This is a genomic window from Arthrobacter sp. P1_D12 (assembly GCF_056406175.1).
Map to the genome: position 1 here is coordinate 1 of NZ_JBFUAR010000025.1, position 57375 is coordinate 57375.

General features: G+C 65.5%; 51 protein-coding genes and 2 pseudogenes (1 of these 53 only partly in view). 20 read left to right on the forward strand and 33 right to left on the reverse strand.

Going from position 1 to position 57375, the window contains the following annotated elements; genetic code table 11:
- The 20 genes from AC1DZV_RS17330 to lhgO all read right to left on the reverse strand — a co-directional run.
- Positions 1-278 (reverse strand): hypothetical protein (locus AC1DZV_RS17330; RefSeq protein WP_476954227.1); only part of this gene is annotated, 278 nt, incomplete at its 3' end.
- 120 nt (positions 279-398) lie between these two features.
- Positions 399-1130, reverse strand: a complete 732-nt coding sequence (locus tag AC1DZV_RS17335) for a maleate cis-trans isomerase family protein (protein WP_476951442.1) — start codon at positions 1128-1130, stop codon at positions 399-401.
- Positions 1131-1138: 8 nt separating this feature from the next.
- A complete protein-coding gene (locus AC1DZV_RS17340) occupies positions 1139-2602 on the reverse strand; it encodes an amidohydrolase family protein (protein WP_476954228.1) in 1464 nt (487 codons plus the stop codon).
- Positions 2603-2627: 25 nt separating this feature from the next.
- The gene (locus AC1DZV_RS17345; RefSeq protein WP_476954229.1) at positions 2628-3413 is read right to left on the reverse strand and encodes an aspartate/glutamate racemase family protein; all 786 of its coding nucleotides are present in this window, start codon (positions 3411-3413) and stop codon (positions 2628-2630) included.
- Positions 3410-4093 (reverse strand): GntR family transcriptional regulator, encoded by a 684-nt coding sequence (locus AC1DZV_RS17350; protein ID WP_476954230.1) that lies wholly within the window; start codon positions 4091-4093, stop codon positions 3410-3412. Before AC1DZV_RS17350 ends, AC1DZV_RS17345 begins: the two co-directional genes overlap by 4 nt.
- Before the next feature lie 69 nt (positions 4094-4162).
- Entirely contained in the window at positions 4163-5503 is a 1341-nt protein-coding gene (locus AC1DZV_RS17355; protein WP_476954231.1) for an MFS transporter, read from the reverse strand.
- 443 nt (positions 5504-5946) lie between these two features.
- Positions 5947-6288, reverse strand: coding sequence for a hydroxyisourate hydrolase (gene uraH, locus AC1DZV_RS17360; protein WP_028275849.1), 342 nt, complete (start codon positions 6286-6288; stop codon positions 5947-5949).
- The gene (gene uraD / locus AC1DZV_RS17365; RefSeq protein ID WP_476951439.1) at positions 6285-6782 is read right to left on the reverse strand and encodes a 2-oxo-4-hydroxy-4-carboxy-5-ureidoimidazoline decarboxylase; all 498 of its coding nucleotides are present in this window, start codon (positions 6780-6782) and stop codon (positions 6285-6287) included. Before uraD ends, uraH begins: the two co-directional genes overlap by 4 nt.
- 158 nt (positions 6783-6940) lie before the next feature.
- Entirely contained in the window at positions 6941-7777 is an 837-nt protein-coding gene (locus AC1DZV_RS17370; protein WP_476951438.1) for an alpha/beta fold hydrolase, read from the reverse strand.
- An 84-nt stretch (positions 7778-7861) separates the two neighbouring features.
- Complete coding sequence (locus AC1DZV_RS17375) at positions 7862-8989, reverse strand: phosphotransferase (RefSeq protein ID WP_476951437.1); 1128 nt, start codon at positions 8987-8989, stop codon at positions 7862-7864.
- Positions 8990-8994: 5 nt separating this feature from the next.
- On the reverse strand, positions 8995-10125 hold the full coding sequence (locus AC1DZV_RS17380; RefSeq protein WP_476954232.1) for a phosphotransferase: 1131 nt from the start codon (positions 10123-10125) through the stop codon (positions 8995-8997).
- On the reverse strand, positions 10122-11429 hold the full coding sequence (locus tag AC1DZV_RS17385) for a phosphotransferase family protein (protein WP_476951435.1): 1308 nt from the start codon (positions 11427-11429) through the stop codon (positions 10122-10124). Before AC1DZV_RS17385 ends, AC1DZV_RS17380 begins: the two co-directional genes overlap by 4 nt.
- A complete protein-coding gene (locus AC1DZV_RS17390) occupies positions 11426-13168 on the reverse strand; it encodes an ABC transporter ATP-binding protein (protein WP_476951434.1) in 1743 nt (580 codons plus the stop codon). Before AC1DZV_RS17390 ends, AC1DZV_RS17385 begins: the two co-directional genes overlap by 4 nt.
- A gap of 323 nt (positions 13169-13491) precedes the next feature.
- A complete protein-coding gene (locus AC1DZV_RS17395; RefSeq protein WP_476951433.1) occupies positions 13492-14667 on the reverse strand; it encodes a glycosyltransferase in 1176 nt (391 codons plus the stop codon).
- The gene (locus AC1DZV_RS17400) at positions 14664-15884 is read right to left on the reverse strand and encodes a glycosyltransferase (RefSeq protein ID WP_476951432.1); all 1221 of its coding nucleotides are present in this window, start codon (positions 15882-15884) and stop codon (positions 14664-14666) included. Before AC1DZV_RS17400 ends, AC1DZV_RS17395 begins: the two co-directional genes overlap by 4 nt.
- Positions 15871-17103 (reverse strand): glycosyltransferase family protein, encoded by a 1233-nt coding sequence (locus AC1DZV_RS17405; RefSeq protein WP_476954233.1) that lies wholly within the window; start codon positions 17101-17103, stop codon positions 15871-15873. Before AC1DZV_RS17405 ends, AC1DZV_RS17400 begins: the two co-directional genes overlap by 14 nt.
- 302 nt (positions 17104-17405) lie before the next feature.
- Positions 17406-18947: a sensor histidine kinase gene (locus tag AC1DZV_RS17410; protein WP_476951430.1), complete on the reverse strand. Its 1542-nt coding sequence runs from the start codon at positions 18945-18947 to the stop codon at positions 17406-17408.
- 35 nt (positions 18948-18982) lie between these two features.
- Positions 18983-19648: a response regulator transcription factor gene (locus tag AC1DZV_RS17415; RefSeq protein WP_028275840.1), complete on the reverse strand. Its 666-nt coding sequence runs from the start codon at positions 19646-19648 to the stop codon at positions 18983-18985.
- Positions 19649-20109: 461 nt separating this feature from the next.
- Positions 20110-21042, reverse strand: a complete 933-nt coding sequence (locus AC1DZV_RS17420) for a serine hydrolase (RefSeq protein WP_476951429.1) — start codon at positions 21040-21042, stop codon at positions 20110-20112.
- 158 nt (positions 21043-21200) lie between these two features.
- Entirely contained in the window at positions 21201-22415 is a 1215-nt protein-coding gene (gene lhgO, locus AC1DZV_RS17425; protein WP_476951428.1) for an L-2-hydroxyglutarate oxidase, read from the reverse strand.
- Between the two features lie 171 nt (positions 22416-22586).
- Between lhgO and AC1DZV_RS17430 the strand changes: the two genes are divergently transcribed.
- Positions 22587-23507: a 2-hydroxyacid dehydrogenase gene (locus tag AC1DZV_RS17430; protein ID WP_476954234.1), complete on the forward strand. Its 921-nt coding sequence runs from the start codon at positions 22587-22589 to the stop codon at positions 23505-23507.
- Positions 23508-23542: 35 nt separating this feature from the next.
- On the opposite strand, the gene AC1DZV_RS17435 is transcribed toward AC1DZV_RS17430, so the two are convergent.
- Both AC1DZV_RS17435 and AC1DZV_RS17440 read right to left on the reverse strand, forming a co-directional pair.
- Entirely contained in the window at positions 23543-24166 is a 624-nt protein-coding gene (locus AC1DZV_RS17435) for a dihydrofolate reductase family protein (protein ID WP_476951426.1), read from the reverse strand.
- Positions 24167-24254: 88 nt separating this feature from the next.
- On the reverse strand, positions 24255-24617 hold the full coding sequence (locus AC1DZV_RS17440) for a VOC family protein (RefSeq protein ID WP_476951425.1): 363 nt from the start codon (positions 24615-24617) through the stop codon (positions 24255-24257).
- A 214-nt stretch (positions 24618-24831) separates the two neighbouring features.
- On the opposite strand from AC1DZV_RS17440, the gene AC1DZV_RS17445 reads away from it, so the two are divergent.
- The gene (locus tag AC1DZV_RS17445; protein WP_476951424.1) at positions 24832-26574 is read left to right on the forward strand and encodes an ABC transporter ATP-binding protein; all 1743 of its coding nucleotides are present in this window, start codon (positions 24832-24834) and stop codon (positions 26572-26574) included.
- Positions 26571-28598, forward strand: coding sequence for an ABC transporter ATP-binding protein (locus AC1DZV_RS17450; protein ID WP_476951423.1), 2028 nt, complete (start codon positions 26571-26573; stop codon positions 28596-28598). Before AC1DZV_RS17445 ends, AC1DZV_RS17450 begins: the two co-directional genes overlap by 4 nt.
- Positions 28599-28848: 250 nt before the next feature.
- Here the strand turns inward: AC1DZV_RS17450 and AC1DZV_RS17455 are convergent.
- The 10 genes and pseudogenes from AC1DZV_RS17455 to AC1DZV_RS17500 all read right to left on the reverse strand — a co-directional run.
- Positions 28849-28962: pseudogene (locus AC1DZV_RS17455) on the reverse strand (carbohydrate kinase); the annotation flags it as partial.
- 508 nt (positions 28963-29470) lie between these two features.
- Positions 29471-30469, reverse strand: coding sequence for an aldo/keto reductase family protein (locus AC1DZV_RS17460; RefSeq protein WP_476954235.1), 999 nt, complete (start codon positions 30467-30469; stop codon positions 29471-29473).
- A gap of 72 nt (positions 30470-30541) precedes the next feature.
- Positions 30542-32047, reverse strand: coding sequence for a glycoside hydrolase family 32 protein (locus AC1DZV_RS17465; protein WP_476951421.1), 1506 nt, complete (start codon positions 32045-32047; stop codon positions 30542-30544).
- Positions 32048-32148: 101 nt separating this feature from the next.
- Positions 32149-32809, reverse strand: a pseudogene (locus AC1DZV_RS17470) (PfkB family carbohydrate kinase).
- Positions 32810-32903: 94 nt separating this feature from the next.
- Entirely contained in the window at positions 32904-33854 is a 951-nt protein-coding gene (locus tag AC1DZV_RS17475; protein WP_476951420.1) for an ATP-binding cassette domain-containing protein, read from the reverse strand.
- The gene (locus AC1DZV_RS17480) at positions 33851-34888 is read right to left on the reverse strand and encodes an ABC transporter ATP-binding protein (RefSeq protein ID WP_243180738.1); all 1038 of its coding nucleotides are present in this window, start codon (positions 34886-34888) and stop codon (positions 33851-33853) included. The genes AC1DZV_RS17475 and AC1DZV_RS17480 overlap by 4 nt, the downstream gene beginning before the upstream one ends.
- A 3-nt stretch (positions 34889-34891) precedes the next feature.
- Complete coding sequence (locus AC1DZV_RS17485) at positions 34892-35830, reverse strand: ABC transporter permease (RefSeq protein ID WP_476951419.1); 939 nt, start codon at positions 35828-35830, stop codon at positions 34892-34894.
- Between the two features lie 13 nt (positions 35831-35843).
- On the reverse strand, positions 35844-36821 hold the full coding sequence (locus AC1DZV_RS17490; protein WP_476951418.1) for an ABC transporter permease: 978 nt from the start codon (positions 36819-36821) through the stop codon (positions 35844-35846).
- Positions 36822-36960: 139 nt separating this feature from the next.
- Entirely contained in the window at positions 36961-38637 is a 1677-nt protein-coding gene (locus AC1DZV_RS17495) for an ABC transporter substrate-binding protein (RefSeq protein WP_476951417.1), read from the reverse strand.
- A gap of 55 nt (positions 38638-38692) precedes the next feature.
- Positions 38693-39733: a LacI family DNA-binding transcriptional regulator gene (locus tag AC1DZV_RS17500; RefSeq protein WP_243180757.1), complete on the reverse strand. Its 1041-nt coding sequence runs from the start codon at positions 39731-39733 to the stop codon at positions 38693-38695.
- Positions 39734-40369: 636 nt separating this feature from the next.
- Between AC1DZV_RS17500 and AC1DZV_RS17505 the strand changes: the two genes are divergently transcribed.
- The 6 genes from AC1DZV_RS17505 (at position 40370) to AC1DZV_RS17530 (ending at position 47673) form a co-directional block, all read left to right on the forward strand.
- Positions 40370-40531: a hypothetical protein gene (locus tag AC1DZV_RS17505; protein ID WP_476951411.1), complete on the forward strand. Its 162-nt coding sequence runs from the start codon at positions 40370-40372 to the stop codon at positions 40529-40531.
- A 225-nt stretch (positions 40532-40756) separates the two neighbouring features.
- Positions 40757-41629: an aminoglycoside phosphotransferase family protein gene (locus AC1DZV_RS17510; RefSeq protein WP_476951410.1), complete on the forward strand. Its 873-nt coding sequence runs from the start codon at positions 40757-40759 to the stop codon at positions 41627-41629.
- A 41-nt stretch (positions 41630-41670) separates the two neighbouring features.
- Entirely contained in the window at positions 41671-43167 is a 1497-nt protein-coding gene (locus AC1DZV_RS17515) for an HNH endonuclease signature motif containing protein (RefSeq protein ID WP_476951409.1), read from the forward strand.
- Between the two features lie 670 nt (positions 43168-43837).
- Positions 43838-44746 (forward strand): phosphotransferase, encoded by a 909-nt coding sequence (locus AC1DZV_RS17520; protein ID WP_476954236.1) that lies wholly within the window; start codon positions 43838-43840, stop codon positions 44744-44746.
- 123 nt (positions 44747-44869) lie between these two features.
- Positions 44870-46162 (forward strand): C-glycoside deglycosidase beta subunit domain-containing protein, encoded by a 1293-nt coding sequence (locus tag AC1DZV_RS17525; protein ID WP_476954284.1) that lies wholly within the window; start codon positions 44870-44872, stop codon positions 46160-46162.
- Positions 46163-46194: 32 nt separating this feature from the next.
- The gene (locus AC1DZV_RS17530) at positions 46195-47673 is read left to right on the forward strand and encodes a sugar phosphate isomerase/epimerase family protein (protein WP_476951407.1); all 1479 of its coding nucleotides are present in this window, start codon (positions 46195-46197) and stop codon (positions 47671-47673) included.
- A gap of 63 nt (positions 47674-47736) precedes the next feature.
- Here the strand turns inward: AC1DZV_RS17530 and AC1DZV_RS17535 are convergent, their stop codons facing one another.
- On the reverse strand, positions 47737-48681 hold the full coding sequence (locus tag AC1DZV_RS17535; RefSeq protein WP_223913469.1) for a LysR family transcriptional regulator: 945 nt from the start codon (positions 48679-48681) through the stop codon (positions 47737-47739).
- 228 nt (positions 48682-48909) lie between these two features.
- On the opposite strand from AC1DZV_RS17535, the gene AC1DZV_RS17540 reads away from it, so the two are divergent.
- The 11 genes from AC1DZV_RS17540 to AC1DZV_RS17590 form a co-directional block, all read left to right on the forward strand.
- On the forward strand, positions 48910-50199 hold the full coding sequence (locus AC1DZV_RS17540; protein WP_476954237.1) for an ABC transporter substrate-binding protein: 1290 nt from the start codon (positions 48910-48912) through the stop codon (positions 50197-50199).
- A gap of 127 nt (positions 50200-50326) precedes the next feature.
- Positions 50327-51097: a carbohydrate ABC transporter permease gene (locus AC1DZV_RS17545; RefSeq protein ID WP_476954238.1), complete on the forward strand. Its 771-nt coding sequence runs from the start codon at positions 50327-50329 to the stop codon at positions 51095-51097.
- A gap of 3 nt (positions 51098-51100) precedes the next feature.
- Positions 51101-51937, forward strand: a complete 837-nt coding sequence (locus tag AC1DZV_RS17550) for a carbohydrate ABC transporter permease (protein ID WP_476954239.1) — start codon at positions 51101-51103, stop codon at positions 51935-51937.
- 6 nt (positions 51938-51943) lie between these two features.
- On the forward strand, positions 51944-52087 hold the full coding sequence (locus tag AC1DZV_RS17555; RefSeq protein ID WP_476954240.1) for a hypothetical protein: 144 nt from the start codon (positions 51944-51946) through the stop codon (positions 52085-52087).
- Between the two features lie 2 nt (positions 52088-52089).
- Positions 52090-52314 carry a nuclear transport factor 2 family protein gene (locus AC1DZV_RS17560; RefSeq protein ID WP_476954241.1) on the forward strand — a complete coding sequence of 75 codons (225 nt, stop codon included), beginning with the start codon at positions 52090-52092 and terminating at the stop codon, positions 52312-52314.
- 30 nt (positions 52315-52344) lie between these two features.
- The gene (locus AC1DZV_RS17565; protein WP_028275819.1) at positions 52345-53121 is read left to right on the forward strand and encodes a TIM barrel protein; all 777 of its coding nucleotides are present in this window, start codon (positions 52345-52347) and stop codon (positions 53119-53121) included.
- Positions 53115-54584, forward strand: coding sequence for a GMC oxidoreductase (locus tag AC1DZV_RS17570; protein WP_476954242.1), 1470 nt, complete (start codon positions 53115-53117; stop codon positions 54582-54584). The genes AC1DZV_RS17565 and AC1DZV_RS17570 overlap by 7 nt, the downstream gene beginning before the upstream one ends.
- Positions 54585-54657: 73 nt before the next feature.
- Positions 54658-55053, forward strand: coding sequence for a C-glycoside deglycosidase beta subunit domain-containing protein (locus tag AC1DZV_RS17575; protein WP_476951401.1), 396 nt, complete (start codon positions 54658-54660; stop codon positions 55051-55053).
- A complete protein-coding gene (locus tag AC1DZV_RS17580) occupies positions 55050-56153 on the forward strand; it encodes a sugar phosphate isomerase/epimerase family protein (protein ID WP_459385683.1) in 1104 nt (367 codons plus the stop codon). Before AC1DZV_RS17575 ends, AC1DZV_RS17580 begins: the two co-directional genes overlap by 4 nt.
- 20 nt (positions 56154-56173) lie before the next feature.
- Positions 56174-57238, forward strand: a complete 1065-nt coding sequence (locus tag AC1DZV_RS17585) for a sugar phosphate isomerase/epimerase family protein (protein ID WP_476954243.1) — start codon at positions 56174-56176, stop codon at positions 57236-57238.
- Between the two features lie 8 nt (positions 57239-57246).
- Positions 57247-57375, forward strand: partial view of a C-glycoside deglycosidase beta subunit domain-containing protein gene (locus tag AC1DZV_RS17590; RefSeq protein ID WP_476951398.1) — the start only. 270 nt of this gene lie beyond the right edge of the window; the window shows 129 of its 399 coding nt (coding positions 1-129); the start codon lies at positions 57247-57249; its stop codon lies off the right edge, out of view.

Genomic DNA, 57375 nt, shown 5'->3' on the forward strand with positions numbered 1-57375 from the left:
TCGACCGGGATGGTGTTGACGTAGTCCGTGGTGGTGACCATCGGAACACCCACGCTCTGCGCGCCGGCCCGCTGGAGCAGGCTTCGCATAATGTACTGGGCACGTTCGGTGCCTTGTTCCTGAATCAGGGTATCCAGGGACTCCAGCCATTCGGCGGTCTCTTCCGGATCACGATCAGGCAGCTGGTTTGTCAACCCGCTGAGGATATGGGAGGTATCTTCTCCTGCAGCCACGTCCACCTCACTCTTCATCGTTGAATGGTGATCAATATTTTTCATTATGTGAAAAAACTTTCTTGCATTTCGAGATTATCGAGAGGGGTTGGGGCGCGTCAACATCAGCGGCGCATCACCGCGGCCCGGCAGTCACAATCGGTTGGAAGGTCGGTGCCTTGGCGGTCAGGCTGAGGTGAGCAGCCTTCCCCACCGCGGGGAGAGCAGCGGGGCGCCGGCCATTTTGAGGCAGTGCCAAAGGGTCACGGCCACCGAATCGAGCACGGGAACGCCCATGGCCGCCTCGATTTCCTCCGCGATGTTGGCACCGTAGAGATTAGTGCAGAGGTACACGAGCGCGTCCGGGTTCTGTGCCGCAAGTTCCAGCGATCCGGGCCGCATCTCGGCGTCGGAGACCCGGGCGAATGATTCGTTGTCGCTCAGGCCGAGGAAACGGTGGTCAAGTGTTTTGATCCCGTCCCGTTCGTAGGACGCCACGATCCGTTCGTTGACGTCCTCCGTGTACGGGGTGAACAGCCCGATCCGCTCGGTGCCGAACGACCGGAAGGCCTCCATGTAGGCCAGTGTGGAGGTGGTGGCGGGAATGCCGGTGGCGTCCTGTATTCCCTTGACGAGTTCGCGGTCGTGATCGGCGCCGAGCCACGATCCTGAAGTGCCGTTCCACGCGATGACGTCGACGTCGGCGGTCGCCAGGATCTCGGCGGCGGCCCGCATTGCCGGGGCATCAAATTGCCGGTCGGAGGAATCGTCGAGGGCGATCCGCGTGACCTGGATCCTGGCGAAGTGGATTGTCACGTCGTCGCGGTCGCCGAGGATCCGGTAGCTTTGCGGCTCCAGGCAGGTGTTGGAGGACGGCACGATCATGCCGATACGGGTGGGGCGGGTTACGGAAGGCATGGGTGCTCCTAGCGGGCAGCGGGGTAGACAGCGGCGGGGGCGGGGGTGGCGCTGACGGGGCCGGCGGCCGTGGCGGCCTGGTGTTCGCGGAAACCGTTGCGGGCCACGAACCGGCCCACGGGGCCGGGGTCATGGAAGCCGCTGGCGTCCAGCACCACGCGTCCGGCGGAGACCACGACGGCGGGCCAGCCGGTGAGCGTCCTGCCGTCGAACGGCGAGAAATCCGTTCCCATGTGCAGGGCAGCGCCGTCAACGGTGCGTTCCTGTGCGGGATCGAAGACGACGAGGTCGGCGTCGTACCCTGCTGCGATCGTTCCCTTGCCCGGCAGGGCGTTGATCCGGGCCGGACCGGCGGCGAACACTTCCACGAAATCCTCCACCCGGGCTGCCCCGCCGGTGGCGTCCATCATGGCGGTGAAGGTGACAGGCATGCGGGTTTCCACTCCCGGCAGGCCGTGCGGCATGGCGCGGATGTCATCGGACCGCTCGCACTTTTGCGTGAGGTCGTAGCAGGAGTGGTCCGAGGCCACCGTGTGGATGGCTCCGGCGGCAAGCCGGTCCCGCAGCGCGGCGACGGTCTCGGGGCTGCGCATCGGCGGGCAGCAGGCGTACCACTCGGGGAAGGACGTGCCGTAGACGGTGTCGTCCAGGGTGAGGTAGTGCGGGCACGTTTCCGAGAAGGCGTCCATTCCGTGGCTGCGGGCCCCGGCGACGAGGTCTACGGCCCCCGGCGTGGACTGGTGCACAAAGTAGACGGGAGCGTTGGTGTACTCGGCCATCGCCAGGGTCTCCTTGACCGAGATCTCCTCCGCGAGTTCGGGCCGGGTCCGGTGCAGGTGTTCGATGCCGATGCGGCCGTCGTCCGCATGCTGCTGGGTGCAGTCGGCAATGATGGGATCGTGTTCGGCGTGGATGTAGGTAAGGCCGTCGAGCCGGACCATCTCGCGCATGACCCTCAGGATGGTGTCCCCGTCGGCCATGGTGGTGCCCCGGTTTGTGGTGTACATCTTGACCGAACGGACGCCCTCGACGGCGAGTTGCTCCAGCTGCCACGGCACAGTCTCGTCCCAGCTGACCACGGAGCCGTGCAGGGCGACGTCGCAGCGGGACTCGCGGGCTAGTTCCTTCTTGTGCAGGACGGCAGCCAGCGGGGTCTCGCGGGCGTCGCGGGGGATGCCGAAGTCGATAATGGTGGTGGTGCCGCCCCAGAGGGCAGCGGTGGATGTTGTCCGGTAGTCGTCCAGGGTACGGAACCGTCCGGTTACCTGGGCGACATGGCAGTGGCCGTCCACGCCACCCGGAATCACCAGCTGGCCGGCGGCGTCGATGGTCCTGGCGGCAGCGGGGACCGCCTCAGAAGCGTCCACGAGCTGGACGATCGTTCTGCCGTGCACCACGACGTGCACATTCTGGCGGCCGAAACTGTTGACCACGGTGCCGTTGGCAATGACAAGGTCTGGGGTGTGGGACATCGTTGTCCTCCTTCGAGAAAGAAAATTAGTGGGACGATGCGGGCAGCCCGGTGGCGTGCTGCGCCGTCGTGAGGGCGGCATGGAGGTTTTTCGAAAGCCCCTTGCGGGCCTTGACCGGTGGCGGCGCGAAGGCGCCGGCCCGGTGCGGACCGGACTGGAGGTTGACTACGGACTGGGCCATCTGGATGCCAGCGGAAATGCCGTCCACCACGGGGACGGGGATCTGGCCTGCAAGCTCGCGGGCAAGTCCGGCGAGCGGCGCGCCGGCGAGGATCACGACGTCGGCCCCGTCCTCGGCGACGGCCTGGCGGCTGAGCGCCAGCAGGGTCTCCTTGAAGTCCTGCTGCACGGAACCGATGCCGTTGAGGCTCTCGTTGATGGAGCGGATCGAGGCCAGCCGGCCGGCGAGCCCGAACCGTTCAACGCAGTCCAGATACCAGGGCCGGATGCGGTCCGAGATGGCGATGATCGAGAACCGGTGCCCCTGCAGGGCGGCGGCGCAGAGTGCCGCCTCGGTAATTCCGATGACGGGGACGTCGGCGAGTTCCTTCAGCGCCGGCATCCCTGGGTCGCCGAATGCGGCGACCACCACGCCGTCGACGCTGGCGCCGTCGCGAGTGTACTCTGCGATGATTTCGGCGACGGCACCGGCGGCGATCAGCGATTCAAAGCGGGTTTCGATGTATTCGACGCCGTGGCCGGCGGTCCGGACTACCAGTTCGGTTCCGGGCGAGGCTGAACGCCGGGCTTCGGATTCGATCAGCGAAGTGACATCGTTGCTGATGTTGGGGTTGATGACAAGGAGTTTCATTTCTTCTTCCGATGAAGGTCGGGTTCGGTCCGGCGGAAATCCTCAGGAAACTGTTCCCGGTATTTGTCGATGTGGGACGCCGACTGGGCTGCCGCCCGGTCCGGGTCCCCGCTGGCGATCGCGGCGTAGAGGGCGCGGTGCTCCTCGATGAGCTCGGGGAGGTCGCTCACGTGCCGGAACAGCCAGTGCATCCGGCCCTGGAGGGGTTCGAGCGCGGATTTGAGGAAACCGTTGTCCGCGATCCGGGTGATGGCATCGTGGAATTCGCTGTTGGCCCGGTGGGCGTCCATAAGGGCGCCCCTGGCAAGGGACAGCTCGGCCGCGTCCAGCAAAGCTTCCAGGCCACTGAGGTCTTCTGGCGTGGCCCGGGCCGCGGCCAGCCTGCAGGCCAGCACTTCGAGCGACTGGCGGACGTCGAAGAGATCCTCCACGTCCTTGGCGCTGAGTGAGCTGACTTCGGCCCCGCGCGCGCCGCGGTCGCTGACGAGGCCTTCCTGACGCAGCATGCGCAGGGCTTCGCGGACCGGGAGGCGGGAGACGTTGAATTCGGCGGCGAGGTCGCGTTCCACCAGCCTGGTGCCGGGAACGTAGTGCCCTTCAAAGATCCTGGTGCGGAGGGTGTCCCGGACGGCCTCCCGGAGGGGGCGTTCCTTGTCCTGGGTTTCTTCTGCGGTAAGCATGCTGCTCCATTTCGGGTTCTTTATGGCACTGCGTTCCCGGCTTCGGGAACCAGTGTTTCGTGGCCTAGCTTAGACAGGGAGCCGCTTGTTGTAGTTCAGGGTCAGCACAGATACGCCCATGATGATCGCGGATCCCACGAAGTACAGCAGCGCCCAGGTGTATGAGCCGGTGGCACCGACGATCAGGCCGACCGCGATCGGGGTGACGAAGCCGGAGATGTTGCCGCTGAAGTTCATCGCGCCGCCCAGGACGCCGGCGTTCGTCCGGCCACCCAGGATCGAAGGGATGCTCCAGAAGAGGCCCACCCAGCGAAGGAAGAACATGACGACGGAGAGCAGGACTACCGCCGTCGTCGGGTCGGCAACGACGGTGACACCGACAAGGCCGCCGATCACTACGACGCTGGAGGTGCCCAGGAGGGTGCGCATGACGCGGTTGGCCGAGGCGCCAGATGCCCGCCATTTGTCGGCGATGGTGCCGCCGAGGATTTCGCCGACGAAACCGGCGCCGAAGATCACGAACGTGGACCAGCCGATGGTCTTCAGGTCAAAGCCCTTGGCCTGGGCCAAGTAGAGCGGGCCCCAGGTGAGCAGGCCGTAGAAGACGCCGTTGAAGCCCAGCCAGCCGAAGCACATGGCCCAGAAGGAACGGAACTTCAGGTAGGGGAGCAGGGCGCGCTTGCCCTTGCTGCCGTCGAGCTCGGCTTCGGCGTCCTCGGCGGCGTGGGAGGCCTCGATGTACTCGGCCTCGGCGTCGTTGACTCCGCGGTGCTGGCGGGGGTTGTCCCGGACGTACCACCAGACGGCGAGGCCCATGAGGACGGTGGCGGCGCCGGCGATGATGAAGGAGCTCCGCCAGCTGCCCGTCGAGGCGATCAGGCCTGCGATGAGGATGCCGCCCAGCCCGGCGCCCAAAGGGGCTCCGGCGTCAAGGATGGTGGCGCCGCGGCCGCGTTCCGATTTGTGCATCCAGATGGCGTTCAGCTTTCCGCCGGCCGGCATGACGCCGGCCTCGGTGACGCCGATGCCCAGGCGGGCGATGAACATGCTGACGAAGCCTCCGGCCAGGCCGGAGGCCGCCGTTGCTGCACCCCAGCCGACGCAGGACGCGGTCATCACCTTGCGGGGGCCGAACTTGTCGATCAGCCAGCCGACCGGGATCTGCATGAGCGCGTAGGTCCAGAAGAAGGCCGAGAGCAGGAGGCCCACGAGCTCCGGGGCCATGTTGAATTCCTTCTGGATGATGGGCAGGGCAACAGAGATGGATCCCCGGTCGATGTAGTTTACGGAGACGAGGACCAGCAGGAGGAGGAACATTTTCCATCGGACGTTCGTGCGCCGTTGCACGCCGTCCTTGGAGCTTGTGAGGTCATCGGGCTGTACTGCTGTTTCGGTATTTGGAAGAGACACAACTTCTCCTTGATAGAGAGTAAACATGCCGGTAAGTGATGGGGGATTTGTTTGAGGGTCAGGATGCCGGAGTGTGGGGCGTCCTGTGCGCGGGCCCTGTGTCGATCGGAGCGGTTGATAAGGGGCCGATGTCAGCGCTGACATCAGGTTCGGATCAGTGCAGAATCTGGGAGGGCGGGGCCCGGCAAGCTTTTCTTGTTTTGGGATCCCGTTTTGGGATCCCAAAATTCAGATTAGGAGTGACGTGGGCCACTGTCAAGCGTTACGGGCCTCCCAGCCCGGTTCGCCGGGAAAATGTCGATTGTGACTGGCCCTGGGTGCCGCGCGGGCTGCTCCGGAACATGGCTGCGCCGGAACATGGCAGGGAGACCTGCGCCCGGAGTGGTGCCGGGGGCGGTAACGGTGGGACGTGGTGATGGCAGCCGGTCTTGGCTGCTCCGGGCTTAGCTGCCCCGATAGGTGGAGTAGGCGAAGGGGCTCAGCAGAAGCGGCACGTGGTAGTGGGCCTGCGATTCGGACACCGCAAAGGTCAGTGTGACTTCGGGGAAGAAGGTCTCGGTCCCGGCAGCCGCGTAATAGGCTCCGGTGTCGAAGCCCAGGCGGTAGGTGCCGGAGCCCAGGCTGTCGGGGCCGAGCGACTTGACGCGGCCGTCATCGTCCGTGGCGCCGGCCGCGATCCTGACCCAGCGTTCGCCGTCGAGCATGTCCAAGGTGACTGCGACGCCCGCGGCGGGCTTGCCGGAGCCCGTGTCCAGAACGTGGGTAGTGACGTGGGAAGTACTCATGCGCCTATCAGTCCTTCGAGTCGGAGTACCGCGATTTCGCGCAGCTGCTGGCCGATGACCAATTGTTCTTCTTCGGGAGTGTGGGCGAGCCGGGCGTTGAGGGCCGCCAGGATCTCCTCGCGGCTGCGGCCGGCCGCGCGGATCAGGAAGACCTGGCCGAATTTTTCTTCATAGCTCCGGTTCCCGGCGGCGATGGCGGCGGCGACGGCCGGATCCGGAGCGCCCAGGCTCGCCTGCTCCGATTGGGAGAGCCGGGCCTCCGCGCTGTTTCCTGCGGCCCGTTCGCCGATGCGGGGATGGTGGGCCAGCGCGGCTTCCACCTCCGCGTCGGTGAACGGTTCCGCCGCACGGCCGGCGGTTTGGAGGAGGATTTCCGTACTGTCGAAGGGCCTCGAGCCGACGATCTCCTCAATCCATCGCTCGATGTCCAGGCAGGGGCGCAGGGCGGCGGCGGCCTCCGCGCGTCCGGCGGCATTAAAGTCGTACAACAGCATGTGCCAGATCCTTTGTGTCAATGCTGGCATCCACGGTGTAGGGCTATACGACAAAATATTCGTATCGTGGAACTGTTATTTCAGCATATGCAAAAAATTGAACCGTACCGGGTGGCGGGTGTCAACCGGACCGCGGAAAGCCGAAGGGTTCGTTCCGGCTAACTCGCCAGGAACCGCAGCAGGACCTCGTTGACCTCCGCCGCGTGGGTCCACAGCATGCCGTGCGGGGCGCCATCGATCTCCACATACTCGGCGCTCGGCAGCGCCTTGGCGAATTGGCGGCCCGCGACATCGATCGGCAGGATGTTGTCCGCCGTGCCGTGCACAATGAGGGCCGGGACATCAATTTTGGGGATGTCGGCACGGAAGTCCGTGTACCAGGTCGGCTGCGCTGCCGCCGACGCCGTGGCCCCACCACTGGTGGCGAGGTTCCAGCCGGCGTTCATGACCTCCTGGCTGAGCCGGGGGGTGCCGAGGAGGGCTTCGCTGTTGTAGAAGTTCTTGAAGAATTCCGTGAAGAAAGCGTACCGGTCCGCCGTCACGGCCTCCATCAGCCCGTCGAACACCGACTGCGGGACCCCGCCCGGGTTGTCCTCGGCCTGAAGGAGGTATGGCTCAAGGGAGCTCAGGAACACGGCTTTCGCCACCCGGGCAGAGCCGTAGGTTCCAAGGTAGCGGCCCACCTCGCCGGTGCCCATGGAGAAGCCCACCAGCACGGCGTCGTTCAGGTCGAGGGTGGTCAGGATGGTGTTGAGGTCCGCCGCGAACGTGTCGTAGTCGTAGCCCTCGGTGGGCTTGCTGGACTGTCCGAAGCCGCGCCGGTCATAGGTGATCACACGGTAGCCCGCGCCGAGCAGCGCCGCGGTCTGCTTCTCCCACGACGAGCCGTCCAGTGGGTAGCCATGGATAAGGACCACGGCCTGGCCGGATCCGTGGTCCTCGTAGTAAAGCTCGACGTCTGTGCTGTTTTCGGTTCCAACCTTGATGTAAGCCATGCCAGCGGTCCTCCCGGTTCGGCGCAATGCGTGGTGGTTCGGTGTGGGCGGTTCGGTGTGGGGCGGTTTCGATCTGGTGTGCAGTCAGTACGTGGCCTCCACTTTAGCGGCCGGAACTCCCGCCGCCAGAGCCTGTTCACCATCCGGAATGAGGAAGTCCTCCGCCAGGTCCGCCCATTGGGGCCGGAAGGAATACAGGCAGCCGAGCCTCAGGCGGGTCGCGGCTGCGTAGGCGTCGAAGCGCGCCGGGGTGACATGCAGTTCCTCGGCAGCGGCGATGACGTGGCGGAGGGCGGTTTGGTACCGTTCTGCGCTCAAGCGGTGTTGGCGCAGGCGCAGCTGGAGGTGCACGGCAAGGTTTGCGAGGTCGGCAGCGGCCTCGGCCCGGCCGGCTTCGTCGAAGTCCAGCAGCCCCAGAGGAGCCCCGGGACCCGCCGTGAAGATCTGCTTGTCGTGGAGGTCACCGTGGGACCACACCAGCGGATCCGGATCGGTCCGGAGCAGCTTTTCGGCGGTCTGCCCTGCGGCCACGCGCACGGCGATGTTCTGCGCCTGAGCCGCCGGAACGTCCCGGGCGTGCACGAGCCATCGGTTCACTGCGTGCCGCAGGTTTTCCAGTTCGACGGCGGCCGGCCGGGGTGGGAGCGCCTCGAGGGTAGGGCGGTGCGCCGGAGTCCGGGCCAGGGAATGCTGCCGGACCCAGGCCCGCGACCATTCTTGCCAGGCATGTTCGAACAGCGCATCGCTGACGCCGGGGTCGTTTCCCAGCTCGAACAGGGAGCGCCCGGGCAACGCCATGAGGGTGAGGCAACCCGGGCTGCTGGAGACAATATCCGGGGTGAGGAAATCCTCGGCGCCGAGGAGCTCGTTCATCCGGGCGTGTCTGCCCACTGCTTCGTCGGCCTGGAGGACCCGAAAGATCTTGAGGTAGTGCTCCCCGGCCCGGACCACGGCACGCTTGTGGGCCCGGTGTACTACCACCATCCCCAGCGGCGAAGCGAGCTTCAGGGCGGGGAGGCGCCGGTCGCGGCCGTCCCGCAGGAGCTCCAGCTGCCCCGCCCGGAGGTGGGCTGCCCGGACTCCTGCCCGATCCGGGGCCGCAAGCTCCAGAACATAGTCCTCCGCGGAGTCGTCGGGCCAGGACCGTATGACCTGCCATTCGAAGTTGTCGGCATCCAGGATGGCGGCCGGGACGGGCGGGTGCCAGCCCATGTGGATCAGCTCCGGGATTCGAGGGGCCGGCTGGCGGCCAGGACGGTGGCTCCGAAGGACTCACGATGCTTTACCCGGTCCTCGAGAACGCGGGTCGCCAGCAATGAGCCCGAAGGGAACGAAGAACAGGCCAGCCGCAACCAGCGCGCGTCCCCGTATGCACCGAACCGATCCGGGCTGACCTGCAATTGCTCGGCGACGGCCAGCACCTCCGTGTGGGCCTTTAGGTATCGCGCCGACGTTAGGTTATTGCGCCACATTCGCCGCTCCAGATGGAAGTCCAGGTAGGCGAGGTCGCGGGCGGCCTCGGCCCGGGCAGTATCGTCGAAGTCCAGCAGTCCGAACGGGGACCGGCCGTCGCCGGCGATGATCTGCCGGTCGTGCAGGTCTCCGTGGGCCCATACCAGCGGGTCCGGTGCCGCACCGAGCAGGTTCGCCGTGACGTAATCTGCCATGGCGATCAAGGTGTCGCGTTGGGTGGACAGTTCCGGAACATTCTCTGTGTGGTGCAGCCACAGTTTCAACCTGCTGGCCACGGCCTTCGCTTCCACCTCGGGTGAAAGGACCGGGAGGGCCCCCAGAACGTTTTGTCTCCTGACGTCAGACGCCGCGCTCAGCTGGGCGAGCCACGCGCTGGACCATTTTTCCCATGCGCCGGCAAACTCCTTCTCGCCGATCGTGACGTAGTCCTCGCCGATTTCGCCCAGCGTCCGTCCGGAGAGGGTGCTCAAAACGAGGGTGTCCGGGGAGCTCTGAAGCACCTGGGGCGCCATAAAGGCGCCGGCGTCCAGCAGGAGGTCTATCTGAGCGTACCGTTCGGCCGGGACCGCGGCCCTGCCGGGCCGGAAGACCTTGATGTAGCAGCCCTCCGCCTGGATGATCGCCCGCCTGTACGGCCAGTGGGCAATGATTTCCCCGTGCTGTCTTTCGGTACGAAGGGCCGGCAGCCCGGGATCGTCCTCCGGCAGGATCTCAAAGTGGCCATGGCTCAGATGTGCTCCCCGGACACCGGGGCGTCCCGCAGCCTCGACCTCCAGCAGGTACTCTCCGGGTTCCACATCGGGCCACGCATTGCGGACGCGCCACGCCGTACCGGCGTCGTCGGTGTAATTCCAAAGCGGCGGGTGCCAGGTCATGTGATCAACTCCAGGGCTCGGCGGATATGCCAGCTCGTGTCGGCCGGCCAGTCGCTGGCCCGGTTCCGAAACGGGTCGACGCTGTTCAGGAACAACCGGAACGCCGCCCAGGTCTCTACCCTGGCCTGCGATACGTGCCCGCCAGCCTCGCGGTAACCGTCGATCAGCTGGGCCGTCTTACGGCCACCGGCCAAGGGCCCCACACCTGCGGGGTCTGCGATGTCCTCCACCGCGGCAAAGGACCCAAGGTCCCTCGCCGGGTCGGAGGTCGTCACGCGGTCGAAATCGATGATGCGGATGGCCGGGCCGTCCACCAGGACCTGGTCCGCCGAAAAGTCACCATGGACCATCACCGGCTGTTGCCTTCGGGGGCTGGCGGCGCCGACAGCTGCCAGGAGCCGGCGGGAGAGCGCGTCCACCGGAGCCTCGAGCCCGGGGAGCAGGCAGGTGACCATGGACCGCGTGGCCATGAGCTGGCGTACAAGGTTCTCCATGTCCGCCATCGGGTCCGCTCCGGTTTCCGTGTCCATGCCATGGATCGCCGCCAGGGCTTGGCCAGTCCGGTAGGCGGCCGGATCATTGTCGCCGCCGCTCAGGTCTCCGTGGCCCCAGTCCGGGGAGGCACTGATGCCGTGCGCGGTGCATTCCGGGTCGGCGAGTTCGGGCAGGACCGGTATGCCGTAGCTCTCCAGCCGCTGCCGCAATCGGGGACCTGCTGCAGCTTCGTCAACCAGGACGGCGGTCTTGACGACGATGGGCAGTGTCGCCGAAGGGACCCTGACAACGAGCCTGCGCTCCGGGTTGTATCTCAGCACGCTGACCGGGGGGTCCAGGAAGCGCTCTGCCGCAGGAAGTGCTCCCAGCCGTCCGAGTCCGTGGTCCCGGAGCCACCGCAGCTTGGGGCGCAGGGGCCAGTCCTCTTCGATGGGGCCGACAGCCACCACGACGTCCCCGCGCGGACCATCGGGCTGCACAAGCCGAATGCCGCCGCCGCGCTTTTGCGAACGCTCCGCCCGCCGCTGCAGTTTCTCGACGTGCTCCGGGGTTGCGGTCGACGCCCAGCCGTAGCTGCCGGCCCCGTAGCCGGCCCGGCGGAAGGCGACGAGGGCCGAGGAGTGCGGTTTGTAGCGGGTCCTGATGATCCGGACGCTTTCGCCCAGGAGCTCGGAGAGCAGCTCGTCGTCGAGGACCCAGTTCAGGCCCGGGATCCGGGCGTCGCGGGCCGCCAGGACACGGTCAGCTTCGCGCCGCTGCGCCTGCAGACGTTGGCCCTGCTGCAGTTGTCCCAGCGGGGCGGTACTCATGTCGGCACCTTGAACAGTTCACCCGGCTCTGCGGTCTGCTGCCGGTGGACCCAGCCGGCAAAGCGTGAATCCGGATCGGCCAGCAATGACTGCGGTGACCCATCTTCGATGATTTCGCCGCCTTCGAGCCAGATCACACGGTCGCAGGATTGGGCCGCGTTGACGTCGTGGGTGATCGTGATGGAGGTCCGGCCCTCGGTGAGTGTGTCCATGGCGCTGAGGACCGAATCCCGGGATGCCGGATCGAGCCCGGCGGTCGCCTCGTCCAGGATCACGATAGGGGCCTTGCGGAGGATGGCGCGGGCGATCGCGAGGCGTTGGCGCTGGCCGCCGGAGAGGTCCTTGGCGGCTTCGCCCAGAATCGTGTCGTAACCGTTCGGGAGGGCGCGGATGAAGGCGTCGGCCTGGGCCAGCTCCGCGGCGTGTTCGATTTCCGCGTCGGAGGCATCCAGCCGGCCGAACCTGATGTTCTCCCGAACAGTGGTTCCGAAGAGCACGGAATCCTGCAGCAGGATGGAGACGTGGGAGCGCACGGACGCGATCTGGCATTCCCGCAGGTCCTGGCCCCCAACGCGGACCGTGCCGGAGATGGGATCGATCATGCGCAGGACCAGGCTGGCCAACGTCGATTTCCCTGCCCCGGACGGGCCGATGAGCGCCAGATGTTCCCCGGCCGGAATTCGCAGATTGATCTCGTGCAGAACCGCGATTTCTTCGCCGTGGCCGGCATCGACGTCCTCGAACTCGATGTCTGGGTGCTGGCTTTCCAAGGCGCGCGCGTTGGGTGCTTCCGGGAGGTCGGTCTGCGCCTCCAGCAGATCTGCTACCCGCTCGCCGGAGGCGGTGGCCCGGGCTATCCGGCTGGTCTGTTTGGCCAGGTCCTTCAGCGGTTTCATCCCGGTCTTGAGGTAGGTGAGGAACACCACCAAGTCGCCAGGTGTCATCGAGTGGTTCAGCACGCGCCAGCCGCCGCCGGCCAGGACGACGGCGGTGGCGAAGCCGATCAGCACGTCGGTGCGGCGCTCAAGCCCCGCGGCTAGCCGCAGAGCGACGACGCCGGTGCCCAGGGCCGCCTTGTTGCTGTTGCGGAAGTTGGAACTGATGGTGTCCTCGAGACCGTAGGCCTGCACCTCGCGCATGGCGCTGAGGGTCTGGGACGCGGTGCTGGCCAGGGCGCTTTCGCCCGAACGTGACTTCCTGGCGGCGCTGGTGATGGAGCCGGAACTGCGCCGGGAGAGGAAGGCAAACACGGCAGTGGCCAGGAAGACGACAAGAGCCAGTAATGGGTCAAGCCACAGCATGATCCCGGTCATGGCCACGAGCGTTACCGCGTTGCCCAGTAACGGCAGGCCGGCCGTGACGGCGACTTCCTGCAGCCGCGACACATCGGCGACGATGCGCTGGACCGTGTCGCCGGAGGAGGTCCGGGTGTGGTGCCGCATGGATAGGCCCTGCACATGGCGGAAGGTCTGCGCCCGGAGGTCGGCCGCGATCCTCGACCCGACCAACGCGAATGAAATCTGGGACCAGTAGTTGGCAATGGCGCGCAGGATGCTGATGGCCACTATCGCACCGCCGCACAGCAACAACGTCTCCGCGCTGGCATCGATCGTGGGCCCCGGCCTCCTGATGGTCGCGCCGAGTGAGCGGGACACGCCGTCGATCACCATTTTCACCGGCCACGGCTCCAGCAGGCGGAGCAGGACGTCAGCGGCAAGGGCCACGAATCCTATGGTCATCCTGAGCCTATGGCCGCGCAAATACGGGCGGACGCACCGCAACGTGCGGCGGAGCCCGGACTCCGGCTTGGCGGAACGACGCGCGCGGAACGGGCGTAGTCGTGGGCGCCGCCGTTGCTTCCGTGGCTGTCGGGTGGGGTCCTCCTGCATGGGACTTGTCTCTGTGGGGACCTCCTGCGTGGGACTGGCTTCCGCGGGAGCCTCCTGCGCGGGGCGGTGGCGCGCCTCAGGACGGTGCCGGGCAGCAGGGCGCTGCCGCGCGAGGCTCTCCTGCGCGGGATAATTTTCCGCCGGACTCCGAAGCAGATGCCGGGAATCGGTGGTCATTGCCTGGCCAGTCTGCGTGCAGGCGGCAGCGCCCCGGTGATCCGGGACAGCACCCCGCTCCAGCTGAACCGCTGCACGGCGTCGTTGCGGGCCTCGAGCCCCAGCCTTTCCCGCAAATTCGGATCTTCGCCGAGCCGGAGGAGGGCGTCCGCGAGCGCGGCGGGGTCCCCGGGCGGGACGAGGATCCCGGTGCGGCCGTCCTGGATGATGGACGGGATCTGGCCCACGGCGCTCGCGATCACAGGCAGCCCGGCTGCCATGTACTCAAAAACCTTCAGCGGCGAGAAGTAATCGTCCTGGCCAGGTCCGTCCGGGGGATAGGGTGCGGCGGCGGCGTCGAAATCTGCCAGGAAGCCGGGCACCGCCGCCGGCGCGACGGGGCCCGAGAACACCGTCGGCACGCCGAGGGATTCGGCGAGGCGTTCGAGGTCCTGCCGGCCGGGGCCGTCACCCACCACATGGAGCTGCCAGCGCAGGCCCGGGTCCGCGGTCTGCTGGTTGGCCAGGGCGACACCGTGCAGCAGGCCGGGGACACCGTGCCAAGGCTTCAAGGTTCCGACGAACCCGACCGTGAGGTGGTCCGGATTCCGGCGTCCGGGGCGGCGGGCCGTGATCCGTTCGACGTTGACTCCGTTCGGCGCCAGCACGGTCCTGGCGGTCGGCACCCGCGCCCGCACCCAGCGGACCACGGGATCCGAGACGCAGGCCACGACGTCGGCCGTCGCGGCGTTGCGGCGGAACACCGTCTCAGCCTTCTTCACATCGAGCAGCTGGCGGTACCGCTGCTGCTCCTCGATCAGCGGAGCATTGACCTCAAGAACGGACGGCACGTCCAGGATGCGGGCCACCACGGACAATGCCGGGCTGAACAGCGAATACCGCTCGTAGAACAGCCCGCAACCGTTGCGCAGGACCTCGTCCGCCAGGCCCAGCGCGGCGTCCTGGACCGCCCGTTCACGCGCGGAGGCGGGGACGGATTCCGGCTTGACTTCGACGACGTCGAGATCGGCAAGATCGCTGGGCCGCTCGGTGCCGAGCAGGGTGCAGTAGACGGTGACGGCGGCGCCGGTGCCGCGCCACGCCCGGACGATTTCCTGGACATGGACGGAGGAGCCCTTGGTGCCGAAGACAGGAACGCCGGGGTCGGCGCAGAGATAGGCCACGCGGGTCATGCGACTCTCCTTTCAGAACGGGAGAGGGACCTCAGGAGCTCGGCCTGGCGGTGGACGTCGTAGTCCTCCTCGATCAGGGCGCGGGCGTTGCGGGACATGGCAAGCCTGTCCGTGGCCGGGGAGCCGAGCGTGCAGATGCCGCGGGCCAGGGCGTGCGGGTTGCCCGGCCGGACCAGGACCCCGGTGGAGCCGTTCCGGACTACTTCGGGGATCCCGGTGACGGACGTGCTGACGCAGGGGACGCCCGTGGCCATGGCCTCGAGCAGGACCGTGGGCATGCCGTCCGCGTTGCCGTCGGCGCCGACCACGCAGGGCGCCACGAAGACATCGGAGGAGTGGAGCAGCTCGTGGACCTGGTCCTGGGTCTGCGGGCCGAGGAGGCGGACATGGGCGCCGAGTCGGAGCTGGCCGATGCCGGCCTCCAGTTCCTCGGCCATGAGCCCGGTACCGGCGATCCGGAGGTCCAGTTTGACCCCTTGGTCCAGCAGTTCGGCGGCCGCGGGCAACAGATACTGGAAGCCCTTTTTCTCCACCAGGCGCCCGACGGCGGCGATCCGGAGGGTGGCTTCGAGCGGCCAGGGCTCACGGTACGGGAAGCGCTCCAGCTCCAGGCCGTTGCGCACCAGATGGAGCCGGGCCGTCGAGGACGGGAAGCGGCGGCGCAGGTAGCGCATGTTGTACTGGCTGATGGTCACGGCGTGGTGGGCCTGCTCGAGCTTGAGCCGCAGGTCCTCGTCCTGGACCGATTCATGGAAGATGTCCACCGCGTGCGCGGTGAACGAGAACGGGATGCCGGTAATGAGGGACGTCAGCCGGGCCACGGTGGTTGATCCTGAGGCGAAGTGGACGTGCATGTGCCGGATGTTGCGGTCCTGCAGCGCGGTGGCCAGGTTGATGGCCTGCACGGCGTCGTCTGCCGAGGCGGCGGCGAGTTCGCCCAAATTCCGGCCGACGGCGGCTGTGAGCCCGGCCGCGTCGGCCATCCGGAGGCTTTCCCACAGGGCCACAGTCTTGATGGGCCGGTCAATGTACGTCACCGGTGCCTGGACCCGGGCGAGCTCGGGGTGGAACCGGGGGTCGTCGGTGGGACGGAGCGAGAAGATTTCGATCCGGTCCCCGGCGGCCTCGCGGGCCAGGATCTCCGAAACGATGAACGTTTCGGAGAACCGCGGGTACATCTTCAGGACGTACGCCGTCCCGGGTTCAAACGGCGACACGGCTGGCACCTTTCACGCCCGCTGCGGCATCGCTTTCGTCCGCGCTGAAATGTTCGGCACTGGCCCGTTCGGCGGTGACCTGATCGGCACTGTCCCGATCCGCATGGGCCAGCTCGGTAGTGGCCAGCGGCCGCAGCAGCTCAGCGGCCAGCTGCGGAACCCGGATCAGGCCGTCCAGCACCGCACGACGGCGGTCCACGGTGGTGCCGAACCGGGCAGCCAGCCAGGCTGCCAGAATCTCCGGCGTCAGCGAGTCAATCTCGTGTTGCTCCAGGTACCCGGCCGCGGCGAGGGAGGCGGCCCTGATCCGCTGCTCGGCGCGCGACTGCGTGCGGGGCACGATCAGGGCCGGAACAGGGGTGCTCATGATTTCGCACACCGTGTTGTAGCCGCCCATGGCCACGACGGCGCCGGCGTGCCGGATGTGGAACACGATGTCATCGACTGCGGCGACCACTTTGACGCCGGGGCGGGCCCGCTGCCGGAGGTCGTCGAGCTGCTCGGCGGGCATCTGCGGTCCGGCGACCACGAGGTGTCCCAGCCCGTCCGGGACCGGCGTGGCGACGGCGACGCTGGCCAGGGCATAGCCGTCCGAGCCGCCGCCGACCGTCGTCATGCAGTACCGCCCGGGCATGCAGCTGGTGCCGGAGGCCGAAGGGCGCCCCACAGCGAGGTAGCCCGTGTACCGGATGAGCTTTCGGAGGGCGAACGGTATTTCGCCGGCGGCTACGGGATCGTGGACTGCGGGATCGCCGTAGACCCAGATTGCATCGAACAGGTCCTTCACCACGCGGGGACCGCCCACCCTGGCCCATTCGGCGAGGGCGGCGGCGGGCGAGTCAAGGACTTCGCGGAGGCCCAGCACCACGCGCACGGGCCCGGCGGTGCGGGCGTGGCGCAAGGCTGTTTCGAGTTCGCCATGAACGCCCGTGGCGTGCCGGTCCACCACCACGAGGTGGGGGGAGAAGCCGGCCAGCGTTGCCTGCAGCAGCCTGGCCCGCAATGGCACGAGCTCCCCCATGGGCAGGGTCAGGTTCCGCGGCAGGTAGCCCGCGGAACCCTTCGCCACACCGGGAAGGAGCACCCAGTCCCACCCCTCGGGCAACCGGAATGCCGGTGCGAGGGCTGTGCCCGTGATGAGGATTCCGGTGACGGGGCGGCCGATCAGGCCGGGAAGCTGATTGTTCAGCGCGTGGGCCAGTGCCAGATTCCGACGCACATGTCCCAGACCCACTGAATCATGTGAGTACAGCACTATCCGCAATGGCTCCACAACAATCCTCCCCCGCCCCCGGTGCCCCCGGACACGGTCGCGAACGCGACTGTGTCCGGGCCGGTGCTGTCTGATGTTATGCACCAGCGTGCGCCCCGAGAGTGAGGATGGGATGAGGGGAAGATTAAGGATTCCTCATCCAAAGGCCCGCGTTTGCGGCGCCGCGCTTAGGCACGGACACCGGCAGGTGTGGGCCAGGCCAGACGGCGGGCAAGGTAAGGGCGGGCAAGGTAAGACGGCGGACCAGGTCAGACGCGGACGCCGGAGGACTGCAGGGGGATCCGGATCAGGAACGTGGCCCCGTGGCCGTATTCGGATTCCACCGTGGCCACGCCCCCGTGCGCCTGTGCGATGGCCGCGACAATGGCAAGGCCCAGTCCCGAGCCCTCCACGCCGCGGCCCGTGTGCGCCCGGCCGAACCGTTCGAAGATCCGTTGCTGGTCTTCGGCGGCGATGCCGATCCCGTCATCGCGCACCCACAGCACAAGGGTGTCCTGCGGGGGCAGCGAGGTGCCGTCGCTCGTTTTCGGGCGCTCAATCCGGGAGCCGAGCGCGATGGTGGAGGACAGCCCGGTGTACTTGACGGCGTTCGCGGCGAGCTGGACCAGTGCCTGGGTGAGGCGCTGCGGATCCGCTTCCACCACATAGTCAGCTCTTTCATCGATCTGCCAGTGCCGGTCGGCCAGGACGTGCACTTTCTCCATGACCTGATCCAGGAGTTCCGGGACCCGGACGGGTTCACGCTGGATGAAGCCGATCTCGCCGGAGTTGGCGAGCAGCAGGAGGTCGTCCACCAGGCGCTGCATCCGGTCCACCTCGTCCAACAGCACGTCCCTGGTGGCAATGACATCGTCCGGATCATCGACTGTCACGAGCTCGAGGTGCCCGCGGAGAATGGTCAGCGGGGTCCGCAGTTCATGGCCGGCGTCGTCCAGGAACTGCTGCTGTTGCTGGGCGCCCTCATCGAGTCTTTCCAGCATGGTGTTGAAGGTCTTGGCGAGCAGGGTGACGTCGTCCTCGCCCTTGCGCACCTCGACCCGCTGCGTGAGGTCCTCCGGGCCCACCGCCCGGGACGTCTCACGCATACGGCGGAGCGGATCGAGCAGCCGGCCGGCAACCACGCTGCCGATCACTGCGGCAGCCAGGAGCATGCCGAGGGCCACCAGCGAATACGTCCGGACCGAGCTGGCGTTGTGCTCGCGCTGGTCGCCCGCGTCCCGGCCGACCAGGAAGAATGTCCCGGGGGCGCCCTTCATGGGCACCACCACTGTCCTGAGCGGACGGCCGTCTGAGTTCAGCTCGCCGAAGGATGCGCCGGCCGGGTTGCTGAGCCCGGCGGCGTCGGCCAACATGCTGTTGTTCAGGAGGTTGCTGTCCCCGTTGCCCTCCACGGTCCATGCCACATGCCCATCCACTATCCCTGCCATGACCTCGTTGCTGCGCGGCTCGATATCCTCCGCGGCCTCGTGAAGTGCGCTGATGTACGTCCTGTTGGCGTAGTCTCCGGACGTTTTTTTGTTGGTCTGGACGAGCTTGACCACGGCGTTGGCCTTGTCCAGAACCGCCTGGTCGATCCTGGCGTCAGCCTCCTGGAACTGCACCACGAACGTGACCATCCCGGCCGTGACCACTCCGGCGAGCATCATGCCCAGCATGGCGGCCACCACCCGGAAACGCACCGAGTGGAACTTTGCGCCCCAGCCGGACGGGTCCTGGGTTTCCGCCTCAGGGAAGGCAACCGCCGGCGCGGCCTGGCCGTCTTCACTGGGATGTTCATCCGAGGTGGCCACTCTGTTCCCTTCCTGCGCGGATCAGCTTGCTGTGCCTAGCTGAGGCGGTACCCGGCGCCGCGGGTGGTGAGGATCCGGTCCGCGCCGAGTTTCATCCGCAACTGGCGCACGTACACATCCACCACGTTGGACGTGCCATCGAAGTCGTAGCCCCAGACATGGCTGAGCAGTTGCTGCCGGCTCAGGACCTGCCCGGGGTGGAGCAGGAACATTTCCACCAGCGCGAATTCGCGGGCGGAGAGTTCCACCATCCTGCCGTCGACGCTGACGGAGTGGGTGAGCAGGTTCAGTTCCAGGGGCCCGTAGCGCATAACGCTTCCTGCCAGCACATCGCCTGTGTCCGACTTGCGGATCCGGGCCTTGATGCGGGCCACGAGTTCCTCGAAGTGGAAAGGCTTGACGATGTAGTCGTCGGCGCCGCCCTCCAGCGCTGCGACGGTGTCGCTGGATGATCCGCGGGCCGTGAGGAAGATGACCGGGATGCCCACCTGGCCGCGGCGCAGTGCCGCGAGGACGGCGTACCCGTCCAGGCGCGGGAGTCCGATGTCCAGGAGCAGGAGATCGAATTCGCCGCTGGAGGCGTAGTCCACGGCCGTGACGCCGTCGGCGACCACCGTGGGAACGTAGCCGGCCGCGCGCAGGCCCTTTTCGATGAAGCGGGAGATGCGTTCTTCGTCTTCTGCAATGAGGATGCGGGTCAAGGTGACTCCCTGGACAGCCCGGCTCCGGAAGGCCCCCTAGCCGCGCATCTGCACGGTCCTCTTCGCGGGATCCTAGGCCTGCTCCAATACTGCGGCGTCTCCTACCTGTGACTGGGAGGAATTCCGGGGCCCCAGCAGCCTCGATCAGCCCGGAGTGCGGGCCGGACCCGTGCCCCGCTGTGTGGGGCCGGCGGTTGAGCTGGTGCGGACCCGTCAGGGCGGCGCGGCGGGACGTGCTGGACCGCGCGCTGGACAAGAGGCCCCTGCGTCGGGGCGACTGAACGTTCTTGATTCAGAAGGAATGGACATCTGGTGCTCCTCCAGAGGACGGCCCCACGGCGTGGGGTTCCATCGGGCAGCTGCGGCTGAGACTATTCCCGCTTCTTTCATCCTGCCCCCGTAATGGAGCCTGCGCCACCTTTGATCGGTTGATTTTCAGGCTATTAACAGGGACCTCACCATCACCGCCCAAAAAGCGCGCCGGTGAGCTGGCGAGTCAAGTCGTGGATGAGGTCCAGACGGTCCGCACTGTCGGCGTCGTCAGGGCCCCACGTGTAAATGACCACCGCGTAGGAGCGGTCGGCGGCGCTGAGCAGGGCGGCGTCGTGGACGTAGCCCTGCACCACGCCGTACTTGTGGTGGACCGTGATGCCGGGCGCGACGGCGGCCGGGATGAGGTCCTCGTCATTGGTGTGCTGCATGTAGCCGAGCAGCTCCGCGGTGTGATCGGCGTTGAGCAGCTTGCCCGTGGTGAGCTGCGCCAGGAGCCGCGCCATGTCCGTCGGGGCCACCAGGTTTTGCTCGGGATCGTAGGTGATGCCGAGGGTGGCGGCGTAGGCGGTGAGGTTGGGGTAGCCGATGTCCCGCATCAGAAGGAGCCATGAGTCGTCGCTGCTGGTGTTGATCATGGCTTTGAGCTGGAACGCGGCATTGAACGCGCCCAGGGGAGCATCGAGTGACTTATCGCCGGTTTCCACCAGGTGGTAGTAGGCGGCGGCCGTCAGGACCTTCGCGGTGCTCGCCGCCGTATACGGTGCCACGTCGCCGTAGCTCTGCAGCTGGCCGTCGCGGGTGTCCAGCACGGCGACGCCGATCCGGTGATCGGGGTGCGCGCCGATGATCCGCTGCATCTCGGCGGGAAGGTCGACGGCGGCGGCCGGGGCTGCCGGTGCGGTCTCCGCCGGACCCGGCTCCTGCTGCTGGGCGACGGTCAGGACGTCACCGGTCAGGACGTCGCGGGTCAGGAAGTCACGGGTGTGGGAATCGCTGCCGGGTGCGGTGCGGATCGCGCCGAGGACCACGACGGCGGCCAGCACCAGCACCGCGGCGGCCCAGACGAGCACCACGTTCCTGCGGTGCGTGGGAGCGGCCGGCCGGGGGCCCGGATTCGTCATGTGCGTGGGCCTCTCCGGACTCAGCGGGATGCCCGTCACGGGTGCCGGGCCGATGGTTTCGATGTGGGGTCACAGCAAGTTCTATCAAAACCGGGGTGTTTTTGACGGTAGGCGCGGCCTAGTGCGTCGTTCTGGCCGGGTCTGCAGACCCCAGACGGTTAGGCCGACAGCCGGTTCGGGGCGATCTGGAGGTGATGCTCCAGGACGTAGTTGGCGATCGCCAGGGCGGAGGTTGCGGCAGGGGACGGCGCATTGCGCAGCAGGGTGATGGGGCCGAGCCGGTCCACGGCGAAGTCATCCAGCAGGGAGCCGTCCGCAGCCCAGGCCTGGGCCCGGACCCCGGCACCGGCCTTCCGTGCGAGGTCGCCGGATTCCAGCTCGGGCAGGAACTGCCGGGCCTGACGGAAGTACAGGGGCTTTAGCAGCGATGCCGAGATCTCCCGGGCGCCCATTTGCCAGTGCTTCCGTGCCAGGGCCGCGGCGCCGGGCCAGCGCAGCGAGGCCAGGGTGTCCGGCAGGGACACCCTGGTCCATGAGTAGCCCTCCCGGGCCAGGGCCGGCACCGCGTTGGGGCCGACATGGACGTCGTCGTACACGCCGCGGGTGAAGTGCACGCCCAGGAACGGGAAGCGCGGGTCCGGCACCGGGTAGATCATCCCGCGCACAAGGTGGCTCCTGGCGGCAGCCATCACCCAGTACTCGCCGCGGAACGGCAGGATCGCGGGCGACGGGCTGGCCCCGACCATCCGTGCCACCACGTCCGACTGGAGCCCGGCACACACCACCAGCCGGTCGAAAGCATGCGTGGCTGCCGCCGTGGAGACGTGCACGGTGCCGCGCGCGTCGCTGACGGCCACCACCTCCTGGCCCAGCAGCACCGATCCGCCGCCGAGCCGCACGTCCTGTGCCATGGCCTCGGTAATGGCGGCGTAATCCACGACGGCGGTTTGTGGGGAGTGGACCGCCGCGACGCCGGCGGCGTGCGGCTCGATCTCGCGCAGTTCTGCCCCGGTGAGCCGTTTCACCCCCGGAACGCTGTTCTCCCGGGCGCGGCGTTCGATCTCGTCGAGCCGCGGCAGCTCCGCCTCGGTCACGGCGACCACCAGCTTTCCGAGCTCGCGGTATGGCAGGCCCTTGTCGCGGCAGTAATCGCGGGTGAGGGCCCGTCCGCGGGCGCACAGGACGGCCTTTAGCGATCCCGGCTGGTAGTAGAGGCCGGCGTGGACCACCCCGGAGTTGTGGCCGGTCTGGTGCGCGGCCACGCGGTGTTCCTTTTCCAAAACCGTGACGTGAAAGCCCCCGGTGCGGACCAGGGCGCGGGCAATCGCCATACCCACGATCCCGCCGCCAATGATCCCGATCCGAGCCGCCATTCGCGCCACCTTCCCGTCTGCTCTCCTACTTCAACAGGCACCCCAACGCCCGTTGCTGTGGACCCTATCCCGAAAGGCGCCCCGATGGCAGGGGCGTCCACCGCTGCCGCATGGCCGTGGCGAGTGAGGCCCGTGAGCGGCTGCGTCGGTGCCTCTACTACGCTGGCATTCATGACCCGGAAAATTACTGTCAGCCTGCCGGACCCCACCTTGCATGAGTACCTTCAGCCGCACCCGGACGTCACTGTCCTGGAGTGGGACCTCGCCGGTGAGCCGCCCCTGCCGCGGATCGACATCGTGGTCCCGCCGTCCATGGGCGGGCCGGCGGTCCTGCGTGGTCTGGAAAATGTGGACACGGTCCTGGTGCAGAGCCAGTCGATCGGGTACGACGGCGTGGCGGAGTTCCTGCCGGCCGGGCGGGTCTTCGCCAACGCGTCCGGCGTGCACGAGACTTCCACCGCGGAGCTGGCGCTCGCCCTGATCCTCGCCAGCCAGCGCGAGCTGCCCCGCCTGATCCAGAACCAGCAGGAAGGCCGGTGGGATGCCCGGCCCACGGCCAGCCTGGCCGACCGCCGCGTCCTGATTGTTGGCTACGGCGGGGTGGGTAAGGCGATCGAGGACCGGCTCCTGCCGTTCGAGACCACCGTGACCCGGGTGGCCAGCACCGAACGGACCGATGACCGCGGCCGGATCCACGGCATCGCGGAGCTGCACACGCTCCTGCCGGGGCACGACATCGTGGTGGTGGGGGTTCCGCTCAGCGACTCCACCCGGCACCTGATTGATGACGCCTTCCTCGCGGCCATGCCGGACGGCGCCCTGGTGGTGAACGTGGCCCGCGGCCCGGTGGCGGACACGGAGGCCGTGGTCCGGCACACCGCCTCCGGCCGGATTCGCGCCGCGCTGGACGTCACTGATCCCGAACCCCTGCCGCAGGACCACCCGCTCTGGCGGACCCCGGGCGTCATCATCAGCCCGCACGTGGGTGGCGCGAGCTCGGCGATGCGCCCGCGGATGGGCCGGCTGCTGCAGCGGCAGATCGAGATCATGCTGGCGGGCGAGCCGCCGCTGAACGTGGTGTTGAACGGCTAGTTGGGCGGCACAGGCCCCGGCCCGGGCGTGTCGCTTTAGCCCTCCTGGGTCACGGCCGACATATCGCCGACGCCAGGTGTGCCGTCGGCGAGCGCGTAGCGCTGCTGCACCGCGCCCTTCGATGAGGCGACGACCGGCTCGATGAGCCTGAGGTTCGTCGGAACCACCCCGTCCGCGAAGACCTTCTTTCCGCCGCCGAGGAGGATCGGATACACCCAGAGCGTGAGTCGGTCGAAGAGCCGCTCGGCAAACAGGGTCTGCACGAAGTCGAGGCTGCCGATCACGTGGATGTGCTCGTGCCGGTCGCGCAGTTCGCGTACGGCGGCGACGGTATCAGGACCGAGGAGCGTGGAGTCAGCCCATTCGAGGGCCGGCGACTGGCGCGAAGCCACATATTTCGGGATGCGGTTGAACAGCCGCGCGATGTCACCGTTGGCGTGCGGCCAGTACGCGGCGAAAATGTCGTAGGTCCGGCGCCCGAGCAGCAGCGCGTCCATCCCCGCCATCCCGGAGACGACTTGCTCGCCGACGACCTCGTCGATGAGGGGCGCCTGCCAGCCGCCAAACGCGAAGCCGTCGGCAGGGTCCTCGTCCGGGCCGCCGGGCGCCTGCGCAACGCCGTCGAGAGTGGTGAACAGGTCGATATGGATGAGTCCCATGCCGTGCTCCTTCTCCGTTGCCCGTCGTCGCCGCGGCGACGGGATCACTTCGAGGCTGGCACACCGTTCCCCTGCGAAGCAACAGGTTTCAGCGGGTCCCGGCGGTGTCCACCACGCAGAACCTGTTGCCCTCCGGATCGGCCAGGATCACGTAGTCGGCGTCCGTGGGCCGCTTGCTCCATTCGATCCGGGTGGCGCCCAGGTCCAGGAGGCGCTGCACCTCGGCGTCCTGGGTGTCCGTGTAGAGGTCCAGGTGCAGGCGCGGGGGAATCTGGACGGCCGCGGGGACCCGGTCCAGGGAGACACAGGTGCCCACCCCGCCCGGCGGCTGCAGGATCACGAAGTCGCCGTCGGGCTCGTACCGGGGCTCGTAGCCCAGGGCTGCCTGCCAGAAACTCATCTGGCGTTCGAGGTTGTCCACCCGGATGACGATCGAGCCAATGCGCAGCATCCGCATCAAGCTACACCCGGGCCGCAGGCCCGGCAAGCAGACCAGCCCGGCAAGCAAACGCAGCCCGGCAAGCAAACCGCGCATTTGAACATCGCCGCAGGCCCGCCCCCGATTCGCCCTGAGAGGAACCCAGCTATCTCCCGGCGGCCGGACGTAGACTGACCCTCACATCGTTCTGTGTGACACAGTCTGTGACGCATGAAGTGGAGACCGGATGCTCTGGAAACTGCTCGTCGAATACCTGAGGCCGCAGCGGCGGCTGTTGCTCGCCGTCGTCGTCTTCCAGCTGGCGGCGTCCATTGCCTCGCTGTACCTGCCCACCTTGAACGCGGACATCATCGATCAGGGCGTGGCGACGGGGGACACGGACTACATCCTGCGCGTCGGCGGCCTGATGCTGGCGGTCACGCTGCTGCAGGTCATCTGCACCGTCGTGGCCGTGTACTTCGGGGCGAAGGCCGCGATGGCGCTGGGCCGGGACGTCCGGGGTGCTATCTTCAGCCGGGTCGCCGCGTTTTCCGAGCAGGAAGTCACCCGGTTCGGCCCGCCCAGCCTCATCACCCGCTCCACCAACGACGTCCAGCAGGTCCAGCAGCTGGTCCTGATGTCCGCCACGCTCATGGTTACGGCGCCCATGCTCTGCATCGGCGGGGTGATCATGGCCATCCGGCAGGACCTGCAGCTGTCCTGGCTGATCGCCGTCAGCGTCCCCGTGCTGCTGGCCGCGGTGGGTTCGATCATCTTGCGGATGGTGCCGCTGTTCCGGGTGATGCAGGCCCGGATCGACACCGTCAACCGGGTGCTGCGCGAACAGCTCACCGGCATCCGCGTGGTGCGGGCCTTCGTCCGGGAGGACGTGGAGACGGCCCGCTTTGCCCGCGCCAACGAGGATGTCACGGACACTGCGCTGCGCGCCGGCAGGCTCATGGCTCTCGCGTTCCCCACCGTGATGCTGGTCCTCAACGTCTCCAGCACGGCCGTGATCTGGTTCGGCGCGTTCCGGATCGAGGACGGCTCCATGCAGGTGGGCACCATGATCGCGTTCCTGAGCTACCTGATGCAGATCCTGATGTCCGTCATGATGGCCACGTTCATGGCGATCATGATCCCGCGCGCCGCCGTCTCGGGGGACCGGATCGGCGAGGTCCTCGGGACCGAATCCAGCGTCCGGCCGCCGCTGCGCCCGGTTTCGCGCGCGGCCGGGCGGGCAGCCCGTGGCGAGCTGGAGATGCGCGACGTCGGGTTCGCCTAYCCGGGTGCCGAGCAGCCGGTGCTCCAGGACGTGAACTTCACCGCCCGCGCGGGGCAGACGACGGCGATCATCGGCAGCACCGGCTCCGGCAAGACCACCCTGGTGAACCTGATGCCGCGGCTCTTCGACGCGACCTCCGGTTCAGTCCGGATTGACGGCGTGGACGTCCGTGAGCTGCACCCGGACCTGCTGTGGGGGCACATCGGCCTGGTCCCGCAAAAGCCCTACCTGTTCTCCGGCACGGTGCGCAGCAACCTGCTCTACGGCAAGCCGGACGCCACCGAGGACGAGCTCTGGCGGGCCCTGAGGATTGCCCAGGCGCAGGATTTTGTGGAGGAGCTGGAGGGCGGGCTGGAAGCACCGATCTCGCAGGGCGGCACCAACGTCTCCGGCGGCCAGCGGCAGCGGCTCGCGATCGCCCGGGCACTGGTGAAACAGCCCGAGCTTTACATCTTTGACGACTCCTTCTCCTCGCTGGACACCGCCACGGACGCCCGGCTGCGGCAGGCGCTCAAGCAGCACACCGCCGGGGCCACCATGGTGATCATCGCCCAGCGGGTCTCCAGCATTGTGGACGCGGACCAGATCCTGGTGCTCGAACGCGGCAGGATCGTCGCGCATGGCACGCACGAGGAACTGCTGGAGGCATCAGAGACGTACCAGGAGATTGTGAACTCCCAGCTCGCAGCGGAGGAGGCAGCATGAGCCGCACCGACAAGGCGCCGACGCCGGCCCCCGCCGTCGCTCCTGCCGCCGGGGCCCCCGGGGCCCCCGGGGCTCCCGGGGCGAAAACCCCCATGCGGATTCCCCGTCCGGCGGGCGGCCCGTTTGCCGGGATGAACATCCCGGCCGAGAAGGCCATGAACTTCGGACCGTCTGCCCGGCGGCTGCTGGGGGAGCTGCGGCCCGAACGGCTGTGGCTGACGCTGGTCCTGGTGCTCGCCGTCGTCGGGGTGACGTTCTCAGTGATCGGGCCCCGGCTCCTGGGCGAAGGCACCAACCTGATCTTCGCCGGCGTCGTGTCCAAGCAGCTGCCGCCCGGGGAGACCCAGGACCAGGTGATCGCCCAAATGCGCGCCGCCGGGCAGACCCAGCAGGCGGACATGCTCAGCGCCATGACCCTGACCCCCGGCGCCGGGATCGACTTCACCGCGCTGGCCACCGTGCTGCTGTGGGCGCTGGTGTTGTACGTGCTGGCATCGGTGTTCGGCTGGATGCAGGCGTACATCCTCAACGGCGTCGTGCAGCGCACGGTCTTCCGGCTCCGCGAGCGGATCGAGGCGAAGATCAATAAGCTGCCGCTGCGCTACTTCGACTCGGTGCAGCGCGGCGAGCTGCTCAGCCGGGTGACCAACGACGTCGACAACATCTCCCAGAGCCTGCAGCAGTCCATCAGCCAGGCCGTGACCTCGGTGCTGACCGTGGCCGGGGTGCTGGTGATGATGGTCCTGCTCTCGCCCACGCTGGCGCTGATTGCGCTGGTGACCATTCCGCTGACGCTGGTGACGACGGCGGTGATCGCCAAGCGCTCCCAGAAGCTGTTCGTGGCGCAGTGGAGGCATACCGGGGAGCTGAACGGGCAGATTGAGGAGACCTACACCGGGCACGCCCTGGTGAAGGTGTTCGGCCGGCAGCGCGAGGTGGAGGAGCGGTTCCGGCAGAAGAACGCGGAGCTGTACCAGGCGAGCTTCGGCGCGCAGTTCATTTCCGGCCTGATCATGCCGGCCATGACGTTCATCGGGAACCTGGTCTACGTGGGGATCGCCGTGGTGGGCGGCCTGCAGGTGGCCTCCGGGGCGATGCAGCTTGGTGATGTGCAGGCGTTCATCCAGTACTCACGGCAGTTCACCCAGCCGCTGGCCCAGCTGGGGTCCATGGCGAACCTGCTGCAGTCCGGCGTGGCCTCGGCCGAGCGGGTGTTTGAGCTGCTGGATACGGACGAGCAGTCGCCCGACCCTTCTCCCTCCGAGGCGCCTTCTGGTGGCCGGGGGCGGCTGGTGTTCGAGGACGTGTCCTTCTCCTATTCGCCGGACAAGCCGCTGATTTCCTCCCTGAGTTTGGTGGCGGAGCCGGGGCAGACCGTGGCCATTGTGGGCCCGACGGGCGCGGGCAAGACCACCCTGGTGAACCTGATGATGCGTTTCTACGAGCTCGACGCCGGCCGGATCACGCTGGACGGCGTGGACGTCACCGCGATGACCCGCGACGGGCTGCGCTCGCGGATGGGCATGGTGCTGCAGGACACCTGGCTGTTCGGCGGGACCATCCGGGAAAACATCGCATACGGCCGGCCCGGCGCTTCGGAGGACGAAATCCTGGAGGCGGCGCGGGCGACGTACGTGGACCGGTTCGTCCGGTCCCTGCCGGAGGGCTACGACACCGTGCTCGACGACGAGGGTTCCAACGTGTCCGCCGGCGAGAAGCAGCTGCTGACCATCGCCCGGGCGTTCCTGGCCCGGCCGTCCGTGCTGATCCTGGACGAGGCGACTTCTTCAGTGGATACGCGGACTGAAGTGCTGGTGCAGAAGGCGATGAGCGCGCTGCGGTCCGACCGGACTTCGTTTGTCATTGCCCACCGGCTCTCCACCATCCGCGACGCCGACCTCATCCTGGTGATGGAGGCCGGCCAGATCGTGGAGCAGGGGAACCATGCTTCGCTGCTGGAGGCGGGCGGCGCGTACGCCGCGCTGTACGCGGCGCAGTTCGCGGCTCCGGTGGCGGAGGTTTAGCGGCGCTACAACATTTTTCCGTCGGGCTCGATGCGGGGACGAGTAGATCGCTTCTGGGCGCACCAACCTTACACAATATCCGCTATCGGTCTGCGGGAAAGGACTAACAGACTCCCCTAGTCACAGACTTCCGAGTCTCATGCTTCATCAATCAACCCGGGGGCTGATCAACGACCTCCACAGAGTCGAATACCAGGCCCCCGAGTGCCATTTGATGGCCTGGGCCACGGCGTCAGCGGTCCGGTGGAGGGGCGTCTTCGTGGCTGAGTTTGACGACGTCGGTTAGTGGCACGAGCGCTTCGAAGGTGGCTTTCGCTTCTGCGTGGCTGCCGAGCAGGGCTGGTCTGATGTTGGGATCGTAGGACTGATTCTGGGCTTTCTCACCCGAGGAACCGAATGCTTCGCCCCAGCTGTCCTGGAGCAGTTCGGACACACCGCAGCTGCAGCCGCAGCCATTACCGTCCAGCGCCCGGGAGCGACCCCCCCAACCCTGGAAGAACTCAATATGGCAATCGGAGCCCTCCCGGGCGTGTCCGTATAGCGGTGGGCCCGGAGCGGATCTTGACGTGTAGCGGACGATGAAGGCCACCGCAGAGCCCGCAGCCGGTTATGCCACTCGGCCATCCCCCCAATGACCCGGGAAGCCCGCTAAATAGTGTCCCTTGATGGCCTGGACCGAACACCTCAGCGAAGTGCGCCGCGATTTCCCGGCCGTGAGAGCCTTTCGGAATCAGCGACAATTGGGATCTCGCCCGGCCCGATCTCAGTCATCACGGTCTTGGAGCGGTCGCGGTTGCCGGATTTCCCGGCGCGGGCGGACACATCGTGTTTGCCGTAACCGATGTGCTCGTCCGTCACAGCTACCCGCGATGTCATGGGCGGGCCGGGAATGACTCCACTTTTGCGGGGTCACGTTCAATGACCGGGTCCAAGACTTCGTCGACCTGTGCCAGCAGGGCGGGGTCCAGTTTCACTCCGGCTGCGGTTGCGGTGTCTTTGAGCTGGTCCGAGCGTGAGGCTCCGACGATGGCTGCTGAGACGTTGGGGTTTTGCAGTACCCAGGCAACGGCGAGTGCGGGCATGGACAGGCCGGCGTCAGCGGCGAGCGGTTTGAGCTGCTGGATGCGGCTGAGGATGTCTTCGGTCAGGTAGCGGTTGTCTGACTTGATCTTGCCGTTCTCGCCTGTGAAGCGGGATGCTGCCGGGGCCTCTTGGCCGGGAACGTATTTTCCGGTCAGGACGCCTTGGGCCATGGGTGACCAGCAGATCTGTCCCAGGCCCAGCTCCTCGCAGGTGGGGACGACTTTCTTTTCGATGACCCGCCAGAGCAGGGAGTACTGGGGCTGGTTGGAGACCAGGTGGATGCCCAGTTCCCGGGCGAGGGCGGCGCCGGCGCGGATTTCGTCCACAGTCCATTCGGAGACGCCGATATACAGGGCTTTTCCTTGCCTGACGACGTCGGCGAAGGCCTGCATCGTCTCTTCCAGCGGCGTCTCGTAGTCATAGCGATGGGCCTGGTAGAGGTCCACGTAGTCGGTCTGCAGCCGCTTCAGGGAGCCGTTGATGGATTCCATGATGTGCTTGCGCGACAGCCCGCGGTCGTTCCGGCCCTCGCCGGTGGGGAAGTAGACCTTGGTGAAGATCTCGACGTTTTCGCGCCGCACACCGGCTAGCGCTTCACCGAGGGTGTGTTCCGCGCGGGTGCCGGCGTAGGCATCGGCGGTGTCGAACGTGGTAATGCCCAGGTCCAGCGCCTCCCGGACGCAGGCCGTGGCCTCGTCCTGGTCGATCTGCTCACCGTGGGTGACCCAGTTCCCGTAGGCCAGTTCGCTGATGTACATCCCGGATGAACCAAGTTTGCGGTATTCCATGCTGGGGTGCCTTCCATATCTTGTTGCCAAGGCCGTATTCCGGCGTGCGGCTGCGTCGTGTGGGATGCCGGCCTATACCAGGGGAGTGATCCTCAGGCTCTCGAATGTGGCCGAGCCGCCGCGGGCGTAAATGGAGACTCGGGTGCTTGTTTCGTCCGGGAAGATCAGGTCCGTAAGCACGAGTTCGCCGTGTTGGGCGAAGACCTCAACGGAGCAGTGGTCGACGTAGATCTTCAGGCCGTATCGGCCGTCCCGGGCGCTGATGGGGGCGGTATCGACGGAGGCGAATCCATCGTGGAAGCCGGTGTCGCCGGAGGCGGTCCGGTCGAGGATGAGTCGGCCCTGGGCGGGGTTGATGCTGATTCGGGTTCCTTCCGTGCCGCTCCCTCGAACGATGAGGCCGAATTCTTCGGCCGTCCCAGGCGTGAACTCGGCTTCGATGAGCTGAACCGTGCCCGTGGCGGCTGGGAGCGGGCGCGTTTCCTCTGCCAGATGGATGGGGCCGTCCTGAACTGCCGGCGCCTGATTGGGGCATACGGCTTCCTCGACGACGTTCTGGATTAGTCTGGTGCGGCCGCCAACGGTGGCCAGGGAGAGTTCCCGGGGCAGAGACATGGGGCTCCGCCAGGGTGAAGTCGGGATCTGATTGGCGTAGTCCCAGTTGTTCATCCAGCCGACCATGATCCGCCTGCCGTCGGGGGCGTCGCTGAAGGAGACGGCGGCATAATAGTCCCGTCCCCAGTCCAGCCAGTTGTACTCCTGTAGGCGGTCGGGGTCCTGCTCCCCGCTGGTGATGGTGGAGTCGGAGATGAATTGGACGCCATCGAAGTCTCCTGTGAAGTATTGCCCGGCTGAACCGCCGTTCGGGCCGCCGGGGTTCAGATTCACCGTCAGAACCCACTTCAGCTCCAGTGGATTGCCGTCCACCGGCAAAGCGAACAGGTCCGGGCACTCCCAGATTCCGCCGGTGGCGTTGGCGGGGCCGAAATCACTGAGGTGTTCCCACGTTTTCAGGTCTTCGGACTTGTAGAGGACTACTTTGTAGTCGTGGGCTTCGACGGCCGCCATTACCCAGTAGGAGCCGGCCCCGCCGTCGTAGCGGAAAACCTTGGGGTCACGGAAGTTGGCCGAGTTGCGGCTGAGTACGGGATTGCCAGCGTATTTTTTCCAGGTGAAGCCGCCGTCCAGACTGTAGGCCAGTGATTGCGCCTGGACGCCGTGCAGCGGAGAAGGCGCCTTGTAGGCGCTGGTGTAAATGGCCACCAGCGGTGGCGCCAATTCGGTGCCGAGTCCGCTGCTGTTTTGGCTGTCGAATACGATGCTGCCGGAGAAGATGTCCTCCCGCTCGTCGCAGGCAATCGCGACAGGCTGTTCGGTCCAGTCGGTGAGGTTCTCCGACGTCGCGTGGCCCCAGGACATGTTTCCCCAGGTGTCTCCAAACGGGTTGTTTTGGTAGTAGAGGTGGTAGAGGCCCTGATGGTAGATCAGTCCGTTGGGATCATTGAGCCAGGTGTTTCGGGCTGTGTAATGCAGGGCGGGCCGGAAGGCTTCCGGGTGTGTGGTGGTCACGGCCGTCATGGGAGGTGCACTCGTTTCAGGTTCGGAATGGGGCAAGGAAAGGGCCAGGATCTGACGGTGATCGTCAGATTGGCCGCGGTGTTGAAGACGGAAAGTGGAGGTCAGCTGACCAGGGCTTGCATTTCAGCCAAGGAGGGCAGGTCCGCCCCTGGACGGCCCACCGTAATGGCGGCTGCCATGGATGCCATGCGGGCGATCTGTTCAAGAACGGGCGGAGCCAGGCCCTCGCCTCCTCGGGTCAGCAGCCCCAGAATGAGGGCCGCCATGGCTGCCGAGCAGTTCTGGTCGGATGTTCGGGTCATAGGTGACGGTGCTGGTTCCTGCGCAGTGCTGCAGGAGGGATTTCACACCCGCGGCTCCCGGGGCGAGGAAGCTGGCGATCGACCCGGCGTGCAGGAGCGTGGGGAAGTACGTCGGGGCAACCGGTGGGAGTTCCCAGGCGAGGTCGAAAGCGTAGGTTGCCGCCCCGTCGTCGGCCAGTGTTGCTGTGGCGGTCGATGTAGCCGCTGCGGACTGGCAGCCCGGGAGGATATAGACACCTGCACCGCTGAGATGGCTGCTGATGGCAACTCCCCGGCTATCGGTACCGATTGATGTCAGGAACCCGGTTGAAACATCGAGACGGGCGAGTCCGTAGGCCACGTTGGCGGGGGAGCCCCCCGGGTGCTCGGTGACGCCGTTCCCCGTGTGGACCACATCGATAAGTGCTTCGCTGACAACGACCACCTCGGGTAGGGCGGACAGTGCAGCAGAGGGGTTCATCATGGGATTCTTTCTGGGTTTTCGGCAGCCAATGGAGCTGTGCGGGTCTGATTCCGCGGGTAAAGCGGCCTCTCGGACGGCGGATTTGGGACCGTCAGTGGGCAGGCTCCGGCACTTTGAGTGCCCAATGGGATTTGCTCAGGGTGATCCGTTCGCCGGTGCCCCGGGCAGCGTTCCGCCCTCTGGCGTCCCTCTTCGGTGGGCGGACGGTCTGGGTCCTGCGGGCGTCGGGTACGGCGGAGAGCAGCAACTGTGTGTACGGGTGATGAGGGGCGGCCATCAGCTCGATGCTCTCGCCACCCTCGACCAGGTCCCCGGCGCACATCACCATGGTTGTGTCCGCGATGTAGCGTGCGGAGGCGAGGTCGTGGGTGATGTAGAGCATGGACACGCCCCGTTCATCGCGGAGTTTGCGCATCAGATTGAGAATTCCGATGCGGACCGAGACGTCGAGCATCGAGGTGGGTTCGTCGGCCAGTATGATTTCCGGTTCCACGGCCAGGGCTCTGGCGATGGCGACGCGCTGCCGCTGTCCGCCGGACAGCTGATGGGGGTATCGGTCCAGCATCTGCTCGCCCAGACCGACTGTTGCCATTAGTTCACGCAGCTTGAGTTTGAGGGCACGCGGGCTGTCGTTTTCTCCGTGAAGCTGCAGGGGACGCGTCAGGAAGTGCTCGATGCGGTGTGCCGGGTTGAGGGATCCAAAGGGGTCCTGGAAGACCATCTGGACCTTGCTGCGGTATCTCATTGACGCCCGGCGGCGTTCGGTGGCAAATATGTCTTGTCCGTCGAGGATGAGCTGGCCGCCTGTGGGCTGCTCGAGGCGGGCGAGGATCCGGGCGATGGTGCTCTTTCCGCTGCCGGATTCCCCGACGAGTGCCACAATCTCGCCGCGGTTGATGTCGAAGGAGACGTCGTTGACCGCACGTACGGTCGAACGGAACGGGAAACTTCCAAGCTGATAGTCCTTGCTCAGGTTGCGTACCTGAACCAGGGGCGCGGTCGCCGCTCCTGGGAGGGATGAGGTGCTGTATGCGGGGCTCATCGGCGTGACCTTTCGCGGGGGACGACATATCCGGGTACGAGCAGACAGGCTGCCTCGTGGTTTTCGGCTCCTGGAAGGAGCGGCGGTTCGATGGTGCGGCAGGAGTCGATAGCAAGCGGGCACCGGGGGTGGAAGCGGCACCCGGTGGGAGGATGGGCCATGTTCGGAGGGGCGTCCGGGATACCTATCAGCTCCACTCTCGGTCCGGTCAGCGGAGGGAACGCTCCCATCAGTGCGTTCGTGTAAGGGTGAAGCGGGTTGTCCAGCATCGTCTTGGAGGGAGCGACCTCGACCAGCTTTCCTGCATACATCACAGCCATGCGGTGGGAGAGCTCGACCATGAGTGAGATGTCGTGGGTGATGAACAGAATGGAAAAACCCAGCTGCTGCTGAAGTTCTTTGATCTGGTGCATGATTTCCTGCTGAACGACCACGTCCAGGGCAGTGGTGGGTTCGTCCATGATGAGGAGAGAGGGTTTAAGCGCCAGCGCTATCGCGATCACTGCCCGCTGACGCATTCCGCCGGAGAGCTGGTGCGGGTAGGACTTGAGGCGGTCCGGGCTGATGTCGACAAGTTTCAGCAGCTCCACGGCGCGTTCGCGGGCGGCTTGCTTGGACATTTTTTCGTGCGTGGTGAAGACATCGACGATCTGATCTCCGATGGTCATGACGGGGTTCAGGGAGTTCATCGCGCTTTGGAAGACCATGGCCACGTCGCGCCAGCGGGTACGTCGCAGTTCTTCCTCGCCCAGGTCCAGGAGATTTCTTCCGGCGAGCTCGATGGAGCCCCCTGTGATTTTTGCCGGGGTCTGCAGGAGCCGCATGATCGCGTTTGCGATGGTCGACTTGCCGCAGCCTGATTCACCGGCGAGGCCGAACACTTCTCCGGCGCCGATGTCGAAGCTGACACCATCCACGGCGGTGACGTTTCCGCTTTCCGCCGTGTATTGGACCTGCAGGTTCTTCACGCTCAGCACGGGGCCGGCGGCGGCAGGACCGATGTTTCCCCGTTCCAGTTCAGTCAGGGTTTCCATCTGTCAGCCTTTCTTTTCCACGCGCAGGCGAGGGTTGGTGATTTCATCAACGGCGTAGTTGATCATGGCCAAGGCAAATGCGACGACGGCGATGGCGACGCCGGAGGGCAGGAGCACCCACCAGTCGCCGGTCATGAGCGCGCCGTCGTTGTTTGCCCAATAGAGGTTGGTTCCCCAGCTGACGGACCCGGTGTCGCCGAGCCCCAGGAACTCCAGGCCTGCCTGGGCGCCGATGCCGTAGATGACGCAGCCCAGCAGGGTGCTCATCACGATGGAGGCCATGTTGGGCAGGATCTCCCGGAACATGATGCGCCATGCTTTCTCGCCGGTCACGACTGCCGAAGCGACGAAGTCCTTGCTGCGCAGGGACAGGGCCTGGGAGCGGAGGACCCGGGCGCTGCCTGCCCAGCCCGTGATGATCAGGACGATGACGACGGTGACGGGCCCCGGCGGCAGGAATGCGGCGAGAACCACGAGGAGCGGAAGCCCGGGGATGAGCAGGAATATGTTGGTCAGCAGCGAGAGCAGTTCGTCGATGGCTTTGCCGAAGTACGCGGAGGCTATGCCGACGAGGCAGCCGATGAAGGTCGCCGCCAGACCTACGGTGAATCCGACGGCCAATGAGCTTCGCGATCCCCACAGGGTGAGGGCGAGCACGTCCTGGCCTTTGGAAGTGGTTCCGAGCAGGTGGTCCGCGGATGGTGCCAGGGATGCTTCGGGGCCGAAGTCGGAGGGGTTCCCCGGTGCCAGGAGAGGGGCCAGCAGCGCCAGGAGGGCAAATAGCACCAGGATGGCCAGTCCGAAGAGGGCCTTCTTGTTCGTGAGGATGCCGTGGACGAATCCTCCATGAACCAGGCGTCCGGGGGAAGGAGGTTCAGGTATCTGAACGGTGGGGTTGCCGGCCGCGGTGATTGTGGCGGGTGTTGAGTCTGTAAGTGACATGGGGGACCTGTTTCTAGCTGACCCGGACCCGGGGGTCCAGCCGTACGTAAATGATGTCGACCAGGAAGTTAGCTGCCAGCACGGCGGCGGTAATGGTGAGGAAGATGCCTTGGGTCAGCGGGTAGTCCAGCGCCTGGACGGAGGTCAGAAGCTGGTAGCCGATGCCCGGGTACGCGAATACGGTTTCGGTGAGGAGAGCGCCGCCGACGACGAATCCAAGGGACATGCCGAACGACGTCACGGAGGGCAGCATGGCGTTGCGGGCCGCGTACTGGAACATGATCCGTGCCGGACGGAGTCCCTTGGCCCGGGCCATCGTGATGTAGTCCTCAGCGGTGGTGGCGATCATCGTGTTGCGCATCCCCAGCATCCAGCCGCCGATGGAGACCAGGACGATGGTCAGGGCCGGAAGGATGAGGTGAGTGGCTACGTCGCTGATGTATTCGAGGGAGAACGAGGGGCTGAGGCCTGTGGAGAAGGCATGGCTCAGGGGCAGCCAGCCCAGGGTTATCCCGAACAGATATAGAGCGGCCATGGCCAGCCAAAAATAGGGAAATGATCCGACAAAGATCAGCAACGGGGGAAAGACCGAATCCAGGAACTTTCCGCGACGCCACGCTGCCAGAATGCCGAGGAAATTGCCCAGAATGACGGCAATAACCAGGGCGGTGCCGCCCAGCAGGAGGGTCCACCCGATTTGTGATGCGATCACCTCCGAAACGGGGGAAGGGAACCGGGAGAGCGAGATGCCCATGTCCCCGCGGAAGATGTTGCCGATGTAGGCGAGGTACTGCTCCCACAGGGGCCGGTCGTCCAGGCCGAAGAGCCGCCGGAGCGCATCCACCTGGTCCGGGCGCATCTGAGACTGCACTTGGGAAAACATTCGGCTGACAGGGTCCCCGGGCATCAGCCTGGGGAGGAAGAAATTCAAGGTGATGCAGGCCCAGAAGGCGATGATGTAGAACCCCAGGCGGCGGAGGAGGAATACCATGATTCCGCTTCTTTCTTGATGATTGTTGCGCCGCCCGGGGATCGGTCCGGGTCCGGCAGGTGGAAACGGTGCAGGTGCCGTCTGTGCGGCGGCCATGGTGGCTGTCCGGGTCCGGTTGCCCCGAACAGCCACCAGATGGCTACTGCGCCGGCTTGAGTGAGGTCAGAACCAGCACTGTGGTGGCGGAGCGTGCCGAGAGAGTCGCATACGGGTTGTCATTGCTCGGCCAGCCCGTGAATCGCTGATCGGTGTAGGCGCCCCACGCCGGGCCGGAGAACAGCGGGATCACCGGGGCTACGTCATTGAAGCGTGCCTCCAGGGAATTGACGAGGGTCTTCTGCGCTGCCGGCTCTACCGTTGCCGCCAGCTTGTCCAGGGTCGCGGTCGCATCCGCGTCGCCAAAGCGGTGGTAGTTTTCATTGGCCTTTGCACCGACCGGCACAACGACCTTCTGTGACATTACGCCGCGGTAGAATTCGTACGGCGTCGCGCCGGCGTTGCTCCAGACGATGCCGCTGTCGAAGGATCCGTCAGTGTAGCCGGACACGACCTGGGACCAGTCCGGGGAGTTGACCTCGACTTTCACGCCAAGTTTTTCCATGTTTTTAGAGATGATCTGGCCGACGGAAAGCCAGTCCGAAGATGCCGATCCTACAGAGAACTTAAACTGGAACGGTTTGCCGTCCTTGAGGGTGCGAATGCCGTCGGTTCCCTTCTTGTAGCCGGCGTCATCGAGCAGCTGGTTGGCTTTGTCGACATTCAGCTTGGTCCAATCGCAATTGTCAACGATGCCCTGGTCGCGCCAGCTGGCGTAGGTGTCGCTGAGGCCGGTGCAGTCGGCCGGATGCGTGTAGCCTGCCATGCCCAGTCTGTCGACCTGATCGCGGTCCACGGCCATGCTGAGTGCTTTGCGGACGACCGGATCGTTAAAGGGAGCCTTCGTGGTGTTCAGCTGCCAGTTGATCGTGCCACCGGTGGTGGGGTACCAGAAGTGGCGGTGTGCCGGATCCTTGTCGATATAGGTTTTCTGAACGTTGGGGATGAACTGGTCGCTCCAGTCCACGTCGCCGTTCTGCAGGGCGAGGTTGGCCCCTGAGTTGCCGGCGAAGGCCAGCATCCTGATGCCGGTGAGCTGCTGCTTCTCCGGCTGCCAGTAGTTGGGGTTCTTATCCAGTTCAAATGACTGTGTCTGGAAATGGGAGACCTGTGTGTAAGGGCCGGTGCCCACCGGGTTGTCGTTGGTGGCTTTTGCCGGGTCCGCGATCTTGGACCAGACATGCTTAGGGGCGATGACCTGCTGGCCGACTTCGTAAAGTCCGGGGGAGTAGGCCTTGTTGAAATCGAAGCGCACTGTGTGGGCATCTACGGCCGAGACTTTGGCCAGATAGTCGAGTCCTCCCTGGATCTTCTTCTGGAGGTCAAAGGTGTACACGACATCGTCGGCGGTCAGTGGCTGTCCGTCTGACCACTTAACTCCGTCGCGGAGCGTGAAGGTCACGCCCTTGCCGTCTTCGTCTGCTTTCCACGAAACCCCGAGCCAGGGGACCGGTTCCCCCTTGACAGGGTTGACGATCAGCAGGGGTTCGAAGACCGACTGCTGCGTCATCGGCAGTGCGTTCGGGGAGAACGGATTGAAGTTGCTGGTGAACGTTGCGGTGTCTTCCCGGGGGATTGTCAGGAGCCCGTTGGAGGCGCTCCCACCCTTTGCTGTGCTTCCAGATGTGTTTCCGTCGCCGCAGCCGGTGAGGGCCAGGGCGCCGATCGCCAGTGTGGCCGCAACAACGGTCAGTGACCTTTTGGGGTGGATTTTGGGCATGAGGGAGCTCGTTTCGTCAGTGAAATGGAGTGGGGAGGTTAGCGGGGAATGGAAATCAGGACGCCGCGACCGGCAGGCGCACAGATGTACGCTCCACCAGAGGGCACTCGACAATGCGTTGGAGCGGGGCCAGATCACGGTTCGCTGCCAGTTTGGCCAGCATCGCGACGCCGGTTGCCCCCATTTGCTGGAACGGCAGTGCGACTGTCGTCAGGCTGGGCCGCAAATAGTTGGCGATGACTTCCTGGTTGTCGAAGCCAACCACGGAGATATCGTCACCAATACGGAGCCCTCGTTCTTTGATGGCGTCGTAAGCGCCCATGGCCATGCGGTCAGTGGCGCAAAAGATCGCGGTAGGTGGCCGGCTGCCATCCAGGAGGGCAACTGCCGCGCGGTAGCCCTGGTCTGCCTCGCCGTCCTCGTTGATCACCAAGCTCTCATCCAGGCCGATGCCTGCCTGTTCAAGTGCTCGGACATAACCAGCCCGGCGGCCGATGGCGGCCGGAATGACGGGATCAAGGTTGATGAGCCCTATCCGGTCATGTCCGGCCCCGATAAGCCTCATCGTGGCAACATAGCCACCCTGAGCCTCATCCGGAATGACGGAATGCAGTTTTGTTGCTTCGTCAAAGCAGTGAACCAAGACCGTCGGCACCTCCTCCGCAACAGCAGGCAACCGCACACCCCTATGCCAGCTTGTGGCGTAGATCAGACCTTCGACACGGTGCTCGAGCATCGTCTCGATGGCCCGCCGGTCGGCGTCACTGCTGCCGTCGGTGCTGGCTATAAGAAGCGTCTTACCCTCCCGCGCGGCCTGTTCCTCGGCGCCGCGGACAATGTTGGCGGCATAAGGAGCGATCACGATTTCCGTGATCAGCCCGTAGAGCTTGGTCTGCTTGGAAGCCAACGCGCGGGCTCCCGCATTCGGGCGGTAGCCCAGTTCGCTCACAGCCTGGTGGACGCGGTCACGGGTTTCTTCTGGAATTCCGTTCCCCGTTCCACCATTAAGGACAAAGGAAACAGTCGTCCGGGAAACTCCGACATGGTTCGCGACATCCTGCATCGTCACTTTGGCCTGCCGTGGGTTCGTCTCCATTGACCGTCCGATGTCTAGTAATAGGGGTGAATATTGGATGAGAGTCTAGCCGCACCTACTGATGCGCGTTACTAACGCGCGTTAGTGGATGTGAGATAGAACATATCCCGCATTGGGTTGGGGTGTCAAGGAGCGTATGAACGGCCGACTTGTAACGCGTCAGCCTGGAGTGGCTGGAGATAACCGCACCGTGATCGCGCCCGCGAGCCGGCGGGGCGATCCGGCCGCCTGGCTTTGGAAAGGGGCTGGAGGGAGGTCTCTAGGGCTCATCCCACGCGCCAGCTTGACGTAACGTCGATTATCGGAACGATTGGCAAGGGAATTTGGCCGGGCGTGCGGCGTCGTGCGCAGGAACGGCGAAGCAGCCAGCGCCTCGGTTGGCGGGACTCAGTCATCGCCCCAAGCAGTCCGCTCATTCTGATCGTATGTGCGAATGCCGCCGTTTCAGCGGTCCGACGTTTAGCTTGGCGCCGCCCGAGGGAAAGGAACGACGATGATCACGCTGCAGATTAGCTACCCGGTCCGGGGCTACGAGGCTTTTAGGAGAGTCTTCGGCACCGAACCCGCAGCCCGCGCAGCCTCGGGCCCCCGGTCTGTTCGCTTGTTCGGGGTACCGAGGACCAGAACAGCGTTGGCGTGCTCCTTGAATTCGACGCCAAGGACGCCGCGACCGGCTTTCTGGACAAGTTGCGCAGCCAGGTATGGGACAAGCCCGAGGTGATCGGGCAGCTGATGACGGCAGCGCCGACAGCCAGGATTATGGAGGAGGTGGCCCGCGAGGGCCAGGGCGCGGGCTGACCGCTGAGAATCCGGGGGTCCCCGCCGGAGAGTGAGCCGCAACTTCATGCTGCCCCAGGTCGACGGCAGGGAGTCCCGCCGTCGACCGATTCCATCTCCTCGTTTTGTACCCCGCCCGCTCTTGGGATCTGAACTATATTCGGACAAGGGAAAGGACCGGACTGCATCGCAGACGGAAGGAAGGCGGGTCTCTGAATGGCTCGAATGCCGCCAGCTACGGTGGACGTGAGTGACGCAGTGGTCCAGCGCCTCGTCCGGGATCAGCGGCCCGACTTTGGCGATCGCCCCCTAGCGCGGATTGCGAACGGCTGGGACAACGCGACCTTCCGGCTCGGTGACGGCCTGGCCGTCCGGCTGCCGCGCAGGGCGGAGGCCGTTCCGCTGATACTGCATGAGCAGCGCTACCTTCCCGACATAGCTCGCCGCTCCCCGGTTGCGGTTCCTGTCCCCGTCCATGCCGGCAGGCCGACGTCGGACTTTCCATGGCCGTGGAGCATTGTGCGGTGGGTCCCCGGAGCCGCTGCGGTCGACGTCGGCCCGGCAGGCCGCGGGCCGGCGGCTAAAGGCCTGGCCGATTTCCTGCTGTCCCTTCACGTACCCGCCGAAACCGGCGTCCCGGTCAACCCTTTCCGGGGCGTGCCGCTGACGGACCGTGACGCTGTGCTGGTGGAACGGCTCGGGGACCACGAACGCTACCCCCAGGCGGCAGCGCTGAGAGCAGTGTGGGTGCAGGCCTGTGCCGCCAAAGCCTTGGATGGTCCGGCGATGATGCTCCACGGGGACCTCCACCCTGGCAACATCCTGGTGGCGGACGACGGCTCCCTGGCCGGCGTCATCGATTTCGGCGACGTCGGGGCAGGGGACCCGGCTGTCGATCTTGCGGTGGGGTGGCTGATGTTCGACGCCGGCACTCGCCACCGCTTCATGGGCGCCTTTGGCTCCGCAGTGGATGAAGACACCTGGGTGCGGGCCCGCGGTTGGGCCCTTATCCTGTCCACCGCCATGCTGAGCAACTCCGACGATAATCCGCGGATGTCCAGCGTAGGAAAGTTCGGGATCGGGCAGATCCTGGATGACGGACGTCGTCTGCAACTCTGACGCCGGCGTTAAATGTCAGTGGCTCCTGCCATGCTGTGGGTATGGAAGGCAGAGCAGCTGCGGAGACGTTGGAGGCCATGGAGGCTTCCCTTGCCAGGTTGGCTGCATTTGCCGGTCGCGGAGCCGGGAACGCGGACTCGACTGGCGCCGACCCTCTTCGGGACGAAGCGGACGCATGCCTGGACGGTATGGCTGAGGTGGCCAGCATGGAAGCCAGGCTGGCCGCGCTGAAAGCGCACTTCGCCGCCGGATATGCCCGCGCTGCCGTCGCCATGGCGGGCCCAGCCGTTTCCCCGCAGGAGCGCACCGCCCAGGAAATGGCGGTCACAGCAGAGGTGGCCTGTGTCCTGACCGTGAGTGAAAGATCGGCGGCGGCGCTCCTGGCGGAGTCAGCCACCCTGACCACCGGGCTGCCCCTGACGCTGTCTGCGCTGCAGGCAGGGAGCATTTCATGGCAACACGCGCGGGTGATGTGTGATGAAACGTCCGGCCTGGACCCCGCCGCGACGGCTGCTTTGGAGGCTCATTTCCTGGACCCCGAAGCTCCCTTTGCCGCGCATGGCTGCCCCGCGGGGGAGCTGGTCCCGGGCAGGTTCCGGGCCAAAGCGCGCAGATGGCGTGAGCTGCACCATCCCGTAAGCATTGAAGCGCGCCACAGCAAGGGTGTGGAGGACCGTCGGCTGGAATATGTGCCGGACCGGGACGGCATGGCCTGGCTCTCGGCCTATCTGACTGCGGATGTGGCGGTGGCTGCATGGTCCCGTGCCACGGAAGCGGCGCGTGCCCTGCAGGAGCCGGATGAATCCCGGACCCTGACCCAGCTCCGTGCGGACGTCGCCGCTGACTGGCTGCTGGCGGGGGTGGCGGAAGGAACTCCGTCACCCAAGGCGCAGGTCCTGGTGACCGTGCCGGTGCTGTCTCTTTTGGGCGCCGTGAATGAACCGGCCACGCTGGACGGGTATGGTCCCGTTCCGCCGAGCATCGCGCGCCGGCTTGTGGGGGACGGTGCCGGATCGTTCCTGCGTGTGCTGACCGATCCGCGCAGCGGAGCGCCGCTGGAAATCGGACGGACCAGCTACCGGGTTCCGAAGGCGATGCGCCAATGGTTGCGGCTTCGGGACGGCCGGTGCCCTTTTCCGGGCTGTAATAACCATTCCCTGGATAACGAAGCGGATCATCTGTTGGCTTGGTCCGAGGGAGGCGGCACCGGCGTCACTAACCTGGGCCAGCCATGCCGGCGGCACCACCGGCTCAGACACACCACAGCATGGAGGCCGGTTGACGCGACCCGGGACCAGCCACCCAGCTGGATCTCACCTGCGGGACGCTCCTATCCAAGCGAACAACAAGACTGGGAACCACCACGCTGGCCGCAGCACCCCGGCCACGCGGGTGAAGGCCGGGAGTTGGAACCGCCCGACGAGCCGGACGTAGTTGCCGGTGACGTCGGACCAGGGGAGACGGTCGGACCCGGAGAGGCCGGGCAGCCATTACCCGTGGATCCCCTTCCTGACTGGGCACTGTTCATCGCGGCGTAGGATCGGCGCTCCATGTTCCCCTCCCCGTCCAATGAAAGGTTCGAAGGATGTGCCGGCCATTGGCCTGCACCCCTGCCTCCGACGCGACCCTGAGCCGTGACCCTAAGCCGTGACCCTGAAAGGCCGGATCGGCCAGGACCAGCGCGATTCGGCCCACTGTCCCCACGCCCATCTCAGCCCGGGTCAATCACGCCTCACCGGACGGATTCGTCGGGTCTGCTTGCTCTGGCGATCATGCGACGCATGACGCCGAATGGACGGGGAAGAAGGCCTTGATGAAAGTTTCTTCATGACCGTTTCATCCCTCCCTCATTGTTGAAGTTCACGCTGGAGACACGAACGGCTTGCACCGGAAGAGCCTGAGTATGGGGAAGGGACATGGATGGACGGAGCATGGCTGGCTACTGTTCGGGGGCACGGCACGCCTGGAACGCGTCAATCTGCTGCGTCGAACCACTCGCTGGTGTCTCCGCCGGTCCATGGTATTGATTCCATGGATTGGCCCTCTGCCGTTCCGGCGTCTGCCGACGACGATACCGGCACTTCCTGGCTGGTTCAGCGGGCTTGGCCAGAGAAGACACCAGGAGAATTTGTACTAGAGGTCCGGACGCCGGAAGTGCCCGGCGKCCGGGGAGCTTATTTGCGTCACGGGCAGTTCGAACTTATCCCGTTGGACGATCCGGGACTTCCCGCCTTGCGGGGGGAAGCGCAGCAGGGGGAATTGATTTCGTATTGGCCGTACCACCAGGCTGTCGTCCGGGCGGAGGGCCGCTATATAAAGATCTTCGGGCCCGGGGGCGCCGTCGTACCGGCCGAGCGCTGCGCACAAATGGACGTCCTACTGGACACCGGCAACTTCACAACGCCCAGAATCCTTCGTCAGAGTTCCCAAGCGGACGTCATCGTTTTCAGCGCCATGCCGGGACCGACTCTGAATGAGCTGGGCCGGGTGGAAGCGGCCGTCTGCGATGAAGCGTTCGCCAGGGCATGGGAAAAATGGTCGCGCGCCTGGGTCGCAGAACTGAACGGCTCCCATGGTCCAGCAGCACGAGGCGTCCTCGACAGCCTTCCGCTCCGTTCAGCAGAGTGGGAAGCCACGAAGGTGTGCCGACGGGTGGACGACTGGTTGCGGCACAATGAAAACGTCCCCGAGTTGTCGTCTCAGCGCGCTGTCCTGCGCGCCGCTGTAGAGCACGTGGCCATGAACCTGATACGGACGGTACCGGATCCGGTGGTATGGGCACACGGAGACCTGTACGACAAGCAAATCATCGTTCCTGACGGCGACATCCCGCCCGGACTGCTGGACTTCGACAGTACGGCCCGACACGAGGCCGCCCGGGATCTGGCCGGCCTGGACGTCCATCTGGAGCTTCATCTACGAAATAACCGCATGACGCCGGCACGCTATCTGACGGCTCACACGCAGGTGCTGGCCGTGGCCGAGGAACTGCGCGTCAGTCCAGCCCGGTTCGATGCGTACTCGGACGCCATCTGGCTCCGTCTGGCACTTTCTCCGTTACCTGGCCGCTTCTCTCTGGCCATCGGCGTCCTCGCGGAACGGGCCGAAAGGAACTGAGGCCCTCGAAGCGGCCAGCCCGGCGAGCCCCTGGCATGTTTTGCCGGTTAGGCGCTCACTTAGGTGTAAAAGCGACAGAATGATTGCTACTCTGGACTCTGCACCTAGAGAGAGTGAGCAATGATGCTTCTCGAAAGAGACCTCATCCAGTCCGTTGGCTTCCGCAACGTAACGGACGGCGGACGTGTAACCGGCTTTCAGTTCCGGGTCCGGATGCCTTCCTACCGGGGCATGGCCGCGTCCCTCATCGATGGCATCGCCGTTCGAGTTGGCGGCATCGTCGACGTCGGACCTGACGTTCCGCTGTGGACCTTCGGCGGGCGGACCTACACCCTGCAGCAGCTCTGGGAAGGTGATGGCGTTCGCTGGCCCCTTGAGGAAGCGGCAGTGGTCACCGTTCCCCACGATGGCGGCCTGCCGCAGGGCGTCCACGAGCTCTCCATCGAGCTGCGGCTGCGGATGTCCTACATACCAGTCGAGCACCAGCCCACCACTCACCGGACCAGCCGCAAGGTGACGCTCGCACCGGAAGGCGGCGAAGGTACCTTCCGCTACGGCGTTTCCCTCTACAGCTTTATGGGCGATTACGGCACGGTGATGGACCTTGAGGCGGCGCTGGCCGCCGTCGCTGACGTGGGCGCCACCGGCGTCGAGATCCTCGGCGAGGGCCACGTTCCCAACTATCCGGAACCGTCCCCGGCCTGGATCGATAACTGGTTCGGCCTGCTGGAGAAGTATTCGCTGGAGCCGACGAACTACGGTTCCTGGATTGACACCCGTCTTCACCCGGGCCGCACCATGACGGTCCCCGAGGGTGCGGAGGCCCTGCAGCGGGACCTGCGGCTTGCCAGCCAATTGGGTTTCGGCTTCGTGCGCCCCAAGATCGGCGTGGTGTCCAGCGATCTGGTCCCAGACCCCATCTGGACCGAGTCCGTGGAACGCTCCCTTGATCTGGCCCACGAGCTGGGGATCATCATCTGCCCGGAGATTCATTCTCCGACGCCCATCAGGCACCCCGTCGTCGAGGACTACATCGGCCTCATCGAACGGACTGGAACCAAGAACTTCGGCCTGCTCATCGACACCGGAATATTCCAGGACCGGCCCATTCCGCTGCGCGCAGGTGAGACCCGCGAGACCCGGCCAGCCTTCCTCGACGGCATCGGCGTCGACCCCGCCGACTTCGCCGATATCGCCCAGTATGTGGTGTTCGTCCAGGCGAAGTTCCACGACATCAATGAGCAGCTGGAAGACCAGCAGATTCCCTGGCTGCCCGTGCTCAAGGCCCTCAAGGACTCCGGCTACACCGGTTATCTCTCCAGTGAATATGAAGGCGAACGCGCGCCATGGCGCGCCATTGAGCAAGTGCGGCGCCAACACGCCCTGATCCGCCGCATCACCGGCGAACTTACCTGACCCATCCCCTTTTCCCAGTAAAGAGAGCAACAATGCCAAACGGACTTCTTGACGATGCAAGCCTCCGCACCCATCCCGACGGTCTCGCGCTTGCCCTGACCCTGCCGTGGTACCGGAGTCTGTGGCTCTCCTCGGTCTCCAGCCTGCGGCTCACCGTCGACGGCCAGGATATCCCCGCCGGGAACTTGTCCCTGGAACTGGGCGGTGTCCGCTATGCGCTCCCGGACCTGCCCGCCCAAAGCGAAACTCTCTGGTACCTCCAGGAACATCCCTTGCTCATCGCCACAACGGAGAGCCCTGTTGCCCTGGGCGAGCAGCACACCGTCCGGCTCATCGGTGAGCTGCGCCTGCCGTACATGCAGATTGCTCCCGGCCAGGACGGCGGTCCCGGCATGTACGTTCCCAACTTCGTGAACCAGACGTTGGAGCTGACCGTCACGGACAGGGCTGCGGCGGCACCGGAACTGACGACGGCGGTCACGCCGCCTCCACCGAAAGCGGAGGAAGATCCGTTCTCGCTGGGGCTCACCCTGTACTCGGCAAGCGCCGAATTCCGGGCCGGCTGGTACGACTTCGACGGTCTGCTGAACCGCGTGGCCGAGCTCGGCATCGGCCCCGGGATCGAGATTGTGGCGTCGCAGGTCCTGCCTACCTATCCCAACGTGACTGACGACTTCGTGCGCTCGTGGCAGCGCGCCTTCGACAAGCACGGCTTCACCGCCAGCTCCTTCGGCGCCAATCTGGACATGGGACGCCGCCGTGACCGCGACATGACCCCGGACGAGGAGTACGAGTTCACGCAGACACTCTTCCACGGCGCCAAGAAGCTCGGTTTCCCGCTCGTCCGCATCCAGAGCGCTAAGCCGGAGCTGCTTCGCCGGCTGCTGCCGCTCGCCGAGGACCTCGAACTCAAACTTGCCTACGAGATCCATGCACCGCTGGGACCCAACTCGCCCGAGATCATGAAGGTCCGCGACGTCTACGCCGAGCTTGATTCACCGCTGCTGGGCTTCGTGGCTGACTTCTCCTCCACCATGCACAGCATGTCTCCCACGCTCCTGCGCGCGGTTCGCCGTGCCGGGCTGGACGATGAAGCTGTGGAAAGGCTGCAGGCTATCTGGGGCACTGAGGCACCGATGCGGGTGCGGCAGGAGGAGTTCATTGCGTACCTGCGGGGACGTGACTTCGATCCTGCCCGGCTTGGATCCTTCGCCCACCTGGCGTTCAACATGCACGGCCACGTCAGCCCGAAGGAGTGGGCTGACATCATGCCGCAAATCATGCACGTCCACGCGAAGTTCTACGACATTGATGAGCAGGGCAACGAGCCGGCCATCGACTATCCGGAACTGGTCCGCGTATTCGTCGAAGGCGGCTACCGCGGTTACTGGTCCAGCGAATGGGAAGGCCATGCCTTCGCCGAGCTCGGTGAGGTGGATCCGCTGCTGCTGGTGCGGAAGCAGCATGACCTTATCCGCAAGAGCATGCGGACGGCGCTGGCATCAGCCTGACCTGAAAGACCGACGTCCCATAGTCTCGATGCCCGTCCGTTTACCGGCCGGGCATCGAGGTATTTAAGGGGCTTCCTTGGTAGCGGCGGCTGCCACGATGTCGGCAGCCTCCTTGAAGAGGCCCCGCATCCACTCATGCTCGGAGTCGCGGTTGTGCACGGGGTGCCACCACAAGGCATTAACCAGCGGCGTGGCATCGAAGGGCAGTGGCAGGATCCGGATCCCGCCCACGCGCAGAGCGAACGGCACCAGGGCCGCCTGGATGAGCGCGATCCGGTTGGTCCCAACCACAAAGTGCGGCAAGGACTGGAAACTTTCAACAACCACGTCCACCCGGGGCTCAACGCCCAATTGCTGGATCTGCCGTTCCGCCGAGGTTGAGGCTGAGCGCGTCTGATAGGTCATCACCCAGGGAAGTTCAGCGATGTTTTCCATGGTGATTTGCTCGCCGACGGCTTCATTGGACGTGGAGACCACGGCCACCCAGCCGTCCCTCCACAGGTCCAGGTAGGGCAGCCCGGTGAGAAATCCGTGGGGAATCACCATGCCGTCCACCGATCGAAGGCGGTTGGCTGCATCCTCCACCACCATCGGATTGTGGAGCATGAACCGGAACCGGACACCCGGGGCGCGCTCGGCTGCAAGCTCGGAAACAACCCGGCCAATGGTGGTGAAGCCGTAGTCCGAGCCGTAGATGGAGAACTCGCGCTCGGATTCTGTGGGCTCCCAGGTGGCCTGGCTTTCGAAGACGCGGCGTGCGGCCTCCAGTGCGGTGGTGGTGTGCTCCGCGAGCCGGAGGGCGAAGGGGGTGAGCTCGTAAGCATTGCCGCGGCGGGCCAGGATCGGGTCCCCGAAGTGGGATCGGAGCCGGGCGAGCGAGGCGCTGAGCGCCGGCTGGCTGAGGTGGAGCCGCTCGGCCGCCCTGGTAACGCTTCGCTCGGTAATGAGCGCATCCAGCGAGATCAGCAGGTTGAGGTCGAGACGGGAAAGCAGGACATGTTTCGTCACGGCGCAGCGATCCTTTGGAAGTGGAACCGTTTCAAGGGAGTTTATCAGCGGGATCAATAACGTAGGCGAAGCCATCAGGGATCCGGATGGACCTTCCGCGGACCCCCGTTAAACTTATGTCCGTCATAGCAAAGACTTATGTGTCTTTTAGGCACATCTCCTGCATACTTGTGAGTGACCGGGGTCACGACACCCGGATTTTGGACAATGAAGTCAGAAAGGCTGGACATGACACAGCACCGTCGCTATTCAGGCCTGAAGGTCGGCGCCCTCGCCGTCCCCACCGTCGCAGCACTCATTCTTACCGGTTGCTCGGCCTCCACCGGCAGCAGCTCCTCTTCGGGTGGTTCCCAGGAATTTTCACTGTCCTTCGCGACATCCAACACCATCGAGAGCCCCTTCCAGGTGTTGGCAGAAAATTACATGAAGTCACACCCGAACGTGAAAATCACCTTCAATCCTCAGCCGAACGACTCCTACGACCAGACCCTGCGCACACAGCTCCAGGCCGGAAACGCCTCAGACGTCGTAGTGACCTCACCCGGCTCCGGCACCGGCCGCAGCATCCTGCCGCTCGTCCAGGCAGGTTTCCTTGAACCGCTTGACGATGCCGCGAAGCAACTGCTCCCCGAGGGAAGCGCCAGCACCTTTGGAACCGACGGCAAGGTGTACGGCCAGGCCACGGAAATTACGATCTCTGCCTTGGTGAGTAATGAGACGGCTGCAGCTGCAGCCGGTGGCTTCCCTGCCGACTTTTCCTCCCTCCAGCAGCAGTGCAAGGCTCTGGAGTCCTCCGGTAAATCCCTCTTTGCCCTTGCCGGATCAGCCCCTCCCAACACAGGGCTGATGGCGATGTCCCTGGCAGCCTCGCGCGTCTACGCGGAAGACCCGAAATGGAACGATAAGCGCGCTGCCAAGGAAGCCACCTTCGCCGGCTCGGACGGTTGGAAGTCAGCCCTCGAAGCAGTTAATACCTTGAAGGACGCGGGCTGCTTCCAGAAGGGTGCTGCCGGCGGCGGCTTCGATGCCATCACCAAGGGGCTTGCCAGCGGAACGTCCGTGAGCGGCTTCATCCCGGCGCCAAGCTGGAAGCAGCTGCAGTCCGCCGCTGGGGGCTCCCAATTCGCCGTTCGGCCGTTCCCGGCGGAACAGGGCTCAGGTAATAGCTACGTATTTGCCAGCGCAAACTACGCCTTCTCCATCAACGCGGCCTCCAAGAACAAGGACGCTGCCAAGGCCTTCCTCGACTGGGCCGCCCAGCCTGAGCAGACCAAGGCATTCGCAGAAATCGACGGTGCCCTGCCGGTCAGCGGACTCGACAAGTACGATTTCGACGGCGGCGCCTATAAGAACGTCGGCGGCCTGATGAAGGACGGCAAATACGGCCCCCTACCCAACATCCAGTGGCCGAATTCCGCCGTCTACGACGCACTGGCCACGGGGGTCCAGGGCATCATCACCGGCCAGAAGAGCCCTGACCAGGTCCTGCAGGCCATGGACGCGGCCTGGGATCAGTAACAGTTCTTGACCATCAACGTTCCGACGACTCAAAGGGACAAGCAAGGAATACCAATGACTGCGACGATGCAACCGAAAAGCGAAGCAGCTGAAGCACCCCGGCGAGGCAAGCGGACGCCGGGGACGGGTGAGAACACCCGTCCCCGGCGGCATCGGCTCGTTCAAAATCACGGGCTGGACAAACTTTGAGGCCATCTTCAAGGACCCCACGAAACTCGGAGCCCTCTCCAATACCCTCTTTCTGGCCTTTGGCTCGGTTCTCCTGGGCAACATCGCCGGGTTGGTTATTGCGCTGGGCCTGAACCGCGTCGTCAAGACGCGCTACATCCTCCGGACCCTCTTCTTCATGCCGGTGGTGCTCAGCCCGCTAGCCACGGCCTACATCTGGAAATACATCTTCGACTTCGACGGTCCGCTCAATGCCTTCCTTACGGCAATAGGCGCCGGCGACCAGGCCAAGCCGTGGCTGGCCGACCCGCAGTGGGCCATCTGGACCGTGCTGGTGGTGCTGGTCTGGTCTTCCACCGGCTTTGCCATGGTGATTTTTATGGCCGGCCTGGCCGGTGTCCCCGTGGAAGTGGAGGAGGCGGCGGCCATTGACGGTGCCAATCTGTGGCAGCGGTTCCGCAACGTTACGCTGCCCGCCATCCGCCCCGCCGTCGCCATCGCCACCACGCTGGGAATCGTCCAGGGGCTGCGCGTCTTCGATCCCATCATGGCGCTCACCGGCGGCGGACCGGCCGGAGCGACGGAAACGCTGGCCACGCTGGTTTACAAGCAGGCCTTTGCGCTCGGGAACTTCGGGGGCGGTGCCGCCCTGGCCCTGGTGCTCGCCGCCATCATCCTGATCTTCGCCGTTCTCCAGCAGCGGCTGACGCGTTCGAACCCTGAGGACTAAGCCATGTTCCGCTACACAAAACTCACCCTGCTCCGCGAAGTCGGCCTATGGGCTCTCGCACTGGTGTTCCTCGCGCCGTTCTACTTCCTGGTGACAACTGCTCTGAAGCCGGACAGCGAGTTGTTCACCACCTCGGCCCTGGCTCCGCCAACAAACCCCGACTTCAGCAACTTTATCGACGTCCTCACCGCCACCGGCAACTCCAACGTGGTGATGGGCCTGGTCAACAGCGCCATCATCACCGCAGGCAGCATCGTGGGGCTGATCGCACTCGGTTCCATCACCGGATATGTCATCTCCCGAAGCACCCGACGCTGGAGCAAGGGCGCGTATTACCTCTTCCTGATCGCCATCATCCTCCCCGGCCAGCTCGGCGCCGTCCCGCTCTACATGGGGGCACGGGCCCTTGGGCTCACCGGATCCGCTTGGGGCCTGATCGTCCTCTACACGGGCATGCTCCTGCCGTTGTCGATCTTCCTCTACGCAAACTTCTTCCGCGGCCTCGGCACGGACTACGAAGAAGCGGCCACCATCGACGGCGCGAGCAAATCCCAGATTTTCTCCAAGGTGGTGTTCCCCATGATGGCCCCGGCCACGGGAACGGTCACCATCTTCGCCGGGCTCATCGTGTGGAACGACTTCTTCACGTCGCTGATCTTCCTGGGCGGCTCCGCCAACCAGACGCTGCCGGTGGCCATGTACTACTACATCGGCTCCCTGGTCTCCCAGTGGAACTCGATCTTCGCGATAGTGATCGTCTCCATGATTCCCATCCTGGCGCTGTTCCTGTTCGCGCAGAAACGGTTCATCCAGGGCTTCTCCGGCGGCCTGAAGGGCTGACCGGCGATGGTTGACAACCGCGCAGCGTTCGAGCGCTTCGTGGAGATCTTCTACACCCAAAAACGGGTACGTGAAGCCTACGACTTCCTTGTGGCCGACGACTACCGACAGCACAACCCGACCATTCCTGAGGGCCTGAGGCGGCAGTAAGAATGCTGACGCCGAAGTTCGACGGATCGCCGGACTCCCGGTTCGAGGTTCAGCGCATCCTGGTGGACGGTGACCTGGCGTTGGTGCATGTACGCGCTTCAGGTCCCGGGCGTGCCGACGCCGCCGTCGCAGACATTTACCGCTTCGAAAACGGGCGGAGTGTGGAGCACTGGGACGTGCTTCAGCCGGTTCCCGAGCACCCGGTCCACGACCACCCCATGTTTTAGACCACCATCTCAATTCTCTAGGAGACATCCATGTTCCAACTTTCGCCCAATATCGACCTTTTGTTCGCCGAAGCAGGCGAAAGTGCTGCTGACCGGGTTCGCGCGGCGGCAGCAGCCGGCTTCGACGCCGTCGAAATGTGGGGCCCGACGGGCAAAGACATTCCGGCCCTAAAGCACGCACTCGAGGAAACCGGAGTCCAGCTCACCTCCCAACTGGCGGAACCGCGTATGCAGTTCATGATCCCGCCCCGCAACCACGATGCTTTCTACACCGGGCTGGACGCCGGCGTCGAAGTGGCACAGCAGCTCGGCTGCCCCCGGATGGTAGTGGGCAGCGGTACCGGATTCGGCGGGCGCAAGCGGCAGGACCAGCTGGACGAACTGATCGAGATCTTCACCCGAGGCGTCGCGCACATCGAGGGTTCCGGCATCACCTTGGTCCTCGAACCGGTCAACGTCAGGGTTGACCACCCGGGAGCCCTGCTGGACCGGACCTCGGAAGCCGTCTATGTCGCCAAGGGCGTCAACTCGCCCAACTTCGGCGTTCTCTACGACCTCTACCACTCCACGGTCGAGGGCGAGGACGTGGCCGCCGAGCTCGCCAACGCCGGCGACCTCATCAAGTATGTTCAGATCGCCGATGCGCCGGGGCGCGGCGAACCCGGCTCGGGATCCATCGACTGGCACGCCCGGCTCACGGACCTGGGGAACAGCGGTTACGCCGGCCCCATCGGGCTTGAGTACTACCCCACGATCGACTCGGCGAAGTCCGTCCGGCGCATCCAGGAACTGGTGGCGGGATGGTGAGCGGTAACCGGTATCCCGTTGCGGTCGACGTCGCCATCGTCGGCAGCGGCCCCACGGCAGCGGCATACGCACGGATCCTCAGCGAGGAAGCCCCTGGTGCCACCATCGCCATGTTCGAGGTGGGCCCCACGGTCAGCAATCCACCCGGGGCGCACGTCAAGAACATTGAGGATCCTGAACGCCGCAGCCTCGCGCAGCGGGCATCGGAAGGCCCCGGCGCAGGTGCCGAAACGGTGAACTCACCCGGCGCGGTCAAAAGCGGGGAGCGACGGGCCAGGCCCGGAACCTACCTGCTGCAGGACGGCTACGCCTTCCCCGGCGAGGACGGGATGCCCGTCGCCGCCATGTCCAGCAACGTGGGCGGCCTGGCCGCCCCCGCGGTGACCACCCGCGCCTTCGACGGGGCTCCGTTCTCTGACCTCGTCCGGGAACGACTCGCCGCCGCCGTGGACGCGGGCCGTGACACCGCCTACCGCGTCCAGCCCATGCCTCTTGCTGTGCACCGGCGGGAGAACGGCGGCCTGGTCTGGTCAGGTTCCGACGTCGTGATGGGGGATGTGACCCGGGAAAATCCGCAGTTTGAACTCTATGATGAGTCGCTGGTAACGCGTGTGCTCCTGGAGGATGGCGCTGCTGCCGGCATCGAAGTCCAGGACCGCCGCAGCGGCGAAACCCATCAGGTGGCGGCCCGCTACGTTGTGGTGGGTGCGGATGCCCTGCGCACGCCGCAGCTGCTGTGGGCTTCCGGGATCCGGCCCGACGCCCTGGGCCGCTACCTCAACGACCAGGCGCAGGTAGTGTTCGCGAGCCGGCTGCGCGATGTCACCGCTCCGCAGGGCCGGGCAACCGCCAACGGCGCGCTCAGTGAGCAGAGCGGAGTTGCCTGGGTTCCCTACACGGACGGGGCGCCCTTCCACGGCCAGATCATGCAACTGGATGCGTCACCGGTTCCCTTGGCCGACGATGACCCCGTTGTCCCGGGCTCTATCGTGGGGCTTGGCCTGTTCTGCGCCAAGGATCTGCAGCGCGAGGACCGGGTGGCGTTCGACGACGGTGTCCGCGACTCGTACGGGATGCCCGCCATGCGCATCCACTACCGCCTCACGCGGCGGGATCACGAGGTGCTGGACCGCGCCAAGCAGGAAATTGTCCGCCTGGGCAAGGCGGTGGGTGAGCCGCTCGACGAGCGTCCGTTCGTCATGCCGCCCGGCGCATCGCTTCACTACCAGGGCACAACCAGGATGGGTGCAAGGGACGACGGCCAGAGCGTGTGTTCGCCCGACAGCCAGGTGTGGCAGGTCCCCGGCCTCTTCGTGGCTGGCAACGGCGTCATTCCCACTGCCACGGCATGCAATCCCACGCTGACCGCTGTGGCGCTCGCAGTGCGCGGGGCCCGGAAACTCAAAGAAGAACTCAACAGCTCTTTACTTATGTCTGAATCAGACAATAGACTGACTAAATAATGAATAAGTGGTGCGATGTCGCTGCTATTTCGTTCAATCACAGGCAAGGCATGCCGCAGACAAGGAGGTCTCGATGATCGCCGACCGCATAATCGAGCAGGGAACACTGAGCACCCAGGACGGCCGTACCGCCGTCGAAGTCCGCATCCCCTGGTACCGGGCCCTGCCGGGTTCCTGCATCGCTGGAGCTGCATTGACAGTGGACGGCGTCGCCGCCCCCGAGGGCTCACTGCGCTGGACCATGAACAACCGCACTTTCAGCTTCGAGGAACTCGTGGACGAAACCGGCGAATGGTGGTTCCCGCTGGACTCGGCAGTCCTTTCGGGCGACCTTCCCGTCCCTGACAGCCGGACCGAGCACGAGGTCAGGGTGGACCTGAAGCTCTACATCCCCTACATCATCACCGACCACGGCGTGCTGCACATTGAAGAGCACGACACCAAGACCATGAAGGTGGCACAGCGATGACCAGCCTCGGCACGCCGATCCAGGGCGTCACCCTTTACAGCTTCACCCGGGCCGTCCACGCCCGGCAGTACGACCTCGATGGCCTGATCCGCAAAGTGGCGGCCGAAGGCTTCGGCCCGGGGCTCGAAGTCATCGGATTCTCCAGCCTGCGCGGCTTCCCGGACCGGATCGATGACAACTTCGTTGGCCAGTTCCGTGATCTTGTGGCCGAGGTTGACCTGGTCCCCACCTCCCTCGCAGTCAACGTTGACACCGGTATCCGCCGCGACCGGCTCATGAACCATGACGAGCTTGTCGAATACATGCGCAAGCAGATCGAAGTAGCCGCCAGGCTCGGCTTCCCGATCGCCCGGGTGCAGATATCGCTGACTCCGGACGCCATGGAAAGCCTGCTGCCCGTGGCCGAGAAGTACGGCGTCACCCTGGCGCTCGAAGTCCACGCGGACCAGCACGGCGCCCACGAACGTGTCCTGGCCCTTCGCGACCGCTACGAGAAACTCAATTCCCCCTTGCTCGGCTTCACCGCCGACTGGGGTGCCACCGTTACCGGCTTTGCGCCCTCCCTGCTGGAGGCCTACCGCCGCCGTGGGGCTTCGGAGGCACTTCTCGGACAGGTGGTTGACCTGTGGAATGGGTTCTACGTCGACGGACCGCCAAACACGCAAAAGGTTCACGGTGAACGCTTCGGCGCCTTCATCGGCCTGGCGGCCCGCAATGGCCGGCCCGACCTTGGCATTGACTTCGCCATCAACGGAACAGGGCTTTTCGGTCCTGCACCGCTGGACACCTGGCTGGAGATCATGCCTTGGGTCCGCCACGTGCACGGCAAGTTCTTCGGCATCGACGAGACCGGCGAAGAGCCCTCGGTGCCGGTCCGGAGCCTTGTCCGGCAACTGGTTGAGAACGGCTACTCCGGCGCAATCTCCAGCGAATACGAAGGCTGGCACTGGAACAACTGGCAGGACCCGTTCGACATCATCCGCGGCGAGCAGGCCGTCCAGCGCTCAGCGGCCGCCAACGCCGGTTCGGCCATGATCACCGACGCTTCAGAAGCCCGCCGCATCCTCAACAGCCATCTCGCCCAGCCCGTCCGCGGCTGACAACGAAGGAACCAGAAATTATGTCAGAAGGCATCGCAGGCTCGGGCATCGAGCTTGGCATCACCCTCTATTCGCTCACCTCCGAGTTCGCCGCCGGACTCTACACCCCTGAGACGCTGATCAAAGCTGTTGCAGATGAAGGCCTCGGCCCGGGGGTTGAGTTCAACATCGCCCAGATGCTGCGCACCTACCCGGACGTCGACGACGACTTCGTCCGCCTGTGGCGCGACAGCATGGACCGCTACGGCCTGACCCCCAGCGCAGTGGGCACCAACCTGGACATGGGCCGCCGCAAGGACCGGGACATGACACCCGATGAGGAGTACGACTTCTTCGCCGCGCAGCTGCACACGGCTAACAAGCTTGGTTTCCACCGCGTGGTGATCCGCTCAGCGGGCAAGGAATTGCTCCGCCGGCTGCTTCCCCTGGCCGAGAAGTACGACCAGAAGCTCGGCTACGAAATTCACGCGCCGCAGGGCCCGAACGATCCCAAGATCCTGCAGATCCGCGAGATGTACGAGGAACTGGGAAGCGACCGGCTCGGTTTCACCGCAGACTTCAGCTCGACGATGCACAGCCTTTCCCCGACCCTCTTTCGCACGTTGACGCAAATGGGGCTGCCCGAGGAGCACTTCGCCGTCATGCAGGAGATCTGGCGCAAACCGTCGCCCATGCAGGAGCGCAACCAGGAGTTCGAGGACTACCTCAGTGCCAACAACTTCGATCCTGCCCGCCTGGGCCCGTTCACCCGGCTGGCATTCAACATGCATGGACTGGTTCCGCCGGAGGAATGGCTGGATATCATGCCGCAGATCTTCCATGTCCACGCTAAGTTCTACGACATCGACGAACACGGCAATGAACCCGCGATGGACATTCCGCGCATTGTGCGCCAGTTCGTCAAGGGCGGCTACCAGGGCTACCTGTCCAGCGAGTGGGAGGGCCACGCGTTCGCCGACCTGGGCGAATCCGATCCGATCGACCTCGTCAAGAAGCAGCACACGCTGATGCGGCATGCCATCGAAGAGGCCGTTGATCCAAATGCATCCGACTCCCACGCGACCCTGGTCGAGACTGTTAAGTAAGGAAAGCCATGGCTACTCACAATTCCCTGTTCCAGGACGCCGACGTCCGCAGGCACCCCGAGGGGATTGCCGTATCGGTGCAGCTGCCCTGGTACCGCAGCCTCTGGCTGTCCGCCGTTGACGACGTCGTTGCAACC

Excerpts from the sequence above, each read along its gene's own strand:
- AC1DZV_RS17435 (WP_476951426.1), bottom strand. The coding sequence starts at position 24,166 with ATGGGACTCATCCATATCGACCTGTTCACCACTCTCGACGGCGTTGCG.
- uraH (WP_028275849.1), bottom strand. The coding sequence starts at position 6,288 with ATGAGTACTTCCCACGTCACTACCCACGTTCTGGACACGGGCTCCGGC.
- AC1DZV_RS17515 (WP_476951409.1), top strand. The coding sequence starts at position 41,671 with ATGGAAGGCAGAGCAGCTGCGGAGACGTTGGAGGCCATGGAGGCTTCC.
- AC1DZV_RS17350 (WP_476954230.1), bottom strand. The coding sequence starts at position 4,093 with ATGCTTACCGCAGAAGAAACCCAGGACAAGGAACGCCCCCTCCGGGAG.
- AC1DZV_RS17375 (WP_476951437.1), bottom strand. The coding sequence starts at position 8,989 with ATGGGCTGGCACCCGCCCGTCCCGGCCGCCATCCTGGATGCCGACAAC.
- AC1DZV_RS17450 (WP_476951423.1), top strand. The coding sequence starts at position 26,571 with ATGAGCCGCACCGACAAGGCGCCGACGCCGGCCCCCGCCGTCGCTCCT.
- AC1DZV_RS17480 (WP_243180738.1), bottom strand. The coding sequence starts at position 34,888 with ATGGAAACCCTGACTGAACTGGAACGGGGAAACATCGGTCCTGCCGCC.
- AC1DZV_RS17465 (WP_476951421.1), bottom strand. The coding sequence starts at position 32,047 with ATGACGGCCGTGACCACCACACACCCGGAAGCCTTCCGGCCCGCCCTG.
- uraD (WP_476951439.1), bottom strand. The coding sequence starts at position 6,782 with ATGCTGTTGTACGACTTTAATGCCGCCGGACGCGCGGAGGCCGCCGCC.
- AC1DZV_RS17440 (WP_476951425.1), bottom strand. The coding sequence starts at position 24,617 with ATGCTGCGCATTGGCTCGATCGTCATCCGGGTGGACAACCTCGAACGC.
- AC1DZV_RS17580 (WP_459385683.1), top strand. The coding sequence starts at position 55,050 with ATGACCAGCCTCGGCACGCCGATCCAGGGCGTCACCCTTTACAGCTTC.
- AC1DZV_RS17395 (WP_476951433.1), bottom strand. The coding sequence starts at position 14,667 with ATGACCCGCGTGGCCTATCTCTGCGCCGACCCCGGCGTTCCTGTCTTC.
- AC1DZV_RS17385 (WP_476951435.1), bottom strand. The coding sequence starts at position 11,429 with ATGAGTACCGCCCCGCTGGGACAACTGCAGCAGGGCCAACGTCTGCAG.
- AC1DZV_RS17430 (WP_476954234.1), top strand. The coding sequence starts at position 22,587 with ATGACCCGGAAAATTACTGTCAGCCTGCCGGACCCCACCTTGCATGAG.
- AC1DZV_RS17490 (WP_476951418.1), bottom strand. The coding sequence starts at position 36,821 with ATGGTATTCCTCCTCCGCCGCCTGGGGTTCTACATCATCGCCTTCTGG.
- AC1DZV_RS17530 (WP_476951407.1), top strand. The coding sequence starts at position 46,195 with ATGCCAAACGGACTTCTTGACGATGCAAGCCTCCGCACCCATCCCGAC.
- AC1DZV_RS17565 (WP_028275819.1), top strand. The coding sequence starts at position 52,345 with ATGTTCCAACTTTCGCCCAATATCGACCTTTTGTTCGCCGAAGCAGGC.
- AC1DZV_RS17335 (WP_476951442.1), bottom strand. The coding sequence starts at position 1,130 with ATGCCTTCCGTAACCCGCCCCACCCGTATCGGCATGATCGTGCCGTCC.
- AC1DZV_RS17495 (WP_476951417.1), bottom strand. The coding sequence starts at position 38,637 with ATGCCCAAAATCCACCCCAAAAGGTCACTGACCGTTGTTGCGGCCACA.
- AC1DZV_RS17380 (WP_476954232.1), bottom strand. The coding sequence starts at position 10,125 with ATGACCTGGCACCCGCCGCTTTGGAATTACACCGACGACGCCGGTACG.
- AC1DZV_RS17555 (WP_476954240.1), top strand. The coding sequence starts at position 51,944 with ATGGTTGACAACCGCGCAGCGTTCGAGCGCTTCGTGGAGATCTTCTAC.
- AC1DZV_RS17550 (WP_476954239.1), top strand. The coding sequence starts at position 51,101 with ATGTTCCGCTACACAAAACTCACCCTGCTCCGCGAAGTCGGCCTATGG.
- AC1DZV_RS17560 (WP_476954241.1), top strand. The coding sequence starts at position 52,090 with ATGCTGACGCCGAAGTTCGACGGATCGCCGGACTCCCGGTTCGAGGTT.
- AC1DZV_RS17345 (WP_476954229.1), bottom strand. The coding sequence starts at position 3,413 with ATGAAACTCCTTGTCATCAACCCCAACATCAGCAACGATGTCACTTCG.
- AC1DZV_RS17390 (WP_476951434.1), bottom strand. The coding sequence starts at position 13,168 with ATGACCATAGGATTCGTGGCCCTTGCCGCTGACGTCCTGCTCCGCCTG.
- AC1DZV_RS17575 (WP_476951401.1), top strand. The coding sequence starts at position 54,658 with ATGATCGCCGACCGCATAATCGAGCAGGGAACACTGAGCACCCAGGAC.
- AC1DZV_RS17570 (WP_476954242.1), top strand. The coding sequence starts at position 53,115 with ATGGTGAGCGGTAACCGGTATCCCGTTGCGGTCGACGTCGCCATCGTC.
- AC1DZV_RS17585 (WP_476954243.1), top strand. The coding sequence starts at position 56,174 with ATGTCAGAAGGCATCGCAGGCTCGGGCATCGAGCTTGGCATCACCCTC.
- AC1DZV_RS17340 (WP_476954228.1), bottom strand. The coding sequence starts at position 2,602 with ATGTCCCACACCCCAGACCTTGTCATTGCCAACGGCACCGTGGTCAAC.
- AC1DZV_RS17420 (WP_476951429.1), bottom strand. The coding sequence starts at position 21,042 with ATGACGAATCCGGGCCCCCGGCCGGCCGCTCCCACGCACCGCAGGAAC.
- AC1DZV_RS17475 (WP_476951420.1), bottom strand. The coding sequence starts at position 33,854 with ATGAGCCCCGCATACAGCACCTCATCCCTCCCAGGAGCGGCGACCGCG.
- lhgO (WP_476951428.1), bottom strand. The coding sequence starts at position 22,415 with ATGGCGGCTCGGATCGGGATCATTGGCGGCGGGATCGTGGGTATGGCG.
- AC1DZV_RS17485 (WP_476951419.1), bottom strand. The coding sequence starts at position 35,830 with ATGTCACTTACAGACTCAACACCCGCCACAATCACCGCGGCCGGCAAC.
- AC1DZV_RS17525 (WP_476954284.1), top strand. The coding sequence starts at position 44,870 with ATGCTTCTCGAAAGAGACCTCATCCAGTCCGTTGGCTTCCGCAACGTA.
- AC1DZV_RS17500 (WP_243180757.1), bottom strand. The coding sequence starts at position 39,733 with ATGGAGACGAACCCACGGCAGGCCAAAGTGACGATGCAGGATGTCGCG.
- AC1DZV_RS17370 (WP_476951438.1), bottom strand. The coding sequence starts at position 7,777 with ATGGCTTACATCAAGGTTGGAACCGAAAACAGCACAGACGTCGAGCTT.
- AC1DZV_RS17460 (WP_476954235.1), bottom strand. The coding sequence starts at position 30,469 with ATGGAATACCGCAAACTTGGTTCATCCGGGATGTACATCAGCGAACTG.
- AC1DZV_RS17540 (WP_476954237.1), top strand. The coding sequence starts at position 48,910 with ATGACACAGCACCGTCGCTATTCAGGCCTGAAGGTCGGCGCCCTCGCC.